This window comes from Micavibrio aeruginosavorus EPB, assembly GCF_000348745.1.
GTDB classification, from domain to species: domain Bacteria; phylum Pseudomonadota; class Alphaproteobacteria; order Micavibrionales; family Micavibrionaceae; genus Micavibrio; species Micavibrio aeruginosavorus_A.
Window position 1 is genome coordinate 1,726,241 of record NC_020812.1, and the last position, 56,702, is coordinate 1,782,942.

General features: G+C 55.0%; 62 protein-coding genes and 1 tRNA gene (2 of these 63 running past the window's edge). 34 read left to right on the top strand and 29 right to left on the bottom strand.

The genetic code is table 11. The features are described 5' to 3' along the window. Positions 1-245, top strand: the final stretch of a protein-coding gene (gene dapB, locus A11S_RS08085; protein WP_015468020.1) for a 4-hydroxy-tetrahydrodipicolinate reductase. 463 nt of this gene lie to the left of the window's left edge; 245 of the gene's 708 nt are visible here — the last part of the coding sequence; its start codon lies beyond the left edge, outside the window; the stop codon is at positions 243-245. On the opposite strand, the gene A11S_RS08090 is transcribed toward dapB, so the two are convergent. Next, positions 242-1,069: a methylated-DNA--[protein]-cysteine S-methyltransferase gene (locus A11S_RS08090; RefSeq protein ID WP_015468021.1), complete on the bottom strand. Its 828-nt coding sequence runs from the start codon at positions 1,067-1,069 to the stop codon at positions 242-244. The genes dapB and A11S_RS08090 overlap by 4 nt on opposite strands. Before the next feature lie 60 nt (positions 1,070-1,129). Here A11S_RS08090 and nth point away from each other — a divergent pair, with 60 nt between their 5' ends. After that, positions 1,130-1,765 (top strand): endonuclease III, encoded by a 636-nt coding sequence (gene nth / locus A11S_RS08095; protein ID WP_015468022.1) that lies wholly within the window; start codon positions 1,130-1,132, stop codon positions 1,763-1,765. Positions 1,766-1,768: 3 nt separating this feature from the next. Here nth and A11S_RS08100 read toward each other — a convergent pair whose 3' ends face one another. The 3 genes from A11S_RS08100 to uvrC all read right to left on the bottom strand — a co-directional run bounded on the left by A11S_RS08100 (position 1,769) and on the right by uvrC (position 5,300). Beyond that, a complete protein-coding gene (locus A11S_RS08100; protein WP_015468023.1) occupies positions 1,769-2,350 on the bottom strand; it encodes a hypothetical protein in 582 nt (193 codons plus the stop codon). A gap of 61 nt (positions 2,351-2,411) precedes the next feature. Beyond that, positions 2,412-3,095, bottom strand: a complete 684-nt coding sequence (locus A11S_RS08105; protein ID WP_235067639.1) for a bactofilin family protein — start codon at positions 3,093-3,095, stop codon at positions 2,412-2,414. 291 nt (positions 3,096-3,386) lie between these two features. Next, the gene (gene uvrC, locus A11S_RS08110) at positions 3,387-5,300 is read right to left on the bottom strand and encodes an excinuclease ABC subunit UvrC (protein WP_015468025.1); all 1,914 of its coding nucleotides are present in this window, start codon (positions 5,298-5,300) and stop codon (positions 3,387-3,389) included. A 210-nt stretch (positions 5,301-5,510) separates the two neighbouring features. Here uvrC and A11S_RS08115 point away from each other — a divergent pair, with 210 nt between their 5' ends. The 3 genes from A11S_RS08115 to A11S_RS08125 all read left to right on the top strand — a co-directional run bounded on the left by A11S_RS08115 (position 5,511) and on the right by A11S_RS08125 (position 7,358). Next, positions 5,511-6,194 (top strand): pentapeptide repeat-containing protein, encoded by a 684-nt coding sequence (locus tag A11S_RS08115; RefSeq protein ID WP_015468026.1) that lies wholly within the window; start codon positions 5,511-5,513, stop codon positions 6,192-6,194. Between the two features lie 320 nt (positions 6,195-6,514). After that, complete coding sequence (locus A11S_RS08120; protein ID WP_015468027.1) at positions 6,515-6,865, top strand: MarR family winged helix-turn-helix transcriptional regulator; 351 nt, start codon at positions 6,515-6,517, stop codon at positions 6,863-6,865. A 37-nt stretch (positions 6,866-6,902) separates the two neighbouring features. After that, the gene (locus A11S_RS08125) at positions 6,903-7,358 is read left to right on the top strand and encodes a hypothetical protein (RefSeq protein ID WP_015468028.1); all 456 of its coding nucleotides are present in this window, start codon (positions 6,903-6,905) and stop codon (positions 7,356-7,358) included. A 47-nt stretch (positions 7,359-7,405) separates the two neighbouring features. Here A11S_RS08125 and A11S_RS08130 read toward each other — a convergent pair. Continuing rightward, positions 7,406-7,492, bottom strand: a tRNA-Leu gene (locus A11S_RS08130). 143 nt (positions 7,493-7,635) lie between these two features. Here A11S_RS08130 and A11S_RS08135 point away from each other — a divergent pair. Beyond that, positions 7,636-8,862, top strand: coding sequence for an FAD-dependent oxidoreductase (locus A11S_RS08135; protein WP_041803112.1), 1,227 nt, complete (start codon positions 7,636-7,638; stop codon positions 8,860-8,862). Positions 8,863-8,865: 3 nt separating this feature from the next. Here A11S_RS08135 and A11S_RS08140 read toward each other — a convergent pair whose 3' ends face one another. Further along, complete coding sequence (locus A11S_RS08140) at positions 8,866-9,660, bottom strand: competence/damage-inducible protein A (protein WP_015468030.1); 795 nt, start codon at positions 9,658-9,660, stop codon at positions 8,866-8,868. Between the two features lie 145 nt (positions 9,661-9,805). On the opposite strand from A11S_RS08140, the gene map reads away from it, so the two are divergent. The 6 genes from map (at position 9,806) to A11S_RS08170 (ending at position 15,601) form a co-directional block, all read left to right on the top strand. Further along, a complete protein-coding gene (map, locus tag A11S_RS08145; protein ID WP_015468031.1) occupies positions 9,806-10,618 on the top strand; it encodes a type I methionyl aminopeptidase in 813 nt (270 codons plus the stop codon). After that, positions 10,611-11,327 carry a RadC family protein gene (gene radC / locus A11S_RS08150; RefSeq protein WP_015468032.1) on the top strand — a complete coding sequence of 239 codons (717 nt, stop codon included), beginning with the start codon at positions 10,611-10,613 and terminating at the stop codon, positions 11,325-11,327. Before map ends, radC begins: the two co-directional genes overlap by 8 nt. Further along, positions 11,324-12,628, top strand: coding sequence for an adenylosuccinate lyase (gene purB / locus A11S_RS08155; RefSeq protein ID WP_015468033.1), 1,305 nt, complete (start codon positions 11,324-11,326; stop codon positions 12,626-12,628). Before radC ends, purB begins: the two co-directional genes overlap by 4 nt. Positions 12,629-12,762: 134 nt before the next feature. Next, positions 12,763-13,092, top strand: a complete 330-nt coding sequence (locus A11S_RS08160; RefSeq protein WP_015468034.1) for a hypothetical protein — start codon at positions 12,763-12,765, stop codon at positions 13,090-13,092. A gap of 191 nt (positions 13,093-13,283) precedes the next feature. Then, the gene (locus A11S_RS08165) at positions 13,284-13,823 is read left to right on the top strand and encodes a peptidylprolyl isomerase (protein WP_200860120.1); all 540 of its coding nucleotides are present in this window, start codon (positions 13,284-13,286) and stop codon (positions 13,821-13,823) included. A 173-nt stretch (positions 13,824-13,996) separates the two neighbouring features. After that, positions 13,997-15,601: an alpha-glucosidase gene (locus A11S_RS08170; RefSeq protein ID WP_015468036.1), complete on the top strand. Its 1,605-nt coding sequence runs from the start codon at positions 13,997-13,999 to the stop codon at positions 15,599-15,601. Here A11S_RS08170 and A11S_RS08175 read toward each other — a convergent pair. The 6 genes from A11S_RS08175 to A11S_RS08200 form a co-directional block, all read right to left on the bottom strand. Then, positions 15,556-16,341, bottom strand: a complete 786-nt coding sequence (locus A11S_RS08175; protein ID WP_015468037.1) for a hypothetical protein — start codon at positions 16,339-16,341, stop codon at positions 15,556-15,558. The two genes, A11S_RS08170 and A11S_RS08175, sit on opposite strands and share 46 nt — an antisense overlap. Before the next feature lie 130 nt (positions 16,342-16,471). After that, positions 16,472-17,662, bottom strand: a complete 1,191-nt coding sequence (locus A11S_RS08180) for a Glu/Leu/Phe/Val family dehydrogenase (RefSeq protein ID WP_015468038.1) — start codon at positions 17,660-17,662, stop codon at positions 16,472-16,474. Between the two features lie 323 nt (positions 17,663-17,985). Further along, on the bottom strand, positions 17,986-18,828 hold the full coding sequence (locus A11S_RS08185) for a nicotianamine synthase family protein (protein WP_015468039.1): 843 nt from the start codon (positions 18,826-18,828) through the stop codon (positions 17,986-17,988). A gap of 125 nt (positions 18,829-18,953) precedes the next feature. After that, positions 18,954-19,655, bottom strand: coding sequence for a hypothetical protein (locus A11S_RS08190; protein WP_015468040.1), 702 nt, complete (start codon positions 19,653-19,655; stop codon positions 18,954-18,956). A 272-nt stretch (positions 19,656-19,927) separates the two neighbouring features. Further along, positions 19,928-20,287 (bottom strand): hypothetical protein, encoded by a 360-nt coding sequence (locus A11S_RS08195; RefSeq protein ID WP_041802612.1) that lies wholly within the window; start codon positions 20,285-20,287, stop codon positions 19,928-19,930. A gap of 528 nt (positions 20,288-20,815) precedes the next feature. Then, complete coding sequence (locus A11S_RS08200) at positions 20,816-21,106, bottom strand: hypothetical protein (RefSeq protein ID WP_015468043.1); 291 nt, start codon at positions 21,104-21,106, stop codon at positions 20,816-20,818. 197 nt (positions 21,107-21,303) lie between these two features. Here A11S_RS08200 and A11S_RS08205 point away from each other — a divergent pair, with 197 nt between their 5' ends. Beyond that, complete coding sequence (locus A11S_RS08205) at positions 21,304-21,960, top strand: hypothetical protein (RefSeq protein WP_015468044.1); 657 nt, start codon at positions 21,304-21,306, stop codon at positions 21,958-21,960. Here the strand turns inward: A11S_RS08205 and A11S_RS08210 are convergent. From A11S_RS08210 to A11S_RS08220, 3 genes are all read right to left on the bottom strand, one after another. Next, positions 21,957-22,610 carry a hypothetical protein gene (locus tag A11S_RS08210; RefSeq protein ID WP_015468045.1) on the bottom strand — a complete coding sequence of 218 codons (654 nt, stop codon included), beginning with the start codon at positions 22,608-22,610 and terminating at the stop codon, positions 21,957-21,959. The genes A11S_RS08205 and A11S_RS08210 overlap by 4 nt on opposite strands. A gap of 65 nt (positions 22,611-22,675) precedes the next feature. Next, positions 22,676-22,999 (bottom strand): hypothetical protein, encoded by a 324-nt coding sequence (locus tag A11S_RS08215; RefSeq protein ID WP_015468046.1) that lies wholly within the window; start codon positions 22,997-22,999, stop codon positions 22,676-22,678. Between the two features lie 54 nt (positions 23,000-23,053). Continuing rightward, positions 23,054-23,299 carry a hypothetical protein gene (locus A11S_RS08220; RefSeq protein ID WP_015468047.1) on the bottom strand — a complete coding sequence of 82 codons (246 nt, stop codon included), beginning with the start codon at positions 23,297-23,299 and terminating at the stop codon, positions 23,054-23,056. 225 nt (positions 23,300-23,524) lie between these two features. Between A11S_RS08220 and A11S_RS08225 the strand changes: the two genes are divergently transcribed. Then, positions 23,525-24,082: a hypothetical protein gene (locus tag A11S_RS08225; protein ID WP_015468048.1), complete on the top strand. Its 558-nt coding sequence runs from the start codon at positions 23,525-23,527 to the stop codon at positions 24,080-24,082. A 151-nt stretch (positions 24,083-24,233) separates the two neighbouring features. Then, positions 24,234-25,205, top strand: coding sequence for a hypothetical protein (locus A11S_RS08230; protein WP_015468049.1), 972 nt, complete (start codon positions 24,234-24,236; stop codon positions 25,203-25,205). 11 nt (positions 25,206-25,216) lie between these two features. Here the strand turns inward: A11S_RS08230 and A11S_RS08235 are convergent, their stop codons facing one another. Continuing rightward, positions 25,217-27,022 (bottom strand): cation:proton antiporter, encoded by a 1,806-nt coding sequence (locus tag A11S_RS08235; protein WP_015468050.1) that lies wholly within the window; start codon positions 27,020-27,022, stop codon positions 25,217-25,219. A gap of 116 nt (positions 27,023-27,138) precedes the next feature. Continuing rightward, positions 27,139-28,275, bottom strand: coding sequence for a 5'-nucleotidase (locus tag A11S_RS08240; protein ID WP_015468051.1), 1,137 nt, complete (start codon positions 28,273-28,275; stop codon positions 27,139-27,141). Between the two features lie 234 nt (positions 28,276-28,509). Here A11S_RS08240 and A11S_RS08245 point away from each other — a divergent pair, with 234 nt between their 5' ends. Next, the gene (locus A11S_RS08245; RefSeq protein WP_015468052.1) at positions 28,510-29,442 is read left to right on the top strand and encodes a hypothetical protein; all 933 of its coding nucleotides are present in this window, start codon (positions 28,510-28,512) and stop codon (positions 29,440-29,442) included. Positions 29,443-29,453: 11 nt separating this feature from the next. Continuing rightward, entirely contained in the window at positions 29,454-30,458 is a 1,005-nt protein-coding gene (locus tag A11S_RS08250; protein ID WP_081604774.1) for a thymidylate synthase, read from the top strand. Positions 30,459-30,466: 8 nt separating this feature from the next. Here A11S_RS08250 and A11S_RS08255 read toward each other — a convergent pair whose 3' ends face one another. Continuing rightward, positions 30,467-31,258 carry a hypothetical protein gene (locus A11S_RS08255; protein ID WP_015468054.1) on the bottom strand — a complete coding sequence of 264 codons (792 nt, stop codon included), beginning with the start codon at positions 31,256-31,258 and terminating at the stop codon, positions 30,467-30,469. A 90-nt stretch (positions 31,259-31,348) separates the two neighbouring features. Beyond that, positions 31,349-34,132, bottom strand: a complete 2,784-nt coding sequence (gene acnA / locus A11S_RS08260; RefSeq protein WP_015468055.1) for an aconitate hydratase AcnA — start codon at positions 34,130-34,132, stop codon at positions 31,349-31,351. A 608-nt stretch (positions 34,133-34,740) separates the two neighbouring features. On the opposite strand from acnA, the gene ccmA reads away from it, so the two are divergent. From ccmA to A11S_RS08305, 9 genes are all read left to right on the top strand, one after another. After that, positions 34,741-35,376 carry a heme ABC exporter ATP-binding protein CcmA gene (gene ccmA, locus A11S_RS08265; RefSeq protein ID WP_015468056.1) on the top strand — a complete coding sequence of 212 codons (636 nt, stop codon included), beginning with the start codon at positions 34,741-34,743 and terminating at the stop codon, positions 35,374-35,376. Between the two features lie 5 nt (positions 35,377-35,381). After that, entirely contained in the window at positions 35,382-36,047 is a 666-nt protein-coding gene (gene ccmB, locus A11S_RS08270) for a heme exporter protein CcmB (protein ID WP_015468057.1), read from the top strand. Positions 36,048-36,051: 4 nt separating this feature from the next. After that, a complete protein-coding gene (locus A11S_RS08275) occupies positions 36,052-36,783 on the top strand; it encodes a heme ABC transporter permease (RefSeq protein ID WP_015468058.1) in 732 nt (243 codons plus the stop codon). A 112-nt stretch (positions 36,784-36,895) separates the two neighbouring features. Further along, positions 36,896-37,036, top strand: coding sequence for a heme exporter protein CcmD (gene ccmD / locus A11S_RS08280; RefSeq protein WP_015468059.1), 141 nt, complete (start codon positions 36,896-36,898; stop codon positions 37,034-37,036). A gap of 1 nt (position 37,037) precedes the next feature. Further along, complete coding sequence (ccmE, locus tag A11S_RS08285) at positions 37,038-37,487, top strand: cytochrome c maturation protein CcmE (RefSeq protein WP_015468060.1); 450 nt, start codon at positions 37,038-37,040, stop codon at positions 37,485-37,487. Next, positions 37,484-39,400, top strand: a complete 1,917-nt coding sequence (locus A11S_RS08290) for a heme lyase CcmF/NrfE family subunit (protein ID WP_015468061.1) — start codon at positions 37,484-37,486, stop codon at positions 39,398-39,400. The genes ccmE and A11S_RS08290 overlap by 4 nt, the downstream gene beginning before the upstream one ends. Before the next feature lie 2 nt (positions 39,401-39,402). Further along, positions 39,403-39,951 (top strand): DsbE family thiol:disulfide interchange protein, encoded by a 549-nt coding sequence (locus A11S_RS08295; RefSeq protein WP_015468062.1) that lies wholly within the window; start codon positions 39,403-39,405, stop codon positions 39,949-39,951. Beyond that, positions 39,948-40,349, top strand: a complete 402-nt coding sequence (locus A11S_RS08300) for a cytochrome c-type biogenesis protein (protein ID WP_015468063.1) — start codon at positions 39,948-39,950, stop codon at positions 40,347-40,349. Before A11S_RS08295 ends, A11S_RS08300 begins: the two co-directional genes overlap by 4 nt. Then, a complete protein-coding gene (locus A11S_RS08305) occupies positions 40,346-40,912 on the top strand; it encodes a tetratricopeptide repeat protein (protein ID WP_015468064.1) in 567 nt (188 codons plus the stop codon). Before A11S_RS08300 ends, A11S_RS08305 begins: the two co-directional genes overlap by 4 nt. On the opposite strand, the gene A11S_RS08310 is transcribed toward A11S_RS08305, so the two are convergent. Further along, complete coding sequence (locus tag A11S_RS08310; RefSeq protein WP_041802618.1) at positions 40,876-41,595, bottom strand: KH domain-containing protein; 720 nt, start codon at positions 41,593-41,595, stop codon at positions 40,876-40,878. The genes A11S_RS08305 and A11S_RS08310 overlap by 37 nt on opposite strands. Before the next feature lie 47 nt (positions 41,596-41,642). Further along, positions 41,643-42,395, bottom strand: coding sequence for a hypothetical protein (locus A11S_RS08315; RefSeq protein WP_015468066.1), 753 nt, complete (start codon positions 42,393-42,395; stop codon positions 41,643-41,645). Positions 42,396-42,502: 107 nt separating this feature from the next. Between A11S_RS08315 and A11S_RS08320 the strand changes: the two genes are divergently transcribed. From A11S_RS08320 to A11S_RS08340, 5 genes are all read left to right on the top strand, one after another. Beyond that, positions 42,503-42,811, top strand: coding sequence for a YggT family protein (locus tag A11S_RS08320; RefSeq protein ID WP_015468067.1), 309 nt, complete (start codon positions 42,503-42,505; stop codon positions 42,809-42,811). 10 nt (positions 42,812-42,821) lie between these two features. Beyond that, the gene (gene folD / locus A11S_RS08325; RefSeq protein ID WP_015468068.1) at positions 42,822-43,685 is read left to right on the top strand and encodes a bifunctional methylenetetrahydrofolate dehydrogenase/methenyltetrahydrofolate cyclohydrolase FolD; all 864 of its coding nucleotides are present in this window, start codon (positions 42,822-42,824) and stop codon (positions 43,683-43,685) included. Positions 43,686-43,754: 69 nt separating this feature from the next. After that, a complete protein-coding gene (locus tag A11S_RS08330) occupies positions 43,755-44,771 on the top strand; it encodes a hypothetical protein (protein ID WP_015468069.1) in 1,017 nt (338 codons plus the stop codon). A 131-nt stretch (positions 44,772-44,902) separates the two neighbouring features. Then, a complete protein-coding gene (locus A11S_RS08335) occupies positions 44,903-45,967 on the top strand; it encodes a hypothetical protein (RefSeq protein ID WP_015468070.1) in 1,065 nt (354 codons plus the stop codon). 103 nt (positions 45,968-46,070) lie between these two features. Continuing rightward, on the top strand, positions 46,071-47,132 hold the full coding sequence (locus tag A11S_RS08340; protein ID WP_015468071.1) for a hypothetical protein: 1,062 nt from the start codon (positions 46,071-46,073) through the stop codon (positions 47,130-47,132). Positions 47,133-47,153: 21 nt separating this feature from the next. Here the strand turns inward: A11S_RS08340 and A11S_RS08345 are convergent, their stop codons facing one another. Then, positions 47,154-48,629 (bottom strand): NADP-dependent isocitrate dehydrogenase, encoded by a 1,476-nt coding sequence (locus tag A11S_RS08345; RefSeq protein ID WP_015468072.1) that lies wholly within the window; start codon positions 48,627-48,629, stop codon positions 47,154-47,156. Then, positions 48,623-49,963 carry a Na+/H+ antiporter NhaA gene (gene nhaA / locus A11S_RS08350; RefSeq protein ID WP_015468073.1) on the bottom strand — a complete coding sequence of 447 codons (1,341 nt, stop codon included), beginning with the start codon at positions 49,961-49,963 and terminating at the stop codon, positions 48,623-48,625. The genes A11S_RS08345 and nhaA overlap by 7 nt, the downstream gene beginning before the upstream one ends. A gap of 128 nt (positions 49,964-50,091) precedes the next feature. Between nhaA and deoA the strand changes: the two genes are divergently transcribed. The 3 genes from deoA (at position 50,092) to A11S_RS08365 (ending at position 52,814) form a co-directional block, all read left to right on the top strand. Beyond that, the gene (gene deoA, locus A11S_RS08355) at positions 50,092-51,420 is read left to right on the top strand and encodes a thymidine phosphorylase (RefSeq protein WP_015468074.1); all 1,329 of its coding nucleotides are present in this window, start codon (positions 50,092-50,094) and stop codon (positions 51,418-51,420) included. Position 51,421: 1 nt separating this feature from the next. Continuing rightward, the gene (locus A11S_RS08360) at positions 51,422-52,324 is read left to right on the top strand and encodes a DMT family transporter (RefSeq protein WP_015468075.1); all 903 of its coding nucleotides are present in this window, start codon (positions 51,422-51,424) and stop codon (positions 52,322-52,324) included. 262 nt (positions 52,325-52,586) lie between these two features. Further along, on the top strand, positions 52,587-52,814 hold the full coding sequence (locus A11S_RS08365; RefSeq protein WP_015468076.1) for a hypothetical protein: 228 nt from the start codon (positions 52,587-52,589) through the stop codon (positions 52,812-52,814). Positions 52,815-52,816: 2 nt separating this feature from the next. Here A11S_RS08365 and A11S_RS08370 read toward each other — a convergent pair whose 3' ends face one another. The 6 genes in view from A11S_RS08370 to A11S_RS08395 are tightly spaced (at most 24 nt apart) and all read right to left on the bottom strand, a layout consistent with a single transcriptional unit that may run on beyond the window. Further along, complete coding sequence (locus tag A11S_RS08370) at positions 52,817-53,392, bottom strand: 3TM-type holin (protein WP_015468077.1); 576 nt, start codon at positions 53,390-53,392, stop codon at positions 52,817-52,819. Positions 53,393-53,409: 17 nt separating this feature from the next. Beyond that, positions 53,410-53,886, bottom strand: coding sequence for a cell wall hydrolase (locus tag A11S_RS08375; protein ID WP_015468078.1), 477 nt, complete (start codon positions 53,884-53,886; stop codon positions 53,410-53,412). 1 nt (position 53,887) lies between these two features. Beyond that, positions 53,888-54,211: a hypothetical protein gene (locus A11S_RS08380; RefSeq protein ID WP_015468079.1), complete on the bottom strand. Its 324-nt coding sequence runs from the start codon at positions 54,209-54,211 to the stop codon at positions 53,888-53,890. A 5-nt stretch (positions 54,212-54,216) separates the two neighbouring features. After that, positions 54,217-55,698, bottom strand: a complete 1,482-nt coding sequence (gene terL / locus A11S_RS08385; protein ID WP_015468080.1) for a phage terminase large subunit — start codon at positions 55,696-55,698, stop codon at positions 54,217-54,219. Further along, complete coding sequence (locus tag A11S_RS08390; protein WP_015468081.1) at positions 55,695-56,021, bottom strand: hypothetical protein; 327 nt, start codon at positions 56,019-56,021, stop codon at positions 55,695-55,697. The genes terL and A11S_RS08390 overlap by 4 nt, the downstream gene beginning before the upstream one ends. Positions 56,022-56,045: 24 nt before the next feature. After that, a protein-coding gene (locus A11S_RS08395) for a glycosyl hydrolase family 28-related protein (RefSeq protein ID WP_015468082.1) crosses the window boundary here: on the bottom strand, positions 56,046-56,702 show its end. Its footprint extends 1,371 nt past the window's final position; the window shows 657 of its 2,028 coding nt (coding positions 1,372-2,028); its start codon lies beyond the right edge, outside the window — the gene reads right to left on this strand; it ends in the stop codon at positions 56,046-56,048.

Consider the following 56,702-nt stretch of genomic DNA (forward strand, 5'->3'; position numbering starts at 1 on the left):
GCCCGAACGCCCCGATGGATCGCAGCGGGAAACGCAACACCGGCACCGTCGGTTATGCCGTGCAACGCGGTGGTGATGTTGTGGGGGAACATAATGTCAGTTTCTTCGGCCCCGGCGAACGCATTGAACTGGGCCACCGCGCCCATGACCGCAGCCTGTTCGCCAAGGGCGCATTGCGGGCCGCAACGTGGATGAAGGGCCGCCCGGCGGGGTTGTATTCCATGCGGGATGTTTTGGACCTTTAAGCGCCCGTTTCCAGGCCCAAAATCAACTTCTTGCGCGGCGTGCCCCAGCCGTAATTTTCAACGATCCCGGATGACTGGATCACCCGGTGGCACGGAATCAACAATGATACCGGGTTCGCCCCGACCGCAGAGCCCACAGCCCGTGACGCCTTTGGCTTGCCAATCGCATCGGCCACCGCCTTGTAACTGACGCTCGCGCCACAGGGGATTTTCAGCAGCGCCTGCCAGACCTGAAGCTGGAAATTCGTGCCATACAGATGAAGCGTCAAATGCGTATCCGTCCCGCGCCAGATTTCCAAAATTTTACGGGCGGTATCGGACGTTCCACCCTGGTCTTCGACAAGGTCGGCATATTCCCAATCACGGCGCAGGCGCGCCATGGGGATCGCGCGGTCCTCATCCACCACAAACCCCAGCCAGCACAAACCGCGATCCGTCTGCGCGATCAACATATCGCCCATCGGCGTTGGGTGGTAGCCGTAGCGAATAACGAGCCCCTGCCCCTTGCGCTTCACTTCACCCGGCGTGGCCGCAACAATATTGATCATCGCATCGTGCAGGCGGGCATTGCCACTCATCCCGCTGTCATACGCGGCGTCCAATGTTGAATATTGGCGCAACAACAAATCGCGTGCATTATGCGCCGCCATGTATTGCACCATTTTGTGCGGGCTGACCCCGGTCATACGGGTGAATAATTTTTGAAAATGTGTGGCCTCATACCCCGCCCGCGCGGCCAGCGTTTCAAGGTCGGGCTGGTCGCGCCAATGGGCGGCGATGTAATCAATCGATTGCGAAATAATGGCGTATTGATCATTGTTCATGCCATAAAACTAGCTGGAAATCCCCTCGCCTCCAATCCGTTTTTTGGTATAGTGGTCCGCATGAAAAAGGCTGATATTCAACGTTTTTTTGAAATTTTGCACGCCGAAAACCCGGAACCGCAGGGAGAGTTGAATTACACCAACCCCTATACCCTGCTGGTCGCGGTCGCGTTGTCGGCGCAGGCCACAGATATTGGCGTCAACCGCGCGACCGAAAAATTGTTCAAAATCGTCAAAACGCCACAGGACATGTTGAAACTGGGCGAAGATGGGTTGAAGGACCACATCAAAACCATCGGCCTGTTTAACACCAAAGCCAAAAACGTCATCGCCGCCGCCGAAATGCTGGTCCGCGATTATGGCGGGCAGGTTCCCGAAGACCGCGATGAATTGGTGAAATTGCCGGGTGTGGGCCGCAAGACCGCAAACGTCGTCCTCAACATCGCGTTTGGCCACGAAACCATTGCGGTGGATACGCACTTATTCCGCGTGTCCAACCGCACTGGGCTGGCCCCCGGCACCACCCCCGAAGCAGTCGAGAACAAATTAGAAAAAGTGATCCCGCCGGAATTCCGCCGCCATGCGCATCATTGGTTGATCCTGCATGGGCGTTATATTTGCAAGGCGCGCAAGCCATCATGCCCGGTATGCCCCGTGCGTGATGTGTGCGGTTTCAAAGATAAAACGGAATATTGAGCGTTAGATACGGCGCGATTTCAGGATGTCGACCACACAATCATCGGCCTGTACATCACGACGATCGGCAAATGCACCGTCATACAAAGCCGTTTGGCGCGGATTGAATTCATAGTGCGACACCGACGCCGCATCCATATCGACAATCACATGCAACACGCATTCATTGCCGCGGAATTGCAAAACCTGCACCGAACCTTCTTCGCGTTCCAGATCGGCGTATGAAAACGCCGCAACGACCTGCGCCGCATTCATGGTCGATAACAAGGCGGGATCTTTGCGCAACTGCGCCTGAACACCGCGGGCATCCCGCTTGGACACAACCACATCCGACGGCGATACAATGGCGGCCTGGGCCGCCTGTCCCGGGGTGAAATCCGGCATAACCGTGTTGCCGAAAACCACCAGGGCCACGACCAACAACGTTTCCGGCAACACCATAAACCGGCGCCAGCGACGCAACGTCAAACGACGATTCCAACGCAAAGCCACCCGGAAACGGGAATTGAAACAGAACGGGGCGAATGCCCGGCCCATAATGCCGTTCAAACGCCCCGTCCCGAATGTTTCAAAATTGGTAATCATGGTGATCGACGCCCTTTCATTCCATTTTTCATGTTTATGAACGGGCACCGGCCCTCAAAAATTACGCCGAAGCAGCGGTTTTGTCAGCGAACGGCAGTTCTGCGCCGCTGTCACGTTGACCGCCTTGCTTGTTGCTGGAGCGCGCCTGACCCGGCTTGCCTTCGCGTTTTTCGCCTTTGGCGGACAACGGCGTGACTTTACCGTCCAGCGTTGCGCCAGCTTCAACAGCCAGTTCCTTGTATGCGATTGCGCCGGTGATGGAACCGGAAGCACGGATCGTCAGGCGGCCGTTTACGGTCAGGTCGCCTTCGAAGCGGCCAGCAATGGTGGCTTCTTCGATTTCAACAGCACCGTAGAATACGCCGCTCTCAGCGATTTCCAGTACGCGTGCACCTTTCAGCGCCGCTTCGATCGTGCCTTCAACGATCAGAACGTCGCATGCTTCGATTTCACCGGAGATGGTGATGCCTTCGCCGATAACCAGACGACGACCATCAGCAACCACGCCAGCTTTTGCGCCAGGAGCGGCAGCAGCATACGGGTTGGAGGACGCGGCCGGTTGACCGTACGGGGAAGAACCATAGGAGGACTGACCACCCGGGAAACCACCACCCGGAACGCGCGGCGGCTGCATGGCCGGGCGCTGCATACCAGCGGCTTGGCCACCCGGAATATCAATCGGGCGGGCCTGGCCACCGGCCTGGTTGGAAGATGCGCCTTGGTTGTTTTCTGTTTCGTTGCTCATGGTCTGTGCCTGGTCCTTTTGGTTCTGGTGGAAATTCATTTTCGGTTACCCTCTTAAAGTTTCCGACGGTTAAATTCTGTCTTGCCCATTTAAAAACGCGGAAAAGACAATACGGCTTTCACGCAAGAAAGCGCGCTGTTTGTTTTTCACCTGTTTTATTTCGAGAACATAAGGACACTAGCACCCGGTCAATAGGGCGACAAGCCGGAATCAGGGGGTTTCCCCCCGCTTTATTTCGCGTGCTTTTTCAGTGCGTTATAGGGCGTTTCATGGGGAATCAGGCCGTTATTTTCAAGAATCCGTCTCATGGAAATACGCATATATGCGTTCGGCCACGGCGTGGCTGATTCCTTCGACTTTTTCTAAATCAGCGATTCCCGCGCGCGCCACGTCCTGCGCCGAACCAAAATGAAGCAATAAGGCCTTCTTTCGCTTCGCGCCAATACCCGGCACATCATCCAACGGTGATGCACCGATATGTTTTGCACGCCGTGTCCTGTGCGCACCAATCGCAAAGCGGTGCGCCTCGTCTCGCAAACGTTGTAAGTAATGTAGGGTGGCATTGTTCACTGGCAACTGGAACATTTCACGCCCGGGCATAAAGAATTTTTCGCGTCCCGCGTTGCGGTCCGGCCCTTTTGCAATGGATACAACATTTAATTCTTCGGCAAGACCCATATCGGCCAATGTTTCCATCACCGCATTCAATTGCCCCAACCCACCATCGATCAGCAGAAGATCCGGCCAGTCTTCCGACCCCGGGCCGTTGCCCTCTTCCTGCGCCTTGCGGAAACGGCGGCTCATCACTTCCTGCATCATGCCGTAATCATCCGATGCGCTGGCATCGCGAATGTTGAATTTACGGTAAGCGGATTTCATGAACCCGTCCGGCCCCGCCACCACCATCGCGCCGACCATGTCGGTGCCGCTGATATGGCTATTATCATAAATTTCGATGCGGGCCGGGCGTTCGTCCAGACCGAACAATTCCGCCACACCGTCCAGCAATTGCGCATCGCCAGCGCGTTCCAGCAAATGGCGATCCAGCGCATCGCGCGCATTATTGGCAACGAAATCGATCAGGCGGCGGCGTTCGCCGCGCTGTGGTCGTGTAATGGATGTTTTTCGTTCCACATTCGGGCGGGAATTCAGCGCATCCTCAATCACGCCCGCATCGGCGATTTCATGGCTGATGAGAATATGCGGCGGGATTGGTTTGCTTTCATAAAATTGCGCGATAAAGGCGGCCAGAATGGTTTCCGGCTCTTCATCCCGCTCATGCCGCGGGAAATAGGCCCGGTTGCCGAAATTCTGCCCGCCACGGAAGAAAAACACTTGTACGCAACTGCGTCCTTCACGCATGGCCAGGGCAATGGCATCCGCATCGCCGATGCCGTCGAAATTGATATCCTGGCGTGTTTGCAGGCTGGTCAACGCGCGCAGGCGGTCGCGGAATTTTGCCGCTTCCTCATAATCCATCCGGTCGCTGGCGGCTTGCATGGCGCCGGCCATCTGCTCCTGGATCTCCCGGCTTTTTCCGGTTAGATAGGCGCGCGCCTGCTCCACCTGCTTGGCGTAATCTTCGCGCGACACCATGTTTACGCACGGCGCGGTGCAACGCTTGATATGAAATTGCAGGCAAGGCCGCGTGCGTTGCGCAAATACGGAATCCGAACAATTGCGGAGCATAAACGCCCGTTGCAACACCGCAATGGTGCGGTTCACCGCCCCGGCGGAGGCAAAGGGTCCAAAATAATGCCCTTTGCGTGACCGGCTGCCGCGGTGTTTGATCACCTGCGGAAATTCGTGGTCATCCGTAATTAAAATATACGGGAACGATTTATCATCGCGGAGAAGAACGTTGTAACGGGGCTTCAGTTTTTTAATCAGGTTGGATTCCAGCAACAGGGCCTCGGCCTCTGTATGCGTGCGCACCACCATCATTTCCGATGTTTCGGCCACCATGCGTTGGATCCGATGCGACAGACGGGTGACTTGCGTATAATTCGTAACCCGTTTCTTCAGCGATTTGGCCTTGCCGACATACAGCACATCGCCCTTCGCATTCAGCATCCGGTAAACCCCCGGCGCATCCGGCAACGTCTTCACAAACGCCCGAATAACCCCAACCCCGCGCGCAAGGGCGGCGGGGATTGCGGCATCATCAAACTGTTCGGGATCTTCACCGTCTTGGTCCATAGACATAGAGATAAGCCATTGTCGGAACCGGGGCAATCACCTGTAAAACCCCCGGAAAACAGCCAAAAATAATATACGCAACACAAACACAACCCATAGTTGATTATTTTACTTGCATTCTTGCAACTGTTTTTGTAACGCTGTGGCCCTCGCCCGGCTATGGGGGCTGGGCGGGGATAAAGTTCGATACTGAAACAAACAATGGGGGACCACATTATGGGGACAATTATTCTACGCACGGCATCGGGGCACGTGATTTACAAAAGCAACCGCACACACCACCGCGCCGCGATTGAGGATGCCGTGATGGATGGCGTGTCATTGCATCACGCCGACCTGTCCGGTCTTGATTTAAGCCACGGTGATTTTGATGGCGGTGATTTCCGGCACGTCAATTTTGATGGCAGCAACATGACCGGCACCAATTTATCCGAATGCCGCATGACCGGTTCATCGTTCAAAAACGTCGCATTGCATGGGGCCTGTATCATACAATCACACTTGATTGATTGCGATTTCAGTGGTGTTTTATTTGGCGGAACCGACATTTACGGCACCGTTATTCGGGGATGCCGGTTTGACACGCAATCGGCCCTTGAGCTGCATTTTTACGACTGCGACATTTTTGAAAAAAATATCTTTGTGGGAATTGATGGAACATCCTGCCCCATCAACCGCCCACCCGTTACCATTTTGGGTGGCCCGTCCATCATGGCCATCACCACCACACATGTCATCATGGGCAACAAGGCCATGACGATTGCGGATTGGATGCGCACCCACAGCATGATTGAAAAATCACCCAGCCACGGCCTGGCACTGGCGCATTTGCGGCTCATGCGTGGGGCGGACAACGACGCGCTCCCCGCACAAAACACGCCCAGCCAAGCCCCCGGATAATTTTCCTTGACGACCACCCTTATGACAACCTATGAATGGCTTGTGTGTGCATACCATTGCAACCCGATTGCGCAATGGGACCGGTGTGTGGCCGGTTAAAAGGGAGAGAATTTCAATGATTTACCTGCGTTTCGGGCGGTTGTACGCCCTCAGCCTGGATCTGGACCGCCGGTTCGGATTCATGCCTTTGTTCGCAAAAAATACTTGCAATAACGAAACTATTATCGATATACCTTTTGGTCAGGTCGTTTTAACACCGGGCCGGGTTTTATCGCGACCATGGACGCCCTCACCCATCGAAAAGGGAACCGGATCACATCATGGTCAAACAACAGACATTGGAAACGCTCACACGCTGCCGCGCCCTGCTTCAGGTGTGGCAACGGATTGATGCCGAATTTCCACTGCAATACATGCTGTGCCTGATCGAGATTGCCGCGGATGAAGGCCTCTCCCTCTCCGACCTGGCCACCCGCACGCAGATGCCGTTATCAACAGTATCCCGCATCGTCGGTGCTTTATCCGACCACCGCCCAAAAGGAAAATCCTACGGCCTGATCCGCGTGGATATCTCGGCAACGGAACGGCGGAGGAAGGAATTGTCGCTAAGCCCTAAGGGGCGGGCGTTGGTGGGGGAGTTGGGAGAGATCGCCCCCACAATATCTGGATAAAGACCATATCTATCCCACGTTTTTACACGAGACCAATATGACGATTACAAATAACAAAATTAAAATATTGTCCGTTTTCACATTTGCATTGATTACATTCAGCGTAGAAAACTATGCGTATGCTGGCATCTATAAAATTGGGATACACCAACCAGACAATCACAATTTTATTGTTACTTTTGAATGCCCCGATGATGGAACCATCTGTCAATCCAGCGCCTTACTCAAAGACAAACCCATCAATATAGAAACGACGTTTTCAAAACACGAGGCTGAATTTGTCTTTCGAATGGCGGACACGCTCTTATTCTCTCAACAAAACAAGCCAAGCTACACAACTATTATATATCCTGACAGCGCAACGCCTAAGACTGAAACAATCTACCTCTACATCCCCCACCCTGCGGCAGAAGAAACACCTGCGGAAAAGTCCGTTTTCCGCAAACCACAGCGCCATGTGGCCACATTGAACATTTTCATTGAAAAAGAATAGCTGTCGCCGCATGCAAGGGACGCGCTAAACAGAAAATCACCTCAAATTGGTGGCCCCGGCCGGAATCGAACCGGCACGCCCTTACGAGCGAGCGATTTTAAGTCGCTTGCGTCTACCAGTTCCGCCACGGGGCCAGCCGGGTGATATGGGCGGTAGAAAGCCGGGGCAGATTAGCGGGAAATCGGGACGGTGGAAAGACTGAATTCCGGTATTTCCCGGCTTTATGGGGGTTCATTTTCCCCTTTTCCCACAGTGGCACCGTGTTAAAATCGCCCCCATGGACACGCACCCATCCCCAATTAAGACCATCAAAACCACCTGTTGTATCGCTGGCGGCGGTCCGGCTGGCATGATGGCGGGGTTGTTGCTGGCCCGGGACGGGGTCGATGTTGTGGTGTTGGAAAAACACGCTGATTTCCTCCGCGATTTTCGGGGGGACACTATTCATCCGTCCACCATGGAACTGATGGCCGAACTTGGCGTGCTAAACCGGTTTTTGTCCCGCCCGCATCAAAAAATCCACCGCCTGAATGGCTTTTTTGGCACACAGGAAATCACCATCGCGGATTTTTCGCGCCTGCCCGTGCATTGCCCATACATTGCCATGATGCCGCAATGGGATTTTCTGGATTTCCTGGTGGATGAAGGAGCGCAATACCCACATTTCCGCATCATGATGAAGACCAAAGCCGCGGGCTTGATCGAAAGCGATCATCGCATCAGTGGCGTTTATGCGGAAACCGAAGACGGTATAATCGCCATTGAATCCGACCTGGTGATCGGGGCCGATGGACGTCGTTCGACATTGCGGACACAGGCCAGTTTTCAGGCCGTTGATCAGGGCGCACCCATTGATGTGTTATGGATGAAAATTTCGCGCAAACCCACCGACCCCGACCAGGCATCGGGCCGGTTTGATCGTGGGCGCGGATTTATCATGCTGTACCGCGAAGAATATTGGCAATGCGCCTGGATCATCCCCAAGGGTGCTTATGAATCCATTCGCGCCCAAGGGATGGAGGCGTTTCATCAATCCCTTTTGAGTGTGGCCCCGTTCCTACACGACCGGATGGATGAATTGCGCGACTGGGGCGATATCAGCCTGTTGACCATCACGGTGGACCGGCTGGAACAATGGTTTAAACCGGGATTGTTATTTATTGGCGACGCCGCGCATGCCATGTCACCCATTGGCGGCGTTGGTATCAACCTGGCCATTCAGGATGCCGTGGCCGCCGCGCGTATTTTGGCGACACCTTTGAAAAACGGCACCTGCACAATTGCGGATTTACAAAAGGTGCAAGACCGCCGCATGTGGCCGACACGGATGACGCAGAATGTTCAGTTATTTATGCAGAACCGCATCTTTGGCCCGTTGGTAACGCGGAAGGACAATTCCGATTTTCCGGTCGCCATGCGCATGATTCTCCGCCTGCCGTTCCTGCGTCTTGTCACCGCGCGGATTATCGGCATGGGGTTCCGCCCCGAACATATTCAGGATTAAAAATCAGACAACGTCCAAATTCCGCCCATGCGACCCGACGCTGAGGGCGCGGGGTTCGTCGCCGTGGGCGCGGATCATGGCGATGATGTCCTGGGTCACGGTGTCCAGACTATCGCTGTTGGTGGCGCGCATGACGAGGGACAGGCCCAGAACGCCGCCGCGATAATGCGGGTATGACCCGATATCAACATCCGGGTATTTGTTTTGCAGGGCGGTGAGTTCCTCGGCCACTTTGCTTTCGGGCAGGGAACACGTAACCGTGTTGGAGAGCAGCGGTTTGCCCGCCTGAATTTGATCTAAAACGTGGTCCATCATCGCCTGCATGATGCGGGGAACGCCCGCCATCACATGCACGTTTTTGGTGATGAAGCCCGGCGCGCCGGACACGGGGTTGGGGATCAGGGTGGATCCCTTTGGCACCATGCTCATCTTCGCGCGCGGCGGGGTGAGGTTTTCGAGGCCGTAATATTCCTCCAACACCGCGAACGCTTCGTCATCGCGTTCCAGCGGCAGGCCGAACGCCTTGGCCACGCTTTCGGCGGTGATGTCGTCATGCGTCGGGCCAATGCCGCCGGTGGTGAAGACGTAATCGTAATCCGCGCTCAGTTGCTGGACCGTGTTGATGATTTTAGCCTCAATATCCGGGATGACCCGCACCTCGGCCAACAGGATGCCGCGCTCGGTCAGCCGTTCGGCAATCCAGGGGGTATTGGCGTCCGTTGTCCGCCCGGACAGGATTTCATTGCCGATAATCACCAGAGCGGCTTTGTACAAATCGGGGTTTTCGTATTGCGGCATGGGTCAAAACTCGTAAAAAAGGCCGGAAAACGGCGGATTTCCCTTTGAAAGATTGTACTTGAAAGCCAATTATAGCATATTGGCCCCGGTTGCGGGCCAAAACACAACCCGCACGCGTAAACAGACAATAATTTATGGATGAATAATGGGCAAGAGCGCCGCACAATATTCCCCCGACGGGATCGAACTGCATGGACCGGATGCCTTTGAGGGCATGCGCAAGGCCGGGAAACTGGCCGCCGACGTGCTGGACATGATTACCCCCCATTGCGTTCCGGGCGTGACGACCGAGGAACTGGACCGGCTGTGCCATGAATACATCATCGCCCACGGTGCCATCCCTGCCCCGTTGAATTACAAGGGCTTCCCCAAATCCATCTGCACATCCATCAACCATGTTGTGTGCCATGGTATTCCGGGGCCGAAAAAATTGATGGAAGGCGATATCGTCAATATCGACACCACCGTCATTCTGGACGGGTGGTATGGTGACACCAGCCGCATGTACATGATCGGCAAAAAATTGTCGGTGAAGGCCAAGCGTCTGGTCGATGTGACATACGACGCCATGATGGCCGGGATCGAAGCGGTGAAGCCGGGTGCGACGCTGGGCGATATTGGCTACGCCATCCAGACCGTAGCCGAAAACGCACGCTTTTCCGTGGTGCAGGATTTCTGCGGTCACGGGCTGGGCCGCGTGTTCCACACCGCGCCATCCGTTTTGCATTATGGCCGCCCGAAAACCGGCGCTATTTTGGAACCCGGCATGATTTTCACCATCGAGCCGATGATCAACGCCGGCGGGTGGGAAACATTGGTGATGAATGACGGTTGGACCGCCATTACCAAGGACCGGTCATTGTCGGCCCAATTCGAACATTCATTGGCCGTGACCGAAACCGGGTTTGAAATTTTCACCCTGTCATCCAAGGGATACACAAAGCCCCCCTATGTCTGAGCCCGCAGCCAAAGACGCGCCGGAAAAAGACACGCCCCATTACCACGGGCATCGCGACCGTTTACGCGAACGGTTTGTGAATGGCGGGGCGGATTCGCTGGCTGATTATGAGTTGATGGAATTGCTGTTGTTCATGGCCATTCCGCGCCGGGACGTTAAACCGCTGGCCAAGGATTTGATCAAGCAATTTGGCGGCCTGTCCGGCGTATTGAACGCCCCGTTGCATGAATTGCAGGCCGTGGACGGTTTGTCGGAAACATCCGCCATCATGATCAAATCCATCGCCGCCGCCGGGCATCGCATGTTGAAACAGGACATGATGAACAAGCCGGTTTTAAATTCATGGTCCCGCCTGATGGATTATCTGGCCGCCAGCATGGCGCATGAACGGAAAGAGCATTTCCGCATTCTGTTCCTGAACCGGAAAAACGAATTGATCGCGGATGAAATTCAGCAAAGCGGCACGGTGGATCACACCCCCGCCTACCCCCGCGAAATCATGAAACGCGCGTTGGAAGTTGGGGCGACGGCCATCATTCTGGTCCACAACCACCCGAGCGGCGATTCCCGCCCATCCGCCGCCGACATTGAAATGACCGATACCATCGTGGCCGCCGGAAAACCGTTTAACATTGTTATTCACGACCACATTATCGTCGCCAAAGGCGGCCATACCAGCTTTAAAAATTTGGGACTGCTTGAATCATGATACCACGCTACACCCGCCCCGCCATGGCCGCCATTTGGGACCAGGACAATCGGTTCCGCATCATGATGGAAATTGAAATTCTGGCCGCGGAAAAGATGGCCAATCTGGGTACCATTCCGGCTGATGTTCCGGCCGCCTTGCGCGAACGGGCAAAGTTCGACGTGGCGCGTATTGCCGAAATTGAAAAAGAAACCAAACACGACGTTATCGCGTTCCTGACCAACATCGCCGAACATGTTGGTGATGAAGCCCGGTTCATGCACCAGGGCATGACATCATCCGATGTTCTGGACACGGCCTTGTCGGTGCAGATGACACAATCGGCGGACCTGCTGATTGCCGGGTTGGATGCCGTGCTGGCGGCCCTGAAAAAACGCAGCATCGAACACAAAGACACGCTGTGCGTCGGGCGCAGCCACGGCATTCATGCCGAACCGACCACGTTCGGCATTCGTCTGGCCGGGCATTACACCGCCTTTGCCCGCGCAAAGGACCGATTGATCGCGGCCCGCAATGATGTTGCCACCTGTGCCATTTCCGGCGCGGTCGGCACGTTTGCCACTGTGGATCCGGCGGTGGAGGAATACGTCGCCGACAAGCTGGGCCTGCGCCCCGAACCGGTATCGACGCAAATCATTCCGCGCGACCGCCATGCCATGTTCCTGGCCACGCTGGGCGTGATTGCATCATCCATCGAAAATATCGCCACGGAAATTCGCCACCTGCAACGCACCGAAGTGCGCGAGGTTGAGGAATTTTTCTCCACCGGGCAAAAAGGCTCCTCCGCCATGCCGCACAAACGCAACCCGGTTTTGTCCGAAAACCTGACCGGGCTGGCCCGCGTCGTGCGGGCATCCGTTGTGCCCGCGATGGAAAATGTCACGTTGTGGCATGAACGCGACATCTCGCACTCATCTGTCGAACGGATCGTATTGCCCGATGCGTGCATGGCATTGGATTTCGCCCTGCACCGCTTGGGCGGGCTGGTTGAAAACCTGCTGATCTATCCGGACCGGATGATGGACAATTTGAACCGCTTGGGCGGTCTTGTCTTCTCGCAACGCGTGTTGCTGGCGATGACACAAAAAGGGATCAGCCGCGAAGATTCCTACCGTGATGTACAATCCTGCGCCATGAAGGTCTGGGCCAGCAACGGCACGCTGACCTTGCGCGCCGCCCTGGAAGAAACGCCAGACGTAGCCCTGCATTTCACCGCCGAGGAACTGGACGCCTTGTTCGACTTCGCGCCCTATATCGCGCGGCGGGATGCCATCTTCGCCCGCGTTTTCCCAAAGGCCTGAGACGACCTAATTCATTAACATTATGAAAAACAACACCTTTTCAGGGTCTTGTTGAGAATGTTTTGCATTTAGCCTATGATCACCATCAGATTCGGACTAAACCGAACAGCTTTATTCAGGGATGGGTTTCAATCATGTGGGTTTGCCTGTGCAATTCATTTAATGACAAGGCCGTCAAAGACGCCATTCAATCCTATGCGCCGGATCGCATGATTGAACGTAAAGATATCAAAGCGTTGTACGAGATTTGTTCCAACGGCGAAAAGCCGAATTGCGGCAAATGTCTGCGCACCCAGTTTATGGACATCGTCAACGACCACAACAAGGCCATTGCGCAAAAACTGGGCGTTGGCGTTCAGATTATAACCCCCGCCGCCAATGACAGCACCGCGCCAAAACCCGGTGCAGGCGGATGCGGCAACTGCCAGTGCAATAAGGGCGGCCCCCGCTGCATTCCGGGCTAGTATCTAAGCAAAGCCTAATAAATACGGCGCTTTATTTTCCTGTGGTTTATTTTGCTCCTGCGCAATCCGGTCTTGATCCGGCATACGCGCCTGTGGCATTTCTGACCCCCTTGCACATTTCATCCTTTGTATGGAGAGGACTGAAGAGAATGTTGAAACGTTTCACCCAGCTGATCGGGAGTATCGCGATTATGACCGTAGCATCCACCGCCGGCGCCATGGCGCAGGACGCAGAAAACACGCTGTATCTCGACCTGAAAGATGGCCGCGTGACCATTAAAATGTTCCCCACTGACGCGCCGAAACATGTTGAGCGCATCAAGAAACTGACCCGCGAAGGGTTTTATGACGGGATCGTCTTCCACCGCGTGATCGACGGTTTCATGGCCCAGACGGGCGACCCGACCGGTACCGGCACGGGTGGTTCGGATGAACCGGATCTGCCGGCCGAATTCAACAGCCGCAGCTTCAACCGTGGTGCGATCGGCATGGCCCGCACCAACGACCCGAACAGCGCAAACTCCCAATTCTTCATCTGCTTTGATGATTGCACGTTCCTGAACGGTCAATACACCGTTTGGGGCCAGGTCACCAGCGGCATGGAATTCGTGGACAAAATTAAACGCGGCGAACCGCCGTCAAACCCGGACAAAATTGTAAAGATGCAGGTCGCGGCGGATGTGGACGCCTCTGCCGATAAACCTGCTGCCTCTGGTACCGCGGCTGAATAAGCCACGGACGACCAGGCTGCCGAACAATGTCTCGCCGGCAGTGAACACGGATAAGTGTTAAGGCTCTCCTGCGTACCAGACCCCGCCCTTTCCCGGCGGGGTCTTTTTTATTATCATGCCTCGACAATAACCCTTCAGCCGAGCCCCGAATCGGGTTCAGAAAGTATCCAACCATGGCGGCACAAAATAACTGGTGGCGCGGTGCGGTGATTTATCAAATTTACCCACGTTCTTATAAAGACAGCAACGGCGATGGGATTGGCGATCTGCCCGGCATTATTGAGAAGCTGGATTACGTTGCGTCACTGGGCGTTGATGCCATCTGGCTATCCCCCTTCTTTAAATCCCCGATGAAGGATTACGGATACGACGTATCCGATTACTGCGATGTTGATCCGATGTTCGGTACGCTGGATGATTGCGACCGATTGATCAAACGTGCCCACGAACTGGGCATAAAAATTATTCTGGACCTGGTGGCCAGTCACACATCCAACCAGCACCCCTGGTTTTTGGAAAGCCGCGAAGATCGCACCAATGACAAATCCGACTGGTATGTCTGGGCCGACCCGAAGCCGGATGGGTCGCCACCAAACAATTGGCAAGCGTTCTTCGGTGGCCCGTCATGGTCGTACAATGTGCGCCGCGGCCAATATTACATGCACAATTTCCTGCACGAACAACCGGATTTAAATATGCACAATCCGGCCGTTCAGGACGCGATTTTGGCGCAGTTTAAATTCTGGCTGGATAGCGGCGTGGATGGGTTCCGTCTGGATGTCGCCAATTGTTATATGCATGATCCGGAATTGCGCGATAACCCGCCCGTTGCCGACCCAAAACCGCAATTCTTCAACGTCGATTTCCCGACACCGTTTACGATGCAGGATCATATTTATGATTTTTCGCGCCCGGAAAACATCGCCTTTGTTAAACGCATCCGCGCTTTGCTCGACCAATACGACAACCGCATGAGCGTCGCCGAAATTGCGTTCAACAAAGATGGTTTGGGTGCCGGGGCCGATTACACGCGCGGCAATGACCGTTTCCATACAGCGTATAATTTCTCGCTGATCAGTGGCGATCGCGCCAGCGCATCCTATATCCGCAACGCACTCGAGGCGTATGAAGCCAGCGATGGCGGATGGCCATCATGGGCGTTTTCAAATCACGACGTGGTGCGTGTTGCCACACGTTGGGGAAATGAAAAAAATTCTGGCAATCCGGCCTTCATCAAAATGCTGATCGCCCTGCTCACCAGCTTGCGCGGCACTGTATTTTTGTATCAAGGCGAAGAATTGGGCTTGCCGGAAGCGACGGTGCCTTTTGAAAAATTGAAAGATCCGTGGGGTATTTATTTGTACCCGAAATGGCAGGGCCGCGACGGGTGCCGCACCCCCATCCCCTGGACGGATGACGCACAGGCCGGGTTTACCGCGGCGGCCGACACATGGTTACCCATCGCCGATGAACAAAAACCGTTAAACGTCGCGGCGCAGGAGAAAGACCCGGCATCCCCCCTGCACTTCACGCGCACATTCCTGCGCTGGCGGAAAAATCATCCGGCGCTGGTGACCGGAACAATTGCGTTTCACGATACCCATCGTGATGATGTTCTGGCCTTTACGCGGACGGATGGTGACCGCAGCGTCCTCTGCCTGTTCAACATGGGTGGGGACACCGTTGACCTGAAGATCAGCGGACAGGACATCACATTGCGCGCATTTGAAGCTCAGTTTTCCGTCGACGGATCGGTCGCATTTTCATCCAAGCCCTGAGGCGCGTAATAACGCTGATCCTCCTGCGGGCTTGATGGTTGTTGCGGCTCCTCGGTTTGAGCCTGTGCAACAGGGGCTTGTTGCGGTTGCGCTTGCGGTGCGGCGGGCATGGCGGAGCGTTCTTCCGCCGTCAACGCCATGGATTTGACCATCGGGATAAAGCCGCGAATGATCTTTTCCATCTTGTCGACATTGTTCAGCGGGTCGGCTGTTTCGATCCGCAACACGCATTCCCGCTGATCAAAAATATAAAGGGCCGCCAGCACTTTCATACGGAAGATTTTTTTCAAAATATCACAGCGCAAGGGCGTTAAAAAACGCTGCATCAGATCAACATTATCGCTGCGCACACGCCACCCGGCATCCCACTCGGCAATCCCCTCGGGCACGACCACATCATCCAGACGCAACGCACCGATCATGTCCGCCATGGACGCGGTGCAAATTGCGCCGGACATGGGCATGGCACTGGACATCACCAATTCAATCGCGGTCACAAAACGCTCACCACGGGCATCGTTCGACGCGCGCCGTTCGGTAAACATGTTGAGACGCAAACCATCCACCGTCCCCGTCACATCGGGCGAGGCCAGCAGGCGTCCGCCGTTGCTATATTGCAACCCCAGTTTTGTGGCAAAAGCCTTCCACGCCCGTTTCTGCCCCATCAAAATCCGTGTGGACCAGAAAAACGCGCCCAAAACAAAGGCAGACAGCAAAAGCCAGAGCATAAACCAGATCATTCGGGGGCAACCTTCATTCGGCTTGGAAACATTATGGCCAGTTTACCGCGTCCCCCTGACGGGGCCAAGCCCTCAATGAAAAAGCTCCGGTTTCCCGGAGCTTTTTCGACAATTCGTAAAATCGGGCGGTTTAGGCCGCCGCGGCCATCACCTCAACCTTGCCGGCCTTGCCAACCGAGAAACGCTCGCGGGCGATTTCGTCGGCCACTTGTGCCGTGGTTTTGCCCTCGGTTTCGGCGCGGGCAAAGATTTCCAGCAGGGTTTTATAGATATTGCCAACCCGCATCATGGTTTTGTCATGGGTCGGGAATGTAGCGGCGTTCGGGACGTCGCTCCAGACATGTTGCATGCCCACGGCAATCACGCCGCCGGCATTCGCCACATAATCCGGGGCGTACAGGATACCCTTGCCCGTCAGCAATTTGGAGTCGCGATCAATCACGGCCAATTGGTTGTTGGCGCAACCAGCCACAATTTTCACGCCAGCGGACACCAGCACATCGATGCTGTCCGGGGTGATGTCACCACCCAGCGCGCACGGGGCATAGATGTCAGCCTTGTGCGCCATGATGTCCACGCCCTTGTCCAGAACGGCGAAGCCGTCTTCTTTCGCCTGGGCAATACGGCCATCGTCGATTTCGGATACGGTTACAACCGCACCGGCATCGGCCAGATATTTACACAGCGTGCGGGCCACGTTGCCATAGCCCTTCACCGACACGGTCAGGCCGGTCAGATCATCGCGGCCCATTTTGTGTTTCACGGCGGCGCGGACGCTTTGGAACGTGCCATAGGCCGTGTACGGGGACGGATCGGCATGCGGGTAATCGGCCGGGTTCAACCCGTCCGGCATGGCGTGTCCGCCGGCAATTTCAATCGGCAGACCCGCAACGTGACGGGTCACACCGCGTGCGATCAGCATGTGATCAACGCTCATGCCCACATCTTCGGCGGTGACGTATTGGCCGTAAATGGCGTTCACGGCTTTGGCAACCGCCTGCATCATTTCTGCGGTCGGATGGCGTGTACCGGGGGTGCCGATAATCACGCTTTTACCACCGCCCAGCGGCAGATCGGCCACAGCGTTCTTATAGGTCATGCCGCGGGACAGGCGCAGCACATCGGTGATCGCTTCGTCGTCATTGCGGTAGCGGGACCAGTAACGGCAACCGCCCAGCGCTTGACCGCGCGATGTATTGTGAACGGCGATAAACGCCTTGAACCCGATATCGGTATCCTCGGCCATGATCACGGTTTCGTGGCCGTCAAAGGCCGGGTGATCTTTCAGCGTGTCGGTCATCGTATTGATGGTCAGAGTCATCAATATCTCCTTTTAGATGTGAGAAATCCTTACTAAGCGCGCCCAGATCACCACAACCCCACAATCCCGTCACGATTATTCTGTTTTGCGGCGCGATAGCGTTGCACGGACAGGCGACGGGCTTTTCTTACGAAAAAACACCTGTTTCAGACGATTTTTGCACCCGCCGCGCAATGATATGTACCAAAAAAGACCCGCCACGAAATTATCTTACCCCGCGATGCGGTATATGCAACGCAACAACCCGCATCCCGATGCACCCAGCGGGGCCCGGTTTCACATCCATAATATAGTGGTTTTTGAACGCGCGATTCGTGCGCCGATCACACGGGGCGCGGTTGGAAAAACAATGTCGTGTTGATGATCGTATCGGTGATGCGGCTTTTCCCGGCGTAATCATATCCGGCCCGGTCCAGCGCACGTTCATCGGCCTGTTCATACAACAAGGTGCGCACACCCTCTGCCGAACGCACGGCCAGACCAACGCCCGGTGCCGTATCACGCACGCGGGCCAGAACGTTATCCTTCGCGCTGACCAATGCCGCAACCATCACCAAACCAGCACCGCTGTAATCAAAATCCTCGCCGGAGGACTGCACAATTTCAATCGCATCTTGCAGGCCCAGCGCGGCGATCATCTTGCGTGAAAGCGCGACAGCATCCGCATCGGAATCGATACAGATCATTTTCAAACCGGTTTGTTTGTGCATATCAATCGCGCTGAACGGCAACGGTCCCGCGCCGACGAAAACAACCGGGCGATCATGCGGCAGAACATTGGCCGCACGCGCGGCGTCAATTTCTTCGGCAACCAGTTCAACGTAATTGTCGCGATAGATAAAATGATCCAGATCCGTGTCGGTCAGAACATCCTGCGCGGCGAAATCCAGCGCGAAGAATTTTTCCATCTCATATTCCGCCTGCGCCAGTTTCGGCAGAAGTGTATCGCGTTTCGCCATCACTTCCGGCATGGCCAGCAGGTCACAAATATCGTGGCAATGACAATCCAGAACCGCCGCGACAAAAGCCGACAGGCAGGAATTGATTTTCGGGTTGCGGGGGGACAGGTCTTGTTCGTTCAACAACACATCATGCGCCGCACGGAAATGCGACAGCAACAGATCGTGATGCGAAACCGGAAGAGAAAGCGCCGTATTCTGTGCCATGGTTGGCCCGTACCTTCAAAGAAACACCCACCGCCTTCCCACACCCCAGGAAATGCGAATGATTTTCATTTACAGGATTGGGCCTGCAAATGCAAACAGATAAAATTGTTTTCTAAATCAGCGTACTAGCCGCAGCCGCAACCGCCGCCACAGCAGCCACCCTGGGACGATTCGTCATCGGATGCGGCCTTGGCCCCACCCCCACAGCAACCACCAACGGATGGCGAGGAATCGTAATCATCGGAGAGTTCAACCGGGTCCGCTTCCTGTCCGACGCTTTCCAGCAGGGATTGCACGCCGCTGACCAATTTGTCCGGCAAACCGGCACCCGGGTTTTCGGCATAGGCCGCCAACAGACGCTCCAGCGATTCAACGAATGCGACGCCGTCTTCACCCTTGCCGCCCTTCTCCATATAGCCCAGCCACGCGATACCGTATTCAACAACGCGGGACAGAACATCCAGATTGCCCATGACATCATGATCGCGCGCCAGTTCGGCGGCGGCCTTCATCGCGGCCAGTTCATGCGTCGGCAAATTCACTTTGCCCGCAATAAAGCGCGCCAGAATAACATCAACCATGACACAGAATGCCAATTGGCGACGGGTCAGGCCCACAACACCATCATCAAACCCGGCCGCGGCCAACACATTGTTCATCACGGCCTTGCACACGGCGGAGGTCATGACATAGCGATCCCAGTCCGGCGCGGCCTGCGGCTCTGGCGCAATCTCAATCGCAAAGTTCTGGGCCAATTGGTCCAGATAGGGGCCCAGATTACTGGACGATTGATCATTGGCGATGGTTGCGGCGGTGTTGACAGTCATGGCTTAACTCCTCTTATCTGGCCCGTTTATAGCCCGCCCCAGCCCCAAAAACCACAAAAAACCCCTTTATCTCCTCCCCCCTTCCAAGGGGGGAGGGTCAGGGTGGGGGGATGTCCACATAGAGGCGGAAAAGCGGGTATTAAAAGGGGGTATTAAACGACGCGACCGCCCCGCCCCCGGCAAGAAAAGACACAAAAAAAACAGGGGCGACCCGTTTGGATCGCCCCTGCCCTGGTTCCAGATAATCTTATGCCAATCCCCGGATCGCGGTTTTAGTGTAACCGCATCCCCGTCCGGAAATCGCCCTCCAGCAACATCGCCTCAGCCTTTGAGGCGACCAACACACCCGGAGAGTCCTTGGGCGCATGGATATGGTTGTCCAGCGTATCGGTCTTGTCCGTTGTTGTCGGACGTAACGGCTGACCGTCATTCCGCTCCAGCGTGTCCACACGCTGGTCCAACTGATAAATCTGATCGCTGAAAAAGCCCGTCTGCTTGCGGATTGTTTCGAACCCGTGGCGCAGGCGTTCATAGCCGATACCCAGCACCACGCTGGACCCGACCGTCATAACGGCAGCAAACACGGCAAAAGCCAATGCGACCACCAAACAGGTTTCGACAGTGATTGTCATGACACCCACCTTTCCCCTTTCATCCTGGAGGAGTATTTGGCGACAGGTTTACAACGTGAATAAAAGGCAGTTCGCAAAACCCGAATTGAAAGCAACTCAACTCAACCTGTCTGGATTTTTGCGATCCGCAAACCCCGTGGATCAACGACCCTACAAAAATTATGTTAAATGATGTTCGCTTAAAGCGACGTAACTTTTCAATCACACACGCGACAAATCAGAATCAAAACCATTTCAAAAATGGATCAATTTTGATGCAATTTTTTTCGATGCAAAAAACATGCGGTTTTATTGGGCTTTTTTAAAATTTTTCTTTGGATTGGTGTTCCCGCCAACGCGGGAATCCATGCCCCGCACCCCTCTGAATCCCCGTTTTCACGGGAATTCCGTGCCAGGGTTGAGAAAAATAAATCGCAATCCGCACATGCAAATTAAAAAAATCCCCACCAAAAGTGCGGTGGGGATTTGCAAAGTTGAAGAGGGTTGGCCCGTCGAAGGGAGACGGGCCATAGATACACAACGGAAAAACTATTTGCCCATCTTGGTGGTGAACACCTTGTCCGCTTCCTGCGGCGGGGTCTGAACAACCGGTTCCGGCTCAGGTGCAGGCTCCGGCGCTGGCGGCGCGACAGGCGCCGTCACCGGGCCCTTGGCCGGCATCATCGCGGCGCGCACATACATCACGCCCTTGCCCGCCGTGCGTTCCATCGTATACGGAACCATGTTGGTCATCTCAACAGCTTCATACCCATCGCACGCAGCCAGAAACAACATCGGCGCAGCGGCAGAAACCAGAATCAGAGTCTTGATAGACGGCATGGGCAAACCCCCAAAGGTGAAAAATTCGTCAGGCGGAAAAATCAAAAGATCGTGCGAACGCACAAGCACAGTGTACACGCTGTGAATCTGAATGCAAAGGGGGTGAATAAACCATTCCCCACGCACGGTGCTTATCTTTGTTGCCCTCCATCCCACTGCCTGCTATGGTCCAGCTTATAATTTATATGGATAATACAATGTCATTCCGCACCGCGATCCTTTGTGCGGGCCTGTTGGCCTGTTTTGTGCCCTCTTCCGCCCATGCGGCGGATGCGGTTAATTGTGATGTGGCTTATCAGAACATCGCCCAGGATTATTGGGTGATTGTGAATGATATGGTGCAATTCAAATCCATGTTCGATCACTATGATCGCATCTGCACCCAACATGCGCCGGATCAAATTGCCGCCTTGCAACCCACCGCCAATCAATTGCGCACACAGGTCAAGCGCGATATCGACAATGCCCGTGCGGTCATGAATCATCTGTTCGACGAAACATTCCCGACCATGGTTCCCGCCGCCTGCAAGGGCGATGCAAAGGCACGCGAGGGGGTGAAGAAAAGCTTCCTGAAAAATATGGATGACAAGGCTGCCATTACGCAGAAGCGTTTGGATAAAGGATACGTCACCAATGGAAAGGATGACCCGGCGCTGGCCCTGTGCGCGAACCTTGCTCCGATGAAGGTGAAAGTTGAAAAGCATCTGGGCCCGACACTGGAACACCCACTGCTGGAAATGGCCACGCTGCACAGCAGCCTGATCCGTCACGCGCCCAAGCAACGTAAGAAAGCGTTCGCGTTGTATCGCGCGGCGTTGGACGATGTGAGCGCAGGAAAAGAGACGACGCCTTAACGTTCGACAAGAACGTGATAATACGTGTATTGCCCTAATGATTTGTCCCTGAAACACCCGAAAAGGTGACCAGCCAGCGTCTCTTGAGCAACACGCGCAAGGGGTTCCTTGGGTGGCACGTGGGGCGCGCTTGGGAAATCAACAATATTAAATTTATAGAACGCGGAAATATCCTGCTCCAACTCTGGAACACCTTCAATATCGCTCCCTATATTTTCTAAAGCACATATTTTTTGCGTTACACCCGGTAAATACGCCACCAAATCGGCCTGATTGCTTCCAATTCCAGGCCAAGCTATATTCATATTGAAATACCAATCCCCTTCTTTTTGCGCCTCCATCACATGGGGAAAGGCTTTTTTATACTGCGCCCCACCACCGTCAGGAGAGAAAACCCCATCACGCTGATGAACGAGCGCACCCAATTCATCCGGGCTATTAAAACGAATATCTTCCACCGCAACGCCACTAATCATCATCCGCACAATGAATGTTCGCACCCCAGCCGGATAGCGCGAAAATCGCGATTCATCAATAAAAGGGATTCCTTCGCTTTGAATTCGGTGGTTTTTATTATTTTGCTCACCCAAAATCACCCACACACATGTAAGGGTCAAAACCGCAACGGCACAAGCAATCCAAGCGGCCATCTTGAAAGACCAAAACTTTCTTATTTCATGTATGAGATTAGACATTGGCAAATGAGTGGATGTGGTTAAACCAAAACCCGCAGGACAACATTCCCGGTATCCAATTCCACCGCCTTCTGCGCGGATTTGGGCAGCGGGATGCGGTGGCCACGGCAAAACAGCATCAACGCCGCCGCCAGAAAGTCACGGGAAAATTCAACATCAATTGCGGTTTGCTTGCGGTCATCGCGGATCTGCACCAGCACCTTGGCCGGATCAACCGGATGAACAATCACCTTGCCCACCGTGCCGGCCGGTGGTGGCTTCAATTCTTTCTGCACGCACAGGGAATAGAGGGCCTTATAGACCTCTTCATGCTCAAAAATAATCCGGCGGTCTTCGCGTGGCATGCAAAATCTCAAATATAAATTTCAAATACCATTGTACGCGATTAACCGCGCGGATCAATGATGGCCAGCATCGTCCGCAGCAGGGTCCGCGCCATGCGTGTCCGCCGGAGCATGCGCCGCCGGGGCACCGTGACCGCCTTCTGCCGATTGGATAAACATATAATGCCCCGCATAGGTCAGCACCCAGAACAACGCCAGCACGAAAATCACGCCGGGCAGAACCTTTCTCGGATCAGCGGGCGCGTGATGATGTGAATTTTTTTCATGCGCGTGGTCGTCGTGATGGGCGGTATGGGCCATAAAATCCTCCAGAAACAGTCGTCAGCCGGATCGTAAATCAGCCCCAGCCTATTGAAAAGCCTCGATTTTTCACCTTATGCAAAATTTGCCTAAAATTTTAGATAAATGCACTTAACACACTGATTTAAAACATAAAATTTGATCCATTATTAAATGCCCTTTTACCCTTCCCCGCTATGGTGGGGGTAACAAAAAACGAAACAAACCTTTTGGGGCAAAAAAGAAATGAAACACGGCTTTAACATGATCGCTTCGGGCAAACGGCAGCATATTGAGGGTGTACTGACGGGCCTGCGTCGTGAATTTAACAAGCTGGCACCGAACCCGGATCAACCGGGCGCAAAAGGCCCCCAACTGGTTCGCGAAACCGGCCGCGGGATGGACAGCAACGACTCCATCATGGGCACCCTGATCGCCGAAAGCTTTCTGGGTGGCGTTTATGGCGAAGCCGTGATGGACGCCCTGGGCGCACCGGATTGGGCCGCGCATCTGGATTACGGCAAGATGGTGGATATGTACGACACCTATAACCGGGACCGCGCATCCAGCCCGCAAAACAACGCGTCCAGCGATTTGACCATGGTGGTGCAACGCGCCCCGATGACCATGGATGAGTTTATTGGCAAAGCCATGCGCAAAGCCTGGGCCGAAGACATGCCCGCCCGCATGAAACTGGAAACCAGCTTTGCCCATTTCAGCGCCATGCTGGACCGGCTGGAAGCAGCACAGTTTGACATGCCAGCCCACAAAATGAAGGATTTTGGCTTCCATAAAGCCGCATAAGACGGACAAACGGGGGAAGTACGGAAAATAAGAATAATAAGATGGTGTGGAATTCGGGCGGATTGGCGACAATCCGCCCACTTTTTTACCAATTTTCCACCTGTCCCCTGTATGTTAGGATGCTGCTAACGCTTCATTTTTGGCCCTACCGATGAAAAATTTCAATACGACCCTGTTACGCGAAAAATTTGTGATCCGCGATGCCTTTGCCAACAAGGGCAAGGATCTGACCGGGGAGAAAGCGCCCGTCGTCGCCATGTCCAACCGCATGGTGATTCCGCTGATCAATCGCGATGGATCGGTGCATGAAAAATTTGTCATCCGCGCCCAGAACATGCACACCTGCGCCCGCATGGCGGCCAAGATCGTGCAGGAGTTTCAAGACACCGGCCCCATCCTGAACCGCCAAGTTCCGTTTGATTGGGAATTTGCGTGGCTGTCCATCACCAAGGGGTATGAAAAGCAATTCAACCCCAATCGCTGGATCGCCGTGTACAACAAGGGCCGCGTCATATACGAAGCGGGCGATGCCGAACGCCATCCCTTCCTCGACATCATCGAACAATGCGACGCCCGCAATCAGGATAATTACGAGAAAGCCGTATCCGTTGCCGAAGACGCGTTCAAGCAAGCCGGACGTCTGGTTACCATTGAACATGATTCAAACATTGCCCTGGTCATCACCGTTGAAAATGACGGCGAAATTCGCAATGGCGTGATTGTGCGCGGGCCCAACCGCACGACCACATTCAATTTCATCGCCCGCGAAAAACGCGGCACCCCGGCCAAGGTATCCCAATGCCTGAGCGCCGCCGCCGCATTTTTGGAGGGCATCCAGCTGGCGTTCCAGGCCGGGTTCCTGCGCCAGAAAGAATTGTATGAATTGATCAGCCCATCATCCGAAGAAGCGGCAAAAGCCCGCGAAGCCGGGCAGAAACTGGGCCGCCTGAACGGCGCGATCCAGCAATTTGAACAATTGGCCGAAGTATCCTACCGCCCCGAACGCCCGGATTTCAGCGAGATGATGGACGCCGCCAAGGACTTCGCCAAAACCGCTCTGGCCGATGAAATTCAACGCCGCGTGGAATCGGGCGATATTGACAAGAATGAATGGGTCACCTGAGCCGCCGGGTTTTATTCGGCATCCATTTTTTCAAAGACAATCATAACATCCCCCTCTTTAGGCACAGGCCGGATATTTGAATCCGGCGTGAAGAAGGTTACGACGCCATTCTTGGAAATCATTCCAATATGGATACGGTTTTCATTCTCATCCGGAACGATCAGTTTGTCATCATTGGCTTCCTTGCCCACACGCATGGTTCGAAATTTCCACCCTGATCGAAAATCATCCCACACCTTGTCAAGAACAAGAGCCTCGCTGACCCACTGACGACCATGGTGGATATCGGCCATACGGCGGCGTTCATGCTGTTCCTGCCGCCCTGAGCTGATTTGGAACATCCGTTCACGTCCAAATTCATGCCCGAATTTTTCACACACAAGACTGTTGTATGGCGGGTTATATGTCGCGGCCAGAATTGTGTTGTATTTATTCATTTCCAACGCAAATTCCGTCTCTTCCGACAAAAGATCTCCGTAATATGTCGGTAAGTTCGCCAGCCGCGCTTTCTTAAGAACATTCCAATTACTATCCACCATCATCACAGGAACATTCCGCCCCTTCAGGATTTCGGCCAGCTGAATAGACCATGGATAGGACCCGACAAAAATGATCCCGTTGCTTTCCGTTGTGGTCAATTGCAACCGTTTTGCCAACGGCTTGATCATCAGGCTGTGCAGAATAACGCTGACAACAACGACAGAGAACGCGATGGGCAGGATTTTTTCCCCATCCTCAAACCCCGCATCGATCAGCAAGGGGCCAATAACTCCTGCCATCGCCGCACACACAACCCCGCGCGGAGCAATCAGACCGGCCAAGACCACTTCACGCCATGTCATATTGGCCCGCGCCAGGCACAGGAACATCGTCGCCGGACGTATCACAAACAGCAAAATCAAAACAAACAGAATCCCGCGCCAGCTCATATCCGCCAGAACAGACACATCCAGATCAGCGGTAAGCAACAGGAACACGCCGGACACAAGCAGCAAGGTGATCGTTTCCTTGAAACGGCGAATATCATCAATACTGGATGTCTGAATATTGGCCAGAGTCATGCCCAAAACTGTCACTGCAATCAATCCGGATTCATGGATAATCATGTTGCAGAGAAAAAACAGACCCAGAACAGCAGATAAAATGAACGGTGCCTTTAAATATTCCGGCATCCATCCCCTGTCAAAAATACGCGCGATGCCAAACGCCATCGCCATGCTTCCCACGGCAATACCCAAAACCATTACGCCATGTTCGATAAAGAACGTGTCCAGAGCATCGCCGCGGGCCTGACCAACGAAATATTCGTATGACAAAATCGCCAGAATAACGCCCAGCGAGTCATTCACGATACCTTCCCATTTCAGGACAGCCCCAATACGCGGATTGAGACGGGCATGCCGCAGCATCGGCATGATAACGGTCGGCCCCGTTACAACCAGCATGGCCCCCAACGGTACGGCCACAGCCCATTGCAACCCCGCGATATAATGCGCACCCGCCGCAATCAACGCCCACCCCAAAGGCGCGCCGATAAAAATAACGCGACGCACAGCCTTTCCAGCTTCGCGCAATTCACGGAACCGTAATTGCAGGCTTCCCTCAAACAAAATGATCGCCACCGCGGCGGAAATCGCGGGCTGGAGCAAATCACCCATCATATTTTCAGGCTGCAATAAACCCGTCACAGGCCCCAGAAGAAACCCAAAGCCGAGCAAGAATAAAATAGCCGGAACATGTAACCGCCATGCCGTCCATTGCGCGATCAGGCTGACCACCGCGATCAAAACAATCTGGAATCCAACAACATCGTGCATGGGTGCGGCCCTCTATCCATTTTTTTACAGGGGCCCATTGTGCCGAACTCGCACGCATCGCTCAACCCGAACAAGGCACCGCATACGAAAAAGGCCCCCATCGGGACCCTTTTTCTTTAAGATGGCTTGATTGCCGGACCGGATGGCTTTGCAGACTGTTGTCCTGCCGCCGGGGCCGGGCTTGCCGCAATATCCTGCGCATTGACCTGCGCCTCCGCCACTTTCGGGTGGACGTTGGTGTTTGCGGCCAGTTCCTTGCGCTTCAGATATTCATACATCGGACCATTGGTCTTATACGGCACACGGCCCGTCGGGCAGAAATGCGCGCCGGGTCCCAGATGCGCTTGTTGGTCATCAAAGAACACATGCGGACGGTACGCCGCCAGCCAATCGGATTTGGCGGCACCGGATACATACGCACAATCACCATTGAAATCGATGCCGTGATCCAATGCCGTCGCGATGGCACGGGCGCGCGCTTCCGTCCCACGCGCGGTCAGCAGGCTGAGCGAGAACGGCGCTTCGCCCTTTGGAAATTCGGCATTCAATTGCGTCAGCTTGGCCAGCAACGCGGTAAACGGTCCCTGCTCTACCGGCTGGCCCATATCGCGTTTTTCGCCGTCGACGTAAATTTGCAACCCTTCTTCCGGTGTTTTTCCGGTATCCAGCGCTTCGCGGTAACGCACTTCGGCACTGTCACCAAAGGCCACGGCATCACCGTCAACAACGATATGAATGGGGTGCAGGTCGTGATCGAAATCATATGTGCCTTGCGGCGGAAAATTCATCACGGCGGCGGCAATGCCCAGATCAATCGCGGCCTGCGCATCGGAATCACTGCGGGTCAGGAACAGATCGGTTTTGAACGCGCGGTGCGCCTTTTCCGATACCGGGCCGCCCGATGTGCTGGTGCTGTAGGTCATGGCCGCGGCCAGCGCGGTCGCATTCATATTTTTTTCGAGAACAAGGCCGGTATCCACCGTGTCCTTGGCCGACATGCCCAGCTCAACCAACGGCTTGCCCGCTTTTTGATTCAAACGGTTGAGGGCGAGCGCCATATCGAACAACGGCCCCTTGTTGAAACGGCGGCACCCCAGTTCGGGGTCGCGGTCTTTTTCATACGCCCCGGTGCAGAGCATATAGTCGCGATAGCCTTCAACGCCTTTTTCTTTAAAAACCTGGTCGGCCTCCTCCAGATCCAGCAAAACGCGAGAGCTGAAAAGAATGCGGATATGACCCATCGGACGCGGCATGGCGAACCCCTTATAATCCTGTAAACCCTGTTTTTCTTGTTATGGCCGTACCCTAGAATAATTGCGATAAGGGGCACAAGGTTTTCTTAAAACCACCCCCGGATTTACGGGTTATCCACGGTTTTCCACGTCATTAAAATTAACATAATCTAATAAACTTGCCCCATCGCCCGGCATTTGCTATCCCAGCCGTTCGCATTTGAACCATAAATAAGAACACAGGGATTATTCACCATGCGCGATTTCCACCTTGAACAGGCCCGCATCCACTACACCAACGCACTCAAATACCCACAGGGTGACGCCCATCACAACAGCATCCAGGAAATTCACCGCCATTTGTCCGCCGATGGATATGATCTGAACGATGACACCACTTACGCCCTGCTCGATCAGGGCCTGACCAAGGCCAAGTTTGATGAACTGACCTTCATCGCCACGACCCACATGATCACCAAGATGTTTGTATCGACCCAGGCGGTAGACACCCGCAATTACGGCGGATGGCTGGTGCCCGGCCGCCGCTTTCATGCGATGAAAGAATTGATCCGCCTGCTGGACGAACACGCCGATGCCATCGAAAACCATTCCGATGCGATTGGAACGGATCGTTACCACAACGCCCTGCTCGACTTCGTTATGACGGAATACAGGAATGGCGGACTGAAAACCTATCAGGCCGCATTGAAAGTGGATTATGCGGTCCACAAGGTCGAAAATTTGCAAGACCTGACTCAACAGGTTCTGGCCGCACAGGACCGTGGCGATCTGGATCATTATCTGCGTCAGGCCACCGACTGTGCCAGAACGCTGGATGGTTTGATGGCTGAATTGGACAAGGGCCAGAGGGATGAAGTCCTGCAACGCACGGACCAGACGAAGAAGACGCTGAAAAATTCGCGCCAAACGCTGGCTCTGACCTTCGCTCGCTATGCCGTAACCCATGACATCGTCCCGAAATGGGAACCGATCTTCCTCGGCTATCAAAGCGCATTGGAAGAATTGGAAGATGCGGGCGTCAACCTGAACGCCAAATCAACGTTCAAGGCCATTGGCATGGACGCCCAAACCTTCTGGGACAATTACCGCAAGCAGGTTGAGTGGATGAATGAGTCGGGCCGCAATTATGGCGCACGCAAAATCTATACCCCGGCCCCGAAACCATAAAGAGAGCGGATATGGGCGAATATTCTTACTACGACATCATACGTGAAAACCCCAAGTGCAACCCACGGAAACGGGCTTTCGCGTTGGTGGCGCGTGGGCATTTTGTTATTGATCCAGAATTCCCCGATTTTTATATCGAAGATCCATCAATCGACGATCTGGCCAACCGCCGCGCCTATCAAACCCATGGCGACCGGGTGTTCAGCCGCCGTTACATGAATTTGGTCCGTGAGATCGTGAATGACGGCATGGACCAGATCAATGCCCGCACCGAAAGCGTTGTGCGCACATTGATCCACCGCAATATCAATGCCGAAATCAAATTCGGCATTCCCCTGCCCGGCATGCGCCGGGTGAACCCGGCCATCGCCGCCGCCGAACTGGCATGGGTGTTGATGGGGACCGAGGATATTACGTGGTTACAAAAACACACGAAAATCTGGGACAAATTCGCGGTCGATGGCAAGGTCGAAGGCGCCTATGGCCAACGCTGGCGCAATGAATTTGGCCGCGACCAATTGGCCGGGGCCATTGACGTCCTGGGCCGCGAACCATCCAGCCGCCAGATCATGGTGTCGGCATGGCACCCGGGGAAAGATGGGCTGAACGCGCACAGCAAGGCGCTCGTTCCCTGCCCGGTGGATTTTACGATGCAGGTTTTGAACAACCGCCTGAACGTCGCCGTACATATGCGCAGTTCGGATGTGGCCGTCGGCCTGCCCTATGACACGATGTTTTATGCATTGTTGTTGGATGCGTTGGCCCGTGAAACCGGGCTGAAGAACGGCAAGCTGACCATGAATCTGGATCATGCGCATATTTATGAAACGCATTTGCATGACATGAAAACCCTGCCACATGCTGAGGCCACCACCATGGCATTGCCCGGCTATTCCATTTCACGGATCATGCAAAACCCGGATGCGTATGTCCGCCGCGTTAAAACATTGGCCGCACGCGCGTACCAGCCGGATTCATCGTTGAAATTTTCTGCTGTCGCCGCCCCGAAATTATAGGACTAAAACTATAGGGCCAGCTTGCGCACATTCCGCGCCAGATCGGAATGGGGGGACAGATGGTCGCGCATGGTGCGCAGATATTCCGGATCAGCCGCAAACCCCAGCCATTTCAGTGGCAGATCATTCGCCGCATCATTGTATTGATACCGCAGGTCAGGCTTGGTTTCGATATCGTATGTGATGTCATCGCGGATCGGCGGGCCAACATAATCACCCACATTGTGGGATGGCGTCGGCAACACAACACGCAATCCCGAAACATCATTTGCAACGACTAAGTTGTCCGTTCCAATTTCACCAGCCCCGCCATAAGTCACAACCAGTTTCGTACCGGCCTGTTTCAAACGATCCTGCCATCCTTCGTAGGAATGGTGCGGGCTGAGCGCGGGGCCAAAGAATTGGTGGAAATTCTCCGCGCCTTCGGCCCGTTCATGCAGTTGCGGTGAATATGTCGTCGTCATGCGGTACATATGACGCGCGGGGATAAAGGCGACGAACACCATATCCGCCTGTTTATCCTCGGCCAGAAAATCGCGGCCATCGCGGAAATTGATGCGATCCAATTCAAAATCGGGATCAATCATAAACCCACTGCACAGCAGATATTCCATGATCCGGGTCAGACGGTCGCTATCCACGCCCTTGCCCCCCACATCCAATTCATACGCGCCGACAACGGCAATGGTTTTCAAACGGGGAAGATCGGGATTGCGGGCGCAAATTTCGGCACACACCCGGCGGGCCTGGGCCTCGTCGGTCAATGCAACCTTGTTAAATTCATCGCACCATTGGGTCATGGGTCATGAAATTACACGATTCTGGAAAATAAACCAAGAAAAAACCCCGCTGGGCGGTCCCGGCGGGGTTTTTTGTGTTGTTAGAGTGACTTACGCCACTTTTTCCTTCGCGCTTTTCGCGGCCAGATCGCGCAGGACGTAGTGCATGATGCCACCATTTTCGTAGTAGCCAATCTCGTCCTGGGTATCGATGCGGCACAGAGCCTGGATCTCTTCTTTCGATCCATCCTTGCGCGTGATCGTCACGGTTACATCCATGCGCGGCTTCACGCCTTTTTCCAGACCCAGAATGTCGAACGTTTCCGTGCCATCCAGTTTCAACGACTGGCGCGTCTGGCCATTCTTGAACATCAACGGCAACACGCCCATGCCCACCAGGTTGGAGCGGTGAATCCGTTCAAAGCTTTCGGCCAGAACGCATTTCACACCCAGCAGGAACGTGCCCTTCGCGGCCCAGTCACGGGATGACCCCGTGCCATATTCCTTGCCCGCCACAACGATCAACGGCGTGCCATCGGCAATATATTTCATGCACGCGTCATAGATGGGCATCTCTTCGCCGGTCGGCAGGTATTTGGTGTAACCGCCTTCCTTGCCACCCAGCATTTCGTTTTTAATGCGGATGTTGGCGAAGGTGCCGCGCATCATGACTTCATGGTGGCCACGGCGCGCGCCGTAGGAGTTGAAATCACGCACATCAACACCATGGTCGATCAGATATTTCCCGGCTGGGGAATCTTTCTTGATCGAGCCGGCGGGTGAAATGTGGTCGGTGGTGATGGAATCACCAAACAACGCCATGCATGCGGCCCCTTTGATGTCCTTAATCCCCGGCGGGGTCTTGGACATACCGGTGAAATATGGCGGGTTGGCCACATAGGTGGATTTGGCATCCCAATCATATGTTTCTCCCTCGCCCCCTTTCACGGCTTGCCATTCCTTTGGTCCCAGGAACACATCCTTGTACCGGCTGGAGAACATGGCCGAGGTCAAATTGCGGTTCACCGCATCGGCGATTTCATCATTGGTCGGCCAGATATCTTTCAAATAAACCGGCTTGCCGTCTTTGTCTTCGCCCAGCGGATCATTCATCAAATCCACTTTCATATTCCCAGCCAGCGCATAAGCAACAACCAGCGGCGGCGATGCCAGATAGTTGGCCTTCACATGCGGGTTGATGCGGCCTTCGAAGTTCCGGTTGCCGGACAGAACGCCCGCCACCGTCAAATCACCGGTTTCAACCGCCTTGGCAATTGCATCCGGCAGAGGACCGGAGTTCCCGATGCACGTTGTGCAACCATAACCAACCAAGTTGAATCCCATTGCATCCAGATGCTGGGTCAGGCCCGCTTTATCTAGATAATCGGTCACAACCTGCGACCCCGGGGCCAGAGATGTTTTCACCCACGGCTTCACCTTCATGCCCTTTTCATGGGCCTTCTTCGCCACCAAACCGGCGGCCAGCATCACGGACGGGTTCGATGTGTTGGTGCAGGACGTAATCGCCGCAATCACCACATCACCGTGTTTCAGGCTGTAATCCGTACCCGCCACCGGAACGGCGTGGGTGGTGTCGTGTTTCGCGGCAGCATCGGACGATTCTGGCATTTCCGACACCATGCGCGCATCGCCATTATCGTGCGGCAACGTTCCCAGCGATTCCGCCAGATATTTCTTAAATGCGGCGGCGGCATTCGACAACACGACGCGGTCCTGCGGGCGTTTCGGCCCGGCGATGGACGGTTCAATCGACCCCAGATCCAATTCCAGCGTATCGGTGAACACCGGATCGGCGGAATTTTCATCACGCCACATGCCTTGCGCCTTCGCATATTCCTCAACCAGTTTCGCACGGTGCGGATCGCGGCCCGTGAAGGTCAGATAGCGAATGGTTTCGCGGTCAATCGGGAAGAAGCCGCATGTCGCGCCATATTCCGGCGCCATGTTGCCAATCGTTGCGCGGTCGGCCAACGACATGTTGTCCAGACCCGGGCCATAAAATTCAACGAACTTGTTCACCACGCCTTTTTTACGCAGCATCTCGGTCACGGTCAGGACCAGGTCGGTCGCGGTTGTGCCCTCTTTCATCTTGCCGGTGATTTTGAAACCGATCACCTGCGGGATCAACATGGATACCGGTTGGCCCAGCATCGCGGCCTCGGCCTCGATCCCACCAACACCCCAGCCCAGAACGGCCAGGCCGTTGACCATCGTGGTGTGCGAATCCGTGCCCACCAGCGTGTCGGGATAGGCCACATTGCTACCGCGCTCTTCATCTTTTTCCACCCAAACGGTTTGGGCCAGATATTCCAAATTCACCTGGTGGCAAATGCCGGTGCCCGGCGGTACAACGCGGAAATTGCGGAAGGCTTGTTGGCCCCAGCGCAAGAACGCATAACGCTCGCCGTTGCGTTCAAATTCACGGTCCACGTTGGTTTGGAACGCGGCCCCATTGCCGAATGCATCCACCATCACCGAGTGGTCGATAACCAGATCAACAGCCGTCAGCGGGTTAATCTTCTGCGCGTTGCCGCCCAATGCTTTCATCGCTTCGCGCATCGCGGCCAGATCGACCACGGCGGGAACACCGGTAAAATCCTGCATCAACACGCGGGCCGGACGATAGGCCACTTCGTGTTCGGTCTTGCCCTTATTCTCCAGCCATGCGTGGCAGGCTTTGATATCATCAACGCTGACCGACACGCCGTCCTCAAAGCGCAACAGGTTTTCCAGCAGCACTTTCATCGAAAACGGCAGACGCGACACATCACCAATCTGCTTCGCGGCATCCGGCAAACTGAAATAATCGTATGATTTGCCATCAACGGTCAGGCTTTTGCGGGTTTTCAGGCTATCGTGTCCGGTGCGTGTCATGGATGAAGTCCTTGGTCGTAGAGTGGAGTGGTTGAAAATTCGGCAGATGAATTGTGCAGATAACTTAGCATGCTGGCGCAAAAATCAAAGTGTTCGACCCACATGAGGATGCAGTTGAGAACGCCTTGCAAATAGCGCGCGCAAGGGAGTGTAGGACGGGATGTTTAATGGAGTGTTAAGCCCATTTTTCTTATGACAATCACCCCATATCATCCCGACAGAGCGAAGCGACGAGGGATCTCCTCTTGTGTGAAGGTGGGATCCCTCACATCCGTTCGGGATGACACAATCGTTCAGCCAACGCCAAAGTCTTTAAAAATCAAAACCCTGCCCCGAACCCCTTAACAAAACCCTAACAAAAAACCGCAGAAATCCGCCAATTTTTGCCTTATTCTTTGGTCTACGGCCCTTAATTTGGCCATATTTGGCCGTCAAGCTTGAAGGGTGAGAGCGAAGTTTTCCAGCTTCCTCCTTCGCAAATGGTTCCAGCTTATTACCGAATCCGTCGCCTTCCCCGGGCGACGGATTTTTCTTTTACCGCCCATTTCCTACCCATTTCAGCTTTGTTCCCCTTGTCCCCATGGCACCCCCACGCTAAAACCTCCCCCATGATGATATCCGCTGAAAATCTGGCGTTGCACCGGGGGTTAACTCCGGTCCTGCACGGCCTGTCCTTTGCCGTTCCGGCGGGGCAACTGGCCGCGTTGACGGGCGCGAATGGCAGCGGCAAAACCACCCTGCTTCAAACCATCGCCGGATTGATCACCCCGGATGCGGGCCGCATCCTGTTCGACGGTGTTGAACGCGATGTCGAAGACCGCGCGCCGCTGATCCACTGGATCGCGCCGGACAATCCGTTCAAACTGGCCCTGACCGTTTCCGAAAACCTGATCTTCTGGGCCGCCATGATGGGCGTGCGCGCCGATGACGATATGATCGCCGCCGCCTTGCACCGGATGGAGGTCGCGCATCTGGCCGGGCGTATCGTCGGCACACTGTCCACCGGGCAACGTCGCCGCACGGCGTTGTGCCGTTTGTTTCTGGCCCCGCGCCCGATCTGGTTGCTGGATGAACCGGCGCTGGCGCTGGACGATCACGCGGCGGATGAATTGATCGCCCTGACCCACGCGCATTGCGGCGATGGCGGATGCGCCATTGTCGCCACGCACCGCCCGCCGCGGTGGGACGCCAATATGATCATCCCGCTGTCCCCCGAATATCATTTGATGTCGGAGGTTGCGTAATTGCCATGTTGTCCATGACCGCCACCATAAAACGGGATTTAACCCTCGCCCGGCGCAGCCCGGCGCGCATGATTGCGGTGCCGACATTCTTCATCTTGCTGGTCACGATTTTTCCGCTGGCCCTGGGCCCCGATCCTGACTTGCTGGCCCGCATTGCCCCCGGCGTGTTGATGGCCGCTGCGTTGATGGCGACGCTGGTCCATCTGGACCGCCTGTTTCGTGATGATGCCGAAGATGGCACGCTGGATGCCGTCATCCTGTCGCCTGCACCGCTGTCGCTTTACACCGCCGGGCGGATTGTGGCGCATTGGATGGTGACGGGCCTGCCCTTGCTGATCCTGTGTCCGGTCATGGCGATGATTTTGAACGCACCGTTGCCGTTTGCGGAATCGGTGTTTGGCGTCATCCTGCCCGCGACATTGCTTCTGACCCTAATCGGCGCAGCGGTTCAGGGATTAAGCCTGGGGTCCGGCCTTGGCGGTGTGTTGTTGGCCGTGTTGGCCCTGCCCCTTTATATTCCGGTTTTGATTTTTTCCGGGGCGGCGTTGCATCTGCTGTCCACCGGTATGAATGCCGCCATGCCGATGGCGATTTTATGGGCGTGCGTGGCCCTGGCCACGCCGTTAACACCGCTGGTCACGGCGGCCACTTTGCGTATGGCACGAGGGTAAAATTATGAAACTGGCCAACCCCACACGATTTAACCGCATCAGCGCGATTGTCACGCCATTGATGGCGCTGCTGTGCATTGCGTTGCTGATCCCCGGTCTGTACACCGCGCTTTATTCCTCCCCGCCGGATTATCAGCAACATGATTCCGTGCGCATCATGTATGTCCACGTCCCCGCCGCATGGGTGGCGTTGATGGCGTATGCCAGCCTTGGCATCGCTGGCATCGTCATGCTGGTGTGGAAACATATGCTGGCGGGATTGTGGATTCGCGCCGTGGCCCCCATCGGCATGGCGTTCACCGCCATCTGTCTGGTTTCGGGCAGTTTGTGGGGCATGCCCACATGGGGCACATGGTGGGTATGGGATGCGCGGCTGACCTCCGTGCTTGTCCTCTTCTTCCTCTATGTCGGGATTTTCGCCCTCGACCTGGCCTATGACGACCGGGACAAGGGGCTGCACGCCGCCGCATGGCTGGCCGCCATTGGCCTGATCAATTTGCCGATCATCAAATTCTCGGTCGAATGGTGGAACACGCTGCACCAACCCGCCAGCATCACCAGCATCAATCGCATGGCCAACCCCGCCATCGACCCCAGCATGATGACCCCACTGTTTTTGATGGCAGGGGCCTTTACGGCGCTGTTTTTTGCTTTGGCGCTGACCCGGCTGAACATTGTGATGACACATCGGAAGAAACGGTTAAAAGCCCTGCGCATGCTGGCTGATTCAATATAGCAACATAACGCGTCATCCCGGCGAAAGCCGGGATCCAGAAGACCGGGACAATTCTGCGCCTGTGGCTCTGGATCCCGGGTCAAGCCCGGGATGACAAGATGGAGAGTATAAAGTGACATTCGAAACCTTTATCGCCATGAACGGTTACGGCCTCTATGTCTGGGGCTCTTACGGTTTTGCCGCGATTGTGCTTATCGTGCTGACCTTGGCCACGTTTATCCGTGCCCATGAAATTAAACAGGATGATGAATAAGATGACGCGTAAAAACCGCCGTCTGGTGGCTCTGGCTTTAATTCTCACGGGTGTTGCGCTGGCGACCGCATTGCTGCTGTTCGCCCTGCGCCAGAATGTGACCTATTTCATGAGCCCGACCGATCTGGTCTCGACCAGCGCCCGACCGCTGGCTGGGGGGCGCCCGATCCGCGTCGGCGGTATGGTTGTGTATGGCACCGTGAAACGCGATGGCACCATCACCCGCTTCACCATCACTGACAATGAAAACAATGTCGTGATTGAATATGACGGCATCGTCCCCGATTTATTCCGCGAAGGCCAAGGCATCATCGCCACCGGAACCATCAACGACGATCATGTTTTTATCGCCACGCAATTGCTGGCCAAGCATGATGAAAATTACATGCCACCCGAGGTGGCCAAAGCCATGAAACCGCATTACGACGCCATTGAGGCCAAAAAGCAATGATTGCGGAACTGGGCCATTTTGCGTTGATCCTGTCTTTGCTCTGCGCCACCCTGCAAATGGCCGCGGGGTGGAAAGCGCGCAAGCCCGGCATGGATTCATGGCTGGTGGTGGCTCGCCGCGCAGCCATTATTCAATGCGCAACCATCGTCGCCGCCTTTGCTGCGCTGATTTATTCCTTCGTTGTGTCGGATTTCTCGGTCGCACTGGTCGTGAATAACAGCCACACACTCAAACCCTTGCTGTATAAAATCGCAGGTACGTGGGGCAACCACGAGGGGTCGATGGTTCTGTGGGTTCTGATCCTTGCGCTGTTCGGTGCCCTGTCCCTGCGCCAGACCATGCCGGATGCCATGCGATCCATGGTGCTGGCCGTGCAGGGAATGCAGGCGGTGGGCATTCTGGCCTTCATCCTGTTTACATCCAATCCGTTCACACGTTTGGACCCCGCACCGGCGGACGGGATGGATTTAAATCCCCTTTTACAGGACCCGGGCCTCGCCTTTCACCCGCCCCTGCTCTATCTGGGCTATGTCGGGTTTTCGATTGTGTTTTCCTTTGCGTGTGCGGGCCTCCTGACCAACGCCATCAACCGCGACTGGGCCGCCCTCGTCCGCCCGTGGGTTCTGGCCGCATGGGCGGGGTTGAGCGCGGGCATCGCGCTTGGATCATGGTGGGCGTATTACGAACTGGGCTGGGGCGGGTTTTGGTTCTGGGACCCGGTGGAAAACGCATCTCTGATGCCATGGCTGTGTGGCACGGCGCTGTTGCATTCCATTATCATCACGCGCCATCGTGGGGCCTTGCCACGGTGGAGCGTCCTGCTCGCATTACTGGCTTACACTTTCTCCCTGCTTGGCACGTTCCTGGTGCGCTCCGGCGTTTTGACGTCGGTGCATGCCTTTGCCACCGATCCGTCACGCGGCTTGTTTATCCTCGGCCTGTTGACCGTGTTTGCGGGTGGCGGGTTCCTGCTCTACGGCTTGCGCGCGCCAGATTTGAAAAGCGATGCCGGGTTTAAACCCATCAGCCGCGAAAGCGCATTGGTCGTCAACAATCTGATTTTAACGGCGATGGCGGCGACCATTTTGGTCGGTACGCTCTATCCGCTGATTTTGTCATCACTGAATGCCGGGCAAATTTCGGTGGGGCCGCCCTTTTTCAACGCGACCATCCTGCCGCTGGCTGTGCCGCTGATCCTGCTCATGGGGGTTGGCCCATTTCTGGCGTGGAAGAAAGCCGATTTAAACGCCATTCGCGAGCAATTGGTTGCGGGTGCGTTGATGACCGCGACCATCGTTGGATTGATCATTGCCATTCAAACGGAAACATCCCTGATCGTTTTGGGCGGCTTTGCCCTTGGGATCTGGGCCATTGTCACAACGCTGGCCGACACCTGGGCGCGCCGTGGCAAACTGACCTTATCCGGCTGGGGTATGCGGCTGGCCCATGCGGGGCTGGGCGTGGCCGTGATTGGCATCGTCGGCACCACGCTGTGGAAAATTGAAACCGCGCAAATTTTAAAACCGGGCGAACATTTAACCGCCGGACGCTGGACCGTCACATTGGATTCGGTTGATGCCGGATTCGGCCCGAATTATTCCACCATCATGGCCCATGTCACGGCACGGGCGGGCGATACATCCATCAACCTGTCCCCCGAACGTCGCTATTACCCCGTCGGCGGCATGGCTACGACCGAGGCCGCCATTCGCACGTCCCTGCGCGATGACATTTATGTTGTGTTAGGGCAACAGGATACGATTGATAAAGGCGATGGCCAAGGAAACGGATGGATTATTCGCGCCACCACCCATCCGCTGGTTGCCCTGATTTGGGGCGGGTTTGCGATGATCGCAAGCGGCGGGCTATGCGCGTTGTTCGGGCAACGTCGGAAAAATAAGGAAGGGTCATAAGAATGGTCACAAAAATCCAACGCCTGTATTTCCTTTTACCGCTCGTTTTGCTCGGGTTCCTGATCGCAACGGCTGTGACGCCTTTGTTAAAAGGCACCGACCCGTCTGTTCTGGACAGCCCCCTGATCGGGCAGCAGGCCCCCGCTTACACCGCGGACGGGTTTGATCCGGCCATTGTCGATACGGTTCTGCGCGGCCCCGGCCCTGTGCGGGTTGTCAATTTCTTCGCCAGCTGGTGCCCGCCATGCGAAGCCGAACACCCCATGCTGAAAACCATGGCGACAATGGACAATGTCATGATTATCGGTATCAATGTTCGCGATATGCCGGAAAAACGCGATGCGTTTCTGGCCCGGCTTGGAAATCCATTCGACACAATCCTGAACGATCCCGATGGTGGCCTGTCCATCGCCTGGGGCACCAGCGGAACCCCCGAAACATTCATTATTGATATGGACGGCATCATCCGCCACCGCATCACCGGACCGATCACGCAAACGGATATTGACGCCCTGATCGTTCCGCTGGTCAAACAGGAAAACGCCCCATGATCCGCGTTGTTCTGGCCCTTCTGTTTCTCTCTACACCGGCGTGGGCCATGCAGGACCCGCGCGAAGCCCTGGCCAATCCGGCACAGGAGCAACGCGCGCAAGCCCTGTTCCACGATTTGCGCTGTGTCGTGTGCCAGAACCAGACCATTGCCGAATCCGATGCCGCAATTGCACGCGACATGCGGAAACTGGTGCGCGACCGCATTGAATCCGGCGCGACCGACACCGACATCGTCAACGAACTGCACCGCAATTACGGCGATTTCGTTCTCATGACACCCCCCTTTGACCCACGCACATGGATTTTATGGGGTATGCCGCTTCTGATTCTGGGGGTTGGCGGGTTTGTCGCCGTTCGTTCTTTAAGCCGTGCATCCAATATGGATGATCCATCATGATCCTGTTTGTTATCACCGCCATTCTGACCGCGATTATCATGGTCATTCTGTCTGATCCGCTGATGAAATCGGCAACGACGTGGCAATCCGGCGTTAAATTGCTGATCACGGGCGCGCTCTGCGTTCTGGCGCTGTATTTGTTTTTGGGCTCGCCCGACACGCCATCCCGCGCCGCCGCTTTCGAAACACTGGACAATCCGCGCGCACAAATCCGACTGAAGCAACAGGAAGAACTGGTTTTGTTGCAAGCCCTGTCCGGGGAACCGGACAACACCGGCTTGCTGCTGCGTCTGGGAACGATCCAGATTGAATCGGGCCGTGCGGATGATGCCATTCCCCATCTGGCCCGCGCCAACACGCTACGCCCCGGCAATGCAGACATTCAAATTGCCCTGGCCGCGGCGTATTTCAGCAATGGCTTGAGAATTGCGGAAGAAAACAAACCCGGCGCAATGGACGCGGCCCGCAAAGAGATGGAAGCCGCCCTGACCTATGCCCCCAAGGGACATCCCATCCGTGCCGATATTCAACGCGCCATTTCCGCCACAGCATCCGGGCATTGATTCATCAAGGCGGCGTAATTTTGCGGAGAATCCAGCGCGTTTTGGCGCGCCATGCGGTCGGCATACATGTCACGTAAAATCTGTTCTGTCTGGTTAATGACGGCCTGTTGCATCCGGCTGCGCATCACCGTTACTTCGTTATCGGCAATCGGCGGGGATTGGCGGTTGCCATCAACTTCGAACACAAAATCAAACGCCCGATCAATTTGCGCGGCATAGGATTCGATTGCAGTGCGATCAATGGCCACATGTTCCATTTCATGATCGCGCACGGCATTATACACACATCCACCCCGCGCAAAATCGCGCGCGATGAAAATGGTTGGCTCCAGCGTCAGAATAATATTCACTTCCGCAAAGTGCAGACAGCTTAAGCCGCCGGTTTCCGCCGGTTGCCAATCCATTTCAATACTGTATTCAATTCCGATATTGCCGCGCATGACACCACCCGTTTTGGCGTGGGTCATATTGGTGGCCGATTTGGCCGTGTCTGTATCCATCTCAAATGTTTCAAGCACGCTCATCGGCAATGAATCATCGATTTTCGTCGCCGCCGTCACGGCATAGACGCTGACATTCGGAACGGGCGGAGCCGGGCAGCCGGGCACACTGCCCGCCGCCAACCACAAACCCGAGGCCATCAACCCGGCCTGTATCGATTCCAGCAACATCTCTGGACCCATTTAAAATACGCCTTTTGATTATATCAGTAACTTATAATATAGATAAGTTACCGTTTCAGCCTGACCAGCCCCTTACAAATGGCGCTGATCCGGTCGTATTCGGCGCGTGAATCGACCTGAGCCTGTAAATTATATTGATCCTGTTCCAATGCGGCTTTGCGGTCCTGCATTGCCTGCTTTACCTGTTCCAGCGTGGTGGTTTTGTAATCTTCAACCCGCGCAATCGATACGGGGCCAATCACCCCGGTCTGATCGACCGCCCGCTTCACCAATGTCCCCACAGCCTGCACATACGCGTTCATGATCCGGCGATCAACTTCGATATGTTTTAATTCGTGTTCAATCACGGCATCACGACACGGGGGTTTTGAAAATTCCTGTGCGACGTAAACGACGGGGGATAATGTAACGGTTACATTCACGCTCTTATACTGCATACAGGCCTGCCCCAGATCGGGGCTTTCGAAAATTTGCCACTCGATGGACAGTGACGTCACAACTTCATCGTGGCGCATGCCGCCGGTCGCGGTGTCGGCCATTCCGGCATAGGGATTGTAATTATTCTCCCGCCGCATCGCGGCGGTCAGGTCCGCCGATTTTTTGGAAAAGTCATATTGGATGGGGTTGCTGACCGGATTGATATTGATCACCGGGGGCACACCCGGCGGACACACCATTTTACCGTTGCGGATTTTCAGCGGATACGACTCGGCCTGCCCCTTGGCCGCCCACAGGGCAACCGGCCACATCATGCCGAAACCACACACAAGGGCGGTGAAAAACAGCAGCTTTATCCGCATAACCCCTTAATTTTATCAGAAAATTCGCCCCTTCGCCCTTTTATATTTGCCCTTGCCATACTATGATGGGCGCACCTGAAACTGGCTGAATACGGGGATTTTCGACCATGATGCACGCCATTGGACAATTGCTGATCACGTTACTGAATATTTACCTTTTCATTATTATCGCTGGCGTTGTCATCAGCTGGCTGATCGCTTTTGACGTGATCAACACCCGCAACCCCCAGGCCGGCAATCTGGTCCGCTTGATCGAACGCATCACGCAACCGGTTTACGCCCCGCTGCGCAAATTCATTCCGCCGATTGGTGGCATTGATATTACGCCGATTATTATCATCTTCGGCATCTACCTGTTGCAAAGCATTATCGCCAGCATGTTCTTCAGCGCTCCGGCGATTACCATTACGGGCTAAGCCATAAGCAATGACGAACAAGGCCGCCACCATCATCGACGGGAAAATGATTGCCGCCACCATGCGGCAATCCATCGCCGGTGATGTGACGGCCTTGCGCGCCCGGGGCATTTTACCGGGGTTGGCCGTTATTTTAATTGGTGATGACCCGGCGTCCGATATCTATGTCCGCAATAAAATGCGCGCCTGTGAATCCGTCGGCATCCACAGTGCGGAATACCGCCTGCCCGCCACGGTGACCCAGGGTGCCGTGGACACATTGATCGACACGTTGAATGCCGATCAATCCATCCACGGCATTTTGCTGCAACTGCCCGCACCCACGCAGATTGACACGCGCGCCCTGATCAACCGGATCAACCCGGCGAAGGATGTCGACGGATTGCATCCGCTGAACATCGGGAAACTGGTATCGGGCGCAAGGGATGCCATTATTCCGTGCACACCGCAGGGCGCATTAAAACTGATCCAATCCGTCCGCGCGGATTTAACCGGATTACACGCCGTCGTTCTGGGCCGATCGATTTTGTTCGGAAAGCCGATGGCGCAATTATTATTGGCCCAAAATTGCACGGTCACCACCGCCCATTCCAAAAGCCGCGACCTGCCCGCCCTGTGCGCACAGGCCGATATTCTGATCGCCGCCGTGGGCCAGGCTGCCATGGTCAAGGCCGATTGGGTGAAAGACGGCGCCATTGTGATCGATGTGGGTATCAATCGCCGCGACGATGGCACGATTGTGGGGGATGTCGATTTTGCATCGATCATGCCGCGCGCCGCCGCCATCACCCCGGTTCCGGGCGGCGTTGGCCCGATGACCATTGCCTGCCTGCTGGCCAACACCGTTGCGGCGGCGCAACAAACCACCCCGTAACCCACGCAAATCCGCGGCCGGGCATAATTTCCTTGTCATTTATTGGCGGATTTGGCCATACTCCCCGCCATGCAGGGACAAAAAAACAACAATAATAAGAACGACGAAGCCTTACTGCCCGTGCCCATCAAAAAAGATGGCGACCGGGAAGGCATGATCGCGATCAAAGACAGCATACTGATTCAAAAACACGCGGAATTTCTCAACGATGCGGATCACAGCCTTGATTCCGCCGATCTGGAAGCAAAGGCCGCCAGCCTGCATTACCTGCAACTTTATATCCACGCTGCCGAACGGCAATCGTTACGCGAAAACAACCTGCCCGTTCCGAACACCATCGGTTACGCGATTGATGAAAAAAAATTCACGCGCGAAATTGCCCTGATGCGCCGCATTATTAAAACGCTGGATTATTCCGAAGCTTATTTGAACGAACTCGACCAATCCGTTGATACAATCCACGCCGCCTTACAGCGCAGCGAATTTGTCCGCGAAACACAGGACGCATGGCCGCATTTGGGGCCCGTATACCGCAAAACCGCCCTGAACCACATTCAGAAAATTCACGCGCAAACGCAGAATATTGCCGGCGTGCAAACACCGCCGACATTAACCATGCGCTTTAACCAAAGCGCCATGACCCTGCCCGCCACGCCGGGCGCGCATGCCACGATTGTAATGGCGTATGAAAGCGACAATCTGGACGAAGCCGCTGGCGTCAGCGCCCTGGGGCAAGCGTGCATTCAAAAAAGCGGTGTGGCCCCACCGTTGCGCCCGCAAATTTTTTACAACACCCATGCCGATACAAATTTCCTGGAACGGGATTTTGCCAGCGCCGCGTCCACCGTGCACCATGAACAACATCATGTCATGCAATCGGCCCTGATGCTGGCCTATGCCCAGGGGCGCATTCCCAAATGCCACCCCATCGCGCGTGATGTTGAAATCATGTGGGCGCTCCACAAAGAACGCGCCTACATCACCCATGCGATCCAAAGCATTTACCGCATCCAGCACAAGGAACAGGATACCCACTACATCCAGAACCGGATGCAGGAACGCCTGACCCGAAGTTTACGCGCATAAACCATAATCCCGCAAAAGCCCGTCACGCTTGATCAAACGCGAATCCTCGCGTACAATTTTTTTGTGCATAACTAAAATCGCACATCATAAAAATAAAAATCACGATTCTCGAACAGGGATCACGAAGCCACATGATGAATCAAAACGCCGCCTCACCATCCGAACGGGATGGTGATAACACCCGGTTTTTGTCTTCAACCTTTCACAGCCACATGCCCACATTGCGGGCCCGGTTCGACCGATATAACCGGATTTTGAAATCCGGTACGGCGGATGAAAAACTGGATCTGATCCAGGAACTGCGCGATTACATTTTTGCCGAGGAGGAAAAAATCCTCTTCCCTAACGGGGACGCACCCGAAGGGATCATGTGGCAAACCCCGGTGGATGAATCCCGCTATGGCGTTGAAATTCACCTGATGCTGAAACTCTGCGCCGATTTTGAATATTCGGGTGAATACCGCCTGAAAATGCGGGAAATCGCCAATAATATCGCCATCGCAATGGCTGCCGACAAAGATATGCAGTTTGCCCAGCACAATTGGAACGGCATGGATATGACGCAAAAGAAAGCCATCCTGCGCAAGGCCCAGAAAATCCACGCCCAGGTCCAACAGCTGGATGGCATTCAAACCGGCCAGAATATCAGCGTGATTTTCAACAACGAGGCCCGCGCCCTGCCCGACGGGCAACACAATCCGCAATTTGGCTATGCGTCCCACAGCGACAGCCTGCACAGTATTTTTAACAGCAAAGCCTTGGGTTGGATGTTCGGCACACCGGACAGCGTCATCAATTACAACACCCACCCCGATAACAGTTTCATGCGCGGTGGATTCGCAACAGCGCTCAGCGCGATGCACCACGAACAACAACACGCGTTTCAATCCGCCATGGCGCTGGCCTATTTTGAAAAGCGCATCGATCCGGCCAGCCCGTATTACAAGGATGCCGAATTGCTTTATCGCCTGCGCGTGCATGATTGTTACGTTCCGCCATCTATCTACAGCGTGTATCGCAGACAGGCGCTGGAGCGCGACACGTTTGATTTCCAGCATTTGATGGAAACGCATTTGCGCCGCCCCTTTCCCGGCTCCGGCTGGGCCAAGGACCCCACCCAGGCCCGCGCCCATGGCAATACGCTGGACGGATTCTTTGGCCGGATCCGCAAATGGTTTCGCGGCCCCGAAGCCTGATAAATCATAATATTTCAATGAATTAGGGAGCGGTCACGGAATGTTTGACCGCCCTCTTTTGTTGACATAATATACGCCCTGTACTTTAGAACAGGGCCACATCATGCACGCGAACGACAGCGGCCATTCCGATCCCCTCGCCCGGCTGGTGCACCTGCTGGCCCGGCACATGCGCAACATGTCCACCGCCGATGCACTGCTTCTGGAAGAACAAATCAACGTTATTCGCCACGGTGATGATTTAACCCGGATCGCGCTGGCGAAAAACCTGGCATACAAAATCTTGCGCACCGAGCAGGCCCGTTTGGCCGCACGGGGTATTCTCCTGACCCCCAACACGTATGTTCGCGAAGACTATTACCCGCTGGATATCACCTTGATCCATGCAACAATGGATCATTTCCGCCTGTCGGATGCCTATCAATCCAGAATGGCCGTGGTCGCCAATGATGTCGCCCACGCCATGGCACAGAGCAAGACACTGCAATACGCGCAACGCCATTGGCCGTCGATGAACGATGATCAAAAAATTCGCGCCCTGAAAATCGTTCAGCATTTGCATGAAAAACATCAAAAACTTGGTGATTTGCGCTGCGAAATGCTGACCGGACTGACATTTTCGAATATTCCAATGACGCGCAAGAACGGGAGCATAAACCCAAAATTCTTTCTGGCGTTCCAGCATAACGCTTTCAGCAATGTGTTTAACAACTCGTCCGGGTCCGTTATATCGACCGCGATGGACCGCATGGGTGCGCATATTTACTACAACACCCATAACGACAATTTTTATTTCAGACGCAGCTTCGCCGCCGCGGCCGGGGCGATGCACCATGAACAGCAACACGTATTCCAGGGTGCCCTGGCCATGGCGTTTCACGATGGGCGCATCGAAAAATCAAATCCGTATTATAATGACGCGCGGATCTTCTATCTGCTGACACGCGAAGAATGTTACATGCCCGGAAATATTCCATCGCTCTACCGTACACAGGCGATTGAAACCGATGCTTTCGCGTTTCAAACCGCCATGACCCGCCGCCTGTATCGCCCGTTCAATGAAGGCGCGTGGGCCGATGACCCGGACCAGCGCGCCGCTTACGAAAACGGCGGCTGTGCCCTGTTCAAAAAATTAAAGGCGCGGATTTTTGGTCCGCGCCCTTAAATTCATTGATCGAATGGTGATTTATTCACCCTGCGCGGCGGTAAAGCCCGGTTTCCCGTCGAAATTATAAAGGTTTTCAACCTTGATAAAATCAATGTTCGCAGCGTCAAATTTCGCCAGCAACGCCATAATGGCATCGTGTTTGATTCCGCTGTTGCTCATAAACCGCAAACGCCAATGGTCGGAACAGAATGTTTCCGGCTGTCCATCGGGCCAGACTTTGGTCCCACGGTTTGCAATGGATTCCATGGCCAGACCGTTATCATTCACACCCAGCGCCAGAATACGATCCGCCAGACCGTTCGGGTCACATTGGTCAATGTTCACGAACACATCCACGCCGACCAGTTTTTTGTCCTGCGTCACACGCGGTTTCAGCGGCGGCAGAACCATGCCCCCGGCGGCCCCAATGACCGGCGCACCATAATCCACGGCGCGCAATTTTTCCGGCGTGGCACCAATGCGTTCAATCACGGCCTTGGAGAACCCGTCGGTGCCGACCTTTTCCACCGATTTGCCCAAACGGTAAATATCCCCGGTGTGAATGCCATCCTCGATGGTTTTCAACCAGGCATTATGAACCCGCGTGGCGATGTCCTTCTGGCCGATATGCACCAGCATCATCACCGCGCCCAGCAACAGGCCCGACGGGTTGGCAATGCCCTTGCCCGCAATATCCGGGGCGGACCCGTGAATGGCTTCGAACATCGCACATTGCGTACCAACATTCGATGACCCACCCAGGCCGACCGATCCCGTCACCTCGGCCGCGATATCGGAAATAATATCGCCATACAGGTTTTCGGTCACGATCACGTCGAACATATGCGGCTGCACCGCCACCTTGGCGGACCCGATGTCGATGATCATGTGGCTTTGCTCAATATCCGGGTATTCCGCGCCAATTTCATCGAATGTGCGGTGGAACAAACCATCCGCCATTTTCATGATGTTGTCCTTGGACATACAGGTCACTTTTTTCCGGCCATTGGCGCGCGCATACTCAAAGGCGTAGCGGATAATCCGCTCCGACCCCGGACGGCTGATAATCTTGACCGATTCAACAACGTCCTGCGTATGGCGATATTCAATACCGCCGTACAAATCTTCCTCGTTCTCGCGCACGATCACCAGATCCATCGTCGGATGGTTGGTTTCCACATACGGCGCATAGGACACGCACGGGCGCACGTTGGCGAACAGCCCCAGCGATTTCCGCACCGTGACGTTCAGGCTTTTAAACCCGCCGCCCTGCGGTGTCGTGATGGGGGATTTCAGGAACACCTTGGTCCGGCGCAGGGAATCCCACGCGGAATCCTCGATCCCGCTCTTGATGCCGCTTTTATACACGGCCTCGCCAATGGCGATTTCCTCAATCGCCAAGGCCGCGCCCGCCGCATCCAGGATTTTCAGCGTCGCATCCATGATTTCCGGGCCGATACCATCGCCCCGCGCCACCGTGATGGGAACCAGATTCGTTTTACTTGTACTTACCATTTGGATTGGCCCTTTCGTTTGCCAAAGAGAAAATCAACCTGTTGCGTCATGCGTTGTTGCAAGGACGCGTCCGCCTTGCCGCGCCAGTCGGGCCGCATATTGGTCGGGCCATAGCGCAGGATGCAATAGCCCAGCGCTGCCGCCGCAATCGACCCCATCAGCACGCCCAGACGAACCACGGCCTGCATATGCACATCGTGATAGGCCAGACCGCCGATAAACAACGACATGGTGAAACCAATCCCGCAAATAACCGATACGCCATAGAGTTGGGTCCAGTTGGCATTGTGCGGCTTGGGCGACAATCCGGTTTTGACGGCCAGAAAGATCATGCCGAAAATACCAATCTGTTTACCCAGCAACAGGCCCAGCGCGATACCCAGCGTCACCGGGTCGACCAACGCATCAACACCCATACCGGCAAACGGTACGCCCGCGTTGGCAAAACCAAATAACGGCAACACCAAAAAGGCGACCCACGGATGCAAATTATGCTCCAGCGTTTTTGCCGGGGATTTTCCGGGGTGTTTCTTGCCATGCAGCGGAATAAACATGGCCGCAATCACACCAGCCAGCGTTGCATGGATGCCCGATTGCAAAACCGCAATCCACAAAACGAAGGTGAGCAGGATATACGGCGCAATGCGCAGAACATTCCGGCGATTCAGAATAAACAAGCCAACCAAAGCCGCCGCCGCGAAATAGAGCGGGTCCGGGTTGAACCCGTGTGAATAGAAAATGGCGATAATGATAATCGCCCCCAAATCGTCAATCACCGCCACAGCCGTCAGCAGGATTTTCAACGAAATCGGAATGCGATTCCCCACCAGGGTCAGGATGCACAGCGCAAAGGCAATATCCGTTGCCGACGGAATGGCCCACCCGGCCAGGTTTTCCGGCGTATCCTTGTTGATGAACCAGAAAATGGCCGCCGGAACCACCATCCCGCCAACCGCGGCCAGCGCCGGAAGCAAGGCGCGATCCCGGCTGGATAATTCCCCTTCCAGAAATTCACGCTTAATTTCCAACCCGATCAGAAAGAAGAAGATCGCCATCAACCCGTCGTTGATCCACAACAGAACAGATTTTTGCAGCGCCAGATCAAACCCATCCGCCGTCGAAAATCCGATGGTGAATTTCACATTATTTAATATGTGGTCATACAAACCGCTCAACGGCGAATTGGCGATGATCAGCGCCAGAATGGACGCACAAATCAATACAATCCCGCCCGCTGCTTCCAAGCGGAAGAAATCGCGCATCATCACGACGATGGATTTGCCATTTTCTGTATCGAGGTCGTGGGGTCCGTGATTGGAATGGTGTGATGCCATGGGCCTGCCTTAAACTCCGGGATAAGATTATGGATATTGATGACAAGACGGTCAAAAACCGCTAAATCTTGGGACGACAGGATACCTTATTTTTCAACGATTGTGCAGAGCCAACAGGACATCATCGCATGCTGACCCAGGAAATCATTATCGCCCGTCGTCAGGCCCAACCGCTGGGCGAGGCCGAAATCGGCCAGTTCGTCCGTGGCATCGTCGATGGATCGGTGGGCGAAGGGCAAATTGCTGCCTTTTGCATGGCCACCTGCCTGAACCCAATGGATGTTGCCGAACGTGTCGCCCTGACCCGCGCCATGGCCACATCGGGCATCACGCTGGACTGGTCGGACCAGTCGCTGGACGGGCCGGTGCTGGATAAACATTCGACGGGCGGTGTTGGTGACAAGGTGTCCCTGATGCTGGCCCCGATCGTCGCGGCCTGTGGCGGGTTTGTGCCGATGCTGTCGGGCCGTGGCCTTGGCCATACCGGCGGCACGCTGGACAAGATGGATTCCATACCCGGCTATGTCAGCCAGCCGCCGCTGGATAAAATCCGTAAAGTGGTCAAGGAACAAGGCTGTGCCATCATTGGCGCGACGAAGGACCTGGCCCCGGCTGATCGCACCATGTATGCCGTGCGTGATGTCACCGGCACGGTGGAAAGCCTTGATTTGATCACCGCATCCATCTTGTCGAAAAAAATGGCCGCGGGCCTGAATGGGTTGGTGATGGATGTGAAATTCGGCTCTGGCGCCTTTATGCAGGATTATGATGACGCCCGCGCCTTGGCGGAATCCATTGTTGGCGTTGCCAATAATGGCGGCCTGCCCTGCACCGCATTGATGACCGACATGGACCAGGTTTTGGGCCGCACGGCGGGCAACGCGATTGAAGTGCGCGAAGCGATTGAATTCCTGCGCAATGAAAATGTTGATCAACGCCTGTATGATGTCACCATTGAACTGTCTGCGGAACTTCTGCTGTTGGGTAAACTGGCGGATACGATCGAAGACGCGCGCGCGAAATGTGTTGAAAATTTAAAGAATGGCCGCGCCGCGCATTTCTTTGAACGCATGGTCGCTGCTCTGGGCGGGCCGTCCGATATTATCGATCGGTTCGACAAACACATGAAACTGGCCCCGATTGAACATGCCGTATACCCGGATCAGGGCGGCGTGGTGCAATCCATCAATGTCCGCCAGATTGGCTATGCCGTCATTGAACTGGACGGGGGCCGCCGTCTGGTCACCGATAAAGTCGACCACGGCACCGGCATGGCCGCCATGGCCGCGATTGGTGAACGCGTGGGTCGCGACGCCGCCCCGCTCTGTGTTATTGTCGGTCGGGATGAAACCAAAATCAAACGCGCCGAAGACATCATCAAACGCGCTTACACCATCGTGCCACAGGGTGAAACCACCACACCCGGCCCGATTATTCGTGAACGGATCACACCCTGATATGAACACCACACACCACCATTTCCGCACCAACCTGTCCGCGATTGGTGCGGGGGTTTTGGGCTGGGCGTTTTTCTCGCTGGTCGATACCACGGCCAAATGGCTGTCACAAGATTATGCGGCGGCCCAGATCGTGTTCGTTTCATCCGCCATCGGGGCTGTGATTTGCGGGCTGTGGATCATCGCACGGCATGGCTGGCGCGGGTTTGTACCGGCGCAATGGAAACTTTACACCGCGCGCGGCGTGTTGATGGCGATCAACGCCTATTGCATCATTCTGGCGCTCAAACATATTTCACTGGCGGATTTTTATGGCGTGGTGTTTTTGTCGCCGTTGATCGTCACACTTCTGGCCATGCTGATTTTAAAGGAAAAGGTCGGCATTCATCGCATCACGGCCATTATTGCGGGCTTTATCGGCGTTATCGTTCTGGCCGGTCCACAATTTGCGGATAATAATATCGGGCTGATCATGGCCTTTGCCGCCACCTGCCTGACCAGCGTTGGCGCCATTATCGTGCGCAAAATCGGCCCGGGGGCCCGCGCCATTCACCACGCGTTCTTCCCCTTTATTGCGGGGACGGTTTTATACGCGCCGATGGTGATCTGGGGCGAACCGATGCGCATGCCGGAAACGCCGTTGGACATCACGTTGTTCCTCGCACTGGCACCGCTGTCATTCCTGGGATTTTTATTTTACGCGTCCGCGTTTTCCCGCGTGTCCGAAACCGCGATTGTGGCCCCGTTTCATTATACGCAAATGATCTGGGGTGTCCTTTTGGGTTACGCCCTTTTCGACCAATTACCGACCACCCCGACCATCGCCGGATCGGTGATCATCGCATGCGCAGGGTTATATGTGATATGGCGCGAACATATCCATTATAAACAACACCTTACGTGAAACTTACAAGCATTTTGCAAAGCCGAATGCGCCATTTTTCGCATTTTGCATGCAAAATGCTACCACCGCCCTATCCTCTGGGTCAGGACACTAATCGCCTCATCACAAACGCATATCAGTATATTTGAATGTAAGAAGTTTCTTAATTCAAACACATAGCCGTTCGGTCTTTATATCTGAAGGATAGGGTTCCCTCGCCTAGCACAATCTTTGCAGTACATCCATCAACAAGCCCCCTTACGTCTGATCTGGAGTACTGAAGATGAGTAAAGAAAATAATCATACGCCGCAGAATGCGGACCTCTTCGCCGGCCTGCGCGTCCTGCGTGATATTGGATTGCGCCTGACACCTGAACAACCGACAACCTATATGTGCGATGCTGGCATGGCCGTCAGCGATCTGGACCCTGATACCGTCCGTCGCGTTTATTACGCCATGTTGCAAGCCGCTGCCCGCGCACCGTTGTGCGGGGAAGCCAGCCTGCATTAATATTATTCATTCACCTTAAAATTCTGTCGCGTCTGTACAGAAGGTGCAGGCGCGACAGAATTTTTAACACTCGGCTTAACGCCCTGTGACGGCGTTATTCTCTTTTCCTCGCTGCGCTTGTACACATAGATCCCTAGAACCGATAGCCCCACCATCCAGATGGTGCCCAGCGATTCCATGGATTGCAGGACAATATCCGCCTGCGCCGTTTCAAAGACAATCACATAAGCCAAGGCCAGCATCTGCGCCGCCCATGTCAGCGCCATCAAATACCCGAATGTGGGCCGCATGCGCCGGACATAGGGATCGCTGGAGGCTACTTCGGCCCGAAGAGATTCATTCACCTGCTGATACGCCGCCACGTTTTCCTGCGCCGCGACCTCGGCCATTTTCTCGGCATGGCGATTGGCTTCGGCCATTTGTTCGGGCGTGATCTGCCCCATGCTGAGGGCGTCACTCACCTGCCCCAGCGATTTTGACGCCACCTGTGCCGCCGGATGTTTGATGGTGCCCAGAGCCTCGGACACGATGCTGGCCAGGACGGGCAGTCCCATTTGCAAAATGACGGGTGCGACCATGATATCTATCCCTTACATCACACGATAAAAAATATGGCGGCCAATGACCGCTCCGCCAATGGTTTTTCGCCCCGTGTCCATGGCGGCGTAATGCCCGCGGCATGATAATGGGTGGCCCCGTTCGTCGGATCATCCAGAACCCCGGCCACCGCCCGCCGCGCAATGCGGACCGCCGTGGCAAAATGGATGTCGGATTCCGTTACGCCCATCAATTTGACCCGGTTGGGATCATTGTCGTTCCAGCAACTGAATTGATAGGGTTTCTGACACACGGCAATAATACTGTTCCCCCACCAAAATTTTCCACCATGGGCCTCCGCCACTTTCACACGGTTTATGATCACGGCAGCCACGGCCTGCATACCGGCGCTGCCTTCGCCTCGGGCTTCCCCCCATAGGGTGCGGGCCAGAATATCCACCGCCGTATCTTCATCAATACTGCGCGGTGTTGTTTTTGGTGTTTTACTGTCTTTGGGTTTTAAAAATCGAACCATTTTATCGTTCCTTCCGCGCGTTCAGCGCCTCTGTTTTCAATGCGGTGGCATCCAGTTTCGATTCGATGCGCAATAAATGCCCCACCAGGCGGGATTCAAGCTCTCGCATCTCCGCCACGGATGCGTATGTCTTTGCGACTTCCAGCTTGAATGCCGCCAACCCTTCGCGCATTTGGCTGTGGCGCGTGTCAATCAGATCGCGCAAATGCCGCTCGGCGTTTTCTGACTCATTGCGGATATGCCAGATCAGCCAGAACATTCCGCCCAAAACGGGAATCTGGATAACGGTGACCCACCAATTCATATCGAATGCAAAATGATCCATGCCCTTTAAACCTCAAATTCCGTGCGGGCTTCGTGTGTGATGGCGTCCCCGCGCCATGTCGGCCCACCCGATACAGCGACCAACCGTTGCAGGCGGACCGGTTGCAATGACAACGCCCCCGCCACGGCGTCCAGGCCATCATCCGCCCCGTTATCCCGCGTGGGCGTCCAATCCTGCATCTCGGTTAAAAATGGCGTTTTCCACACATCGCCATGCACGCGCAACAGGCGCGCCGCCATGATGGTTTCAAACGATTCCAGAATGCGGATATTTTTGGGCCGCGTGCTGGAATGTTCAACCACCGCGCACGGCACGCGCCCCTTGGCCAGTTCCCGTCGCAAAATCGCAGGCAGGAAACGACCGATCCCGTTAATTTCAATGGTGACCGCCGGAACATGAAACCGCTTCACGGCATCAACCACGGCGCGGGATTGTGCGGTGGCTTCATCTTCTGTCGCCGCATCGCAATTCATGTACAACACATGGTGTAAATAAAGATTGCCATCCGTATCCGTAAACACGATGGCCAGAACGGACCGATCCCCGCCGCTGCGCCCAAACGCCGGGTCCCAGTACGCCGCGCACGAAACCATGCGGGCCGTGCCGATATGCAATTGCCGCAATTCCGGCGAAAAAACGGCCTCATCCCCATAGCGGACCAGCCGCGCCGGGTCCAAACGCCCTTCGGCAATATTGACGGGCTCCAGCATCATTTGGCTGCGGAAACGGTTTTCACCCGTGCTGGCGCGCATGCGGGCAATATCCTGCACGCTGTACCGTTCCGGCCATGCGCTGTTCCCATCGCGATCCAAAACGGGGATTTTCAAGCGGCGAAATCCGTCCAAAAACGGGCGTACTTCACCAATCTCGCTGCGTGCCTTGTCCGCGTAGATCGTGAACCAGCTATGCGGTGTGCCGACATACAGCATCGTACCGCCGGGGGTCAGGATAAAATCCATCTCCGCCAGACGGTCGCGCAAATTGCGGCGTTTGTCCGCCGTGTCGCATGTATTGGGCACCTCGACATCATCGCAGATGATCACATCGGCCCGGCTGCCCGTGGCGTTGGCGGTAATACCCGCCGCGACCATGGACGGATCGCGCAATTCCATCGCGCGATTAACCGTGAACCGGTCCGCGCCCCATTGGTCCGCGTTTTTCGGTTTCAAATTTTGCGTCAGTGGGTGGCGTTCGATAATTCGGCGTACATTGCGGACCATGCGCCGTGCCAACGACGTTTCCGCCGCCACCACCAAAATCCGCAAATCCGGATTGGTGTACAGCAACCACGCCGCAAACAGGCCCACCAAGGTACTTTTGCCGCACGACCGAAAAGCCATTAATAACAACCGCTTATCACCTGCCCGCCACGCCGATTCCAGCCATGTGGCCATGAACAGATGCACCGATGGCGTGGCCAGCCCCTGGCGCTGGTTCCACAACACAACGAACAGACGAAAGGCCATGGGATTGGTTTTTTGAATCATTCCCCATCCCCCTTTTCATCATCGTCCTCACCAAATTTTTCATGATAATCGGCCAGTTCGCTTTCCGCATTTTTGACCATGGCGGCCAGATCATCATGACCATCATCCGCACTCGGCAAATCCGCCCACCGCGCCAGCTTGATCAACAGGTCGATATGCGCAATCGCGACCTTGCACGCATTATGATATTCCTTGAACGCCTTGATATCCGTCGGCACATTTTCGCCGGAAAACGCGTGATAGGAATTGAGCGCCCGCGCCAGCGCATCGGGTAAAAAAATGGCGACACGCTCGCGCGCATCGCCTGTCATGTCATTCGTCATTTTTCTTACGCTTTCCCTAAGGTCTTAGGTGAATTTTGACACGATATACCATTGCGACCCATTCGACGTGACTGTGATCGCGTTATATTGCCCGGATAAAGGTTGCGTGTATTGATCCGGCCCGGATCCGCCCTGTTCGCTGACCATCACTGCATTGGCGGACCCATCGACCTTTTTAATGGTCACGGTGCGCCCCACCGCCTTGGCCGCGTTTGCGGGGGGCAAACGCGCGGTCAACACCCCGCCATAGCTGGACAACAGATAGACATCCACCGCCATATCAATGTCATACGTCCCCGACCCGTCATAATACCGGGTGTTTCCCGCCATGCGGTTCGACGAAATAATCGACCAGGCCGCGCCATTGGAAATCATTTCCGCGTAATCATACCGACCACCCAGTTGCAATGTCGTGCCATCCGGCCCATTGCCGTCATCTTCGCCGATGGTGACAATGTTGGATGTGTCATCCAGTTTTTTCACCACCATGACCACCCCCGGCGCATCACCCGCATTGGGCAAATCCACACGAATGGCACCGCTGGTCGCGTTGACCAGATGGACGGAATGCGACAAATCCAACTGCGTCGTGCCCGGCGTGTCGATAAATTCCGTATCATGGCGCAATAATGTGGCCTTTAGATCCGTGACACTGGTTTTGCGCAGGCGGTTTTTATCCGG

Excerpts from the sequence above, each read along its gene's own strand:
- A11S_RS08090 (WP_015468021.1), bottom strand. The coding sequence starts at position 1,069 with ATGAACAATGATCAATACGCCATTATTTCGCAATCGATTGATTACATC.
- nth (WP_015468022.1), top strand. The coding sequence starts at position 1,130 with ATGAAAAAGGCTGATATTCAACGTTTTTTTGAAATTTTGCACGCCGAA.
- A11S_RS08100 (WP_015468023.1), bottom strand. The coding sequence starts at position 2,350 with ATGATTACCAATTTTGAAACATTCGGGACGGGGCGTTTGAACGGCATT.
- A11S_RS08105 (WP_235067639.1), bottom strand. The coding sequence starts at position 3,095 with ATGAGCAACGAAACAGAAAACAACCAAGGCGCATCTTCCAACCAGGCC.
- uvrC (WP_015468025.1), bottom strand. The coding sequence starts at position 5,300 with ATGTCTATGGACCAAGACGGTGAAGATCCCGAACAGTTTGATGATGCC.
- A11S_RS08115 (WP_015468026.1), top strand. The coding sequence starts at position 5,511 with ATGGGGACAATTATTCTACGCACGGCATCGGGGCACGTGATTTACAAA.
- A11S_RS08120 (WP_015468027.1), top strand. The coding sequence starts at position 6,515 with ATGGTCAAACAACAGACATTGGAAACGCTCACACGCTGCCGCGCCCTG.
- A11S_RS08125 (WP_015468028.1), top strand. The coding sequence starts at position 6,903 with ATGACGATTACAAATAACAAAATTAAAATATTGTCCGTTTTCACATTT.
- A11S_RS08135 (WP_041803112.1), top strand. The coding sequence starts at position 7,636 with ATGGACACGCACCCATCCCCAATTAAGACCATCAAAACCACCTGTTGT.
- A11S_RS08140 (WP_015468030.1), bottom strand. The coding sequence starts at position 9,660 with ATGCCGCAATACGAAAACCCCGATTTGTACAAAGCCGCTCTGGTGATT.
- map (WP_015468031.1), top strand. The coding sequence starts at position 9,806 with ATGGGCAAGAGCGCCGCACAATATTCCCCCGACGGGATCGAACTGCAT.
- radC (WP_015468032.1), top strand. The coding sequence starts at position 10,611 with ATGTCTGAGCCCGCAGCCAAAGACGCGCCGGAAAAAGACACGCCCCAT.
- purB (WP_015468033.1), top strand. The coding sequence starts at position 11,324 with ATGATACCACGCTACACCCGCCCCGCCATGGCCGCCATTTGGGACCAG.
- A11S_RS08160 (WP_015468034.1), top strand. The coding sequence starts at position 12,763 with ATGTGGGTTTGCCTGTGCAATTCATTTAATGACAAGGCCGTCAAAGAC.
- A11S_RS08165 (WP_200860120.1), top strand. The coding sequence starts at position 13,284 with ATGACCGTAGCATCCACCGCCGGCGCCATGGCGCAGGACGCAGAAAAC.
- A11S_RS08170 (WP_015468036.1), top strand. The coding sequence starts at position 13,997 with ATGGCGGCACAAAATAACTGGTGGCGCGGTGCGGTGATTTATCAAATT.
- A11S_RS08175 (WP_015468037.1), bottom strand. The coding sequence starts at position 16,341 with ATGATCTGGTTTATGCTCTGGCTTTTGCTGTCTGCCTTTGTTTTGGGC.
- A11S_RS08180 (WP_015468038.1), bottom strand. The coding sequence starts at position 17,662 with ATGACTCTGACCATCAATACGATGACCGACACGCTGAAAGATCACCCG.
- A11S_RS08185 (WP_015468039.1), bottom strand. The coding sequence starts at position 18,828 with ATGGCACAGAATACGGCGCTTTCTCTTCCGGTTTCGCATCACGATCTG.
- A11S_RS08190 (WP_015468040.1), bottom strand. The coding sequence starts at position 19,655 with ATGACTGTCAACACCGCCGCAACCATCGCCAATGATCAATCGTCCAGT.
- A11S_RS08195 (WP_041802612.1), bottom strand. The coding sequence starts at position 20,287 with ATGACAATCACTGTCGAAACCTGTTTGGTGGTCGCATTGGCTTTTGCC.
- A11S_RS08200 (WP_015468043.1), bottom strand. The coding sequence starts at position 21,106 with ATGCCGTCTATCAAGACTCTGATTCTGGTTTCTGCCGCTGCGCCGATG.
- A11S_RS08205 (WP_015468044.1), top strand. The coding sequence starts at position 21,304 with ATGTCATTCCGCACCGCGATCCTTTGTGCGGGCCTGTTGGCCTGTTTT.
- A11S_RS08210 (WP_015468045.1), bottom strand. The coding sequence starts at position 22,610 with ATGGCCGCTTGGATTGCTTGTGCCGTTGCGGTTTTGACCCTTACATGT.
- A11S_RS08215 (WP_015468046.1), bottom strand. The coding sequence starts at position 22,999 with ATGCCACGCGAAGACCGCCGGATTATTTTTGAGCATGAAGAGGTCTAT.
- A11S_RS08220 (WP_015468047.1), bottom strand. The coding sequence starts at position 23,299 with ATGGCCCATACCGCCCATCACGACGACCACGCGCATGAAAAAAATTCA.
- A11S_RS08225 (WP_015468048.1), top strand. The coding sequence starts at position 23,525 with ATGAAACACGGCTTTAACATGATCGCTTCGGGCAAACGGCAGCATATT.
- A11S_RS08230 (WP_015468049.1), top strand. The coding sequence starts at position 24,234 with ATGAAAAATTTCAATACGACCCTGTTACGCGAAAAATTTGTGATCCGC.
- A11S_RS08235 (WP_015468050.1), bottom strand. The coding sequence starts at position 27,022 with ATGCACGATGTTGTTGGATTCCAGATTGTTTTGATCGCGGTGGTCAGC.
- A11S_RS08240 (WP_015468051.1), bottom strand. The coding sequence starts at position 28,275 with ATGCCGCGTCCGATGGGTCATATCCGCATTCTTTTCAGCTCTCGCGTT.
- A11S_RS08245 (WP_015468052.1), top strand. The coding sequence starts at position 28,510 with ATGCGCGATTTCCACCTTGAACAGGCCCGCATCCACTACACCAACGCA.
- A11S_RS08250 (WP_081604774.1), top strand. The coding sequence starts at position 29,454 with ATGGGCGAATATTCTTACTACGACATCATACGTGAAAACCCCAAGTGC.
- A11S_RS08255 (WP_015468054.1), bottom strand. The coding sequence starts at position 31,258 with ATGACCCAATGGTGCGATGAATTTAACAAGGTTGCATTGACCGACGAG.
- acnA (WP_015468055.1), bottom strand. The coding sequence starts at position 34,132 with ATGACACGCACCGGACACGATAGCCTGAAAACCCGCAAAAGCCTGACC.
- ccmA (WP_015468056.1), top strand. The coding sequence starts at position 34,741 with ATGATGATATCCGCTGAAAATCTGGCGTTGCACCGGGGGTTAACTCCG.
- ccmB (WP_015468057.1), top strand. The coding sequence starts at position 35,382 with ATGTTGTCCATGACCGCCACCATAAAACGGGATTTAACCCTCGCCCGG.
- A11S_RS08275 (WP_015468058.1), top strand. The coding sequence starts at position 36,052 with ATGAAACTGGCCAACCCCACACGATTTAACCGCATCAGCGCGATTGTC.
- ccmE (WP_015468060.1), top strand. The coding sequence starts at position 37,038 with ATGACGCGTAAAAACCGCCGTCTGGTGGCTCTGGCTTTAATTCTCACG.
- A11S_RS08290 (WP_015468061.1), top strand. The coding sequence starts at position 37,484 with ATGATTGCGGAACTGGGCCATTTTGCGTTGATCCTGTCTTTGCTCTGC.
- A11S_RS08295 (WP_015468062.1), top strand. The coding sequence starts at position 39,403 with ATGGTCACAAAAATCCAACGCCTGTATTTCCTTTTACCGCTCGTTTTG.
- A11S_RS08300 (WP_015468063.1), top strand. The coding sequence starts at position 39,948 with ATGATCCGCGTTGTTCTGGCCCTTCTGTTTCTCTCTACACCGGCGTGG.
- A11S_RS08305 (WP_015468064.1), top strand. The coding sequence starts at position 40,346 with ATGATCCTGTTTGTTATCACCGCCATTCTGACCGCGATTATCATGGTC.
- A11S_RS08310 (WP_041802618.1), bottom strand. The coding sequence starts at position 41,595 with ATGGGTCCAGAGATGTTGCTGGAATCGATACAGGCCGGGTTGATGGCC.
- A11S_RS08315 (WP_015468066.1), bottom strand. The coding sequence starts at position 42,395 with ATGCGGATAAAGCTGCTGTTTTTCACCGCCCTTGTGTGTGGTTTCGGC.
- A11S_RS08320 (WP_015468067.1), top strand. The coding sequence starts at position 42,503 with ATGATGCACGCCATTGGACAATTGCTGATCACGTTACTGAATATTTAC.
- folD (WP_015468068.1), top strand. The coding sequence starts at position 42,822 with ATGACGAACAAGGCCGCCACCATCATCGACGGGAAAATGATTGCCGCC.
- A11S_RS08330 (WP_015468069.1), top strand. The coding sequence starts at position 43,755 with ATGCAGGGACAAAAAAACAACAATAATAAGAACGACGAAGCCTTACTG.
- A11S_RS08335 (WP_015468070.1), top strand. The coding sequence starts at position 44,903 with ATGATGAATCAAAACGCCGCCTCACCATCCGAACGGGATGGTGATAAC.
- A11S_RS08340 (WP_015468071.1), top strand. The coding sequence starts at position 46,071 with ATGCACGCGAACGACAGCGGCCATTCCGATCCCCTCGCCCGGCTGGTG.
- A11S_RS08345 (WP_015468072.1), bottom strand. The coding sequence starts at position 48,629 with ATGGTAAGTACAAGTAAAACGAATCTGGTTCCCATCACGGTGGCGCGG.
- nhaA (WP_015468073.1), bottom strand. The coding sequence starts at position 49,963 with ATGGCATCACACCATTCCAATCACGGACCCCACGACCTCGATACAGAA.
- deoA (WP_015468074.1), top strand. The coding sequence starts at position 50,092 with ATGCTGACCCAGGAAATCATTATCGCCCGTCGTCAGGCCCAACCGCTG.
- A11S_RS08360 (WP_015468075.1), top strand. The coding sequence starts at position 51,422 with ATGAACACCACACACCACCATTTCCGCACCAACCTGTCCGCGATTGGT.
- A11S_RS08365 (WP_015468076.1), top strand. The coding sequence starts at position 52,587 with ATGAGTAAAGAAAATAATCATACGCCGCAGAATGCGGACCTCTTCGCC.
- A11S_RS08370 (WP_015468077.1), bottom strand. The coding sequence starts at position 53,392 with ATGGTCGCACCCGTCATTTTGCAAATGGGACTGCCCGTCCTGGCCAGC.
- A11S_RS08375 (WP_015468078.1), bottom strand. The coding sequence starts at position 53,886 with ATGGTTCGATTTTTAAAACCCAAAGACAGTAAAACACCAAAAACAACA.
- A11S_RS08380 (WP_015468079.1), bottom strand. The coding sequence starts at position 54,211 with ATGGATCATTTTGCATTCGATATGAATTGGTGGGTCACCGTTATCCAG.
- terL (WP_015468080.1), bottom strand. The coding sequence starts at position 55,698 with ATGATTCAAAAAACCAATCCCATGGCCTTTCGTCTGTTCGTTGTGTTG.
- A11S_RS08390 (WP_015468081.1), bottom strand. The coding sequence starts at position 56,021 with ATGACGAATGACATGACAGGCGATGCGCGCGAGCGTGTCGCCATTTTT.